This window comes from Sphaerospermopsis sp. LEGE 08334 (genome assembly GCF_015207205.1).
GTDB lineage: Bacteria > Cyanobacteriota > Cyanobacteriia > Cyanobacteriales > Nostocaceae > Sphaerospermopsis.
In genome coordinates, this window is sequence record NZ_JADEXH010000030.1 from 1 (window position 1) to 57,671 (window position 57,671).

At 37.3% G+C, this 57,671-nt stretch carries 44 protein-coding genes and 1 tRNA gene; 23 read left to right on the top strand and 22 right to left on the bottom strand.

The features are described 5' to 3' along the window. Nucleotides 1–416: 416 nt before the first annotated feature. Nucleotides 417–490 (bottom strand) — tRNA-Arg (locus IQ237_RS16910). Between the two features lie 34 nt (nt 491–524). Next, nucleotides 525–1,622, bottom strand: a complete 1,098-nt coding sequence (locus IQ237_RS16915; RefSeq protein WP_194057175.1) for a tocopherol cyclase family protein — start codon at nt 1,620–1,622, stop codon at nt 525–527. Nucleotides 1,623–1,693: 71 nt separating this feature from the next. On the opposite strand from IQ237_RS16915, the gene IQ237_RS16920 reads away from it, so the two are divergent. The 3 genes from IQ237_RS16920 (at nt 1,694) to IQ237_RS16930 (ending at nt 5,726) form a co-directional block, all read left to right on the top strand. After that, nucleotides 1,694–3,106, top strand: a complete 1,413-nt coding sequence (locus IQ237_RS16920) for a DnaJ domain-containing protein (protein WP_194057177.1) — start codon at nt 1,694–1,696, stop codon at nt 3,104–3,106. A gap of 730 nt (nt 3,107–3,836) precedes the next feature. Further along, nucleotides 3,837–4,832 carry a mechanosensitive ion channel family protein gene (locus IQ237_RS16925; RefSeq protein WP_194057179.1) on the top strand — a complete coding sequence of 332 codons (996 nt, stop codon included), beginning with the start codon at nt 3,837–3,839 and terminating at the stop codon, nt 4,830–4,832. A 243-nt stretch (nt 4,833–5,075) separates the two neighbouring features. After that, on the top strand, nt 5,076–5,726 hold the full coding sequence (locus IQ237_RS16930) for a general stress protein (protein WP_194057181.1): 651 nt from the start codon (nt 5,076–5,078) through the stop codon (nt 5,724–5,726). A 130-nt stretch (nt 5,727–5,856) separates the two neighbouring features. Here the strand turns inward: IQ237_RS16930 and IQ237_RS16935 are convergent, their stop codons facing one another. After that, nucleotides 5,857–6,882 carry an AI-2E family transporter gene (locus IQ237_RS16935; protein WP_194057183.1) on the bottom strand — a complete coding sequence of 342 codons (1,026 nt, stop codon included), beginning with the start codon at nt 6,880–6,882 and terminating at the stop codon, nt 5,857–5,859. 632 nt (nt 6,883–7,514) lie between these two features. On the opposite strand from IQ237_RS16935, the gene IQ237_RS26355 reads away from it, so the two are divergent. The 6 genes from IQ237_RS26355 (at nt 7,515) to IQ237_RS16965 (ending at nt 17,115) form a co-directional block, all read left to right on the top strand. Beyond that, complete coding sequence (locus IQ237_RS26355) at nt 7,515–7,820, top strand: hypothetical protein (RefSeq protein WP_228020404.1); 306 nt, start codon at nt 7,515–7,517, stop codon at nt 7,818–7,820. A 363-nt stretch (nt 7,821–8,183) separates the two neighbouring features. Then, complete coding sequence (locus IQ237_RS16945; protein ID WP_194057187.1) at nt 8,184–10,415, top strand: CHASE2 domain-containing serine/threonine-protein kinase; 2,232 nt, start codon at nt 8,184–8,186, stop codon at nt 10,413–10,415. 291 nt (nt 10,416–10,706) lie between these two features. After that, entirely contained in the window at nt 10,707–12,092 is a 1,386-nt protein-coding gene (locus tag IQ237_RS16950) for an ammonium transporter (protein WP_194057189.1), read from the top strand. Nucleotides 12,093–12,358: 266 nt separating this feature from the next. After that, a complete protein-coding gene (locus IQ237_RS16955; protein WP_309225774.1) occupies nt 12,359–13,189 on the top strand; it encodes an SGNH/GDSL hydrolase family protein in 831 nt (276 codons plus the stop codon). A gap of 222 nt (nt 13,190–13,411) precedes the next feature. Next, entirely contained in the window at nt 13,412–14,611 is a 1,200-nt protein-coding gene (locus IQ237_RS16960; RefSeq protein WP_194057191.1) for a 4-hydroxy-3-methylbut-2-enyl diphosphate reductase, read from the top strand. Nucleotides 14,612–15,492: 881 nt separating this feature from the next. Continuing rightward, on the top strand, nt 15,493–17,115 hold the full coding sequence (locus IQ237_RS16965; RefSeq protein WP_194057193.1) for a hypothetical protein: 1,623 nt from the start codon (nt 15,493–15,495) through the stop codon (nt 17,113–17,115). A gap of 13 nt (nt 17,116–17,128) precedes the next feature. Here the strand turns inward: IQ237_RS16965 and IQ237_RS16970 are convergent, their stop codons facing one another. Beyond that, nucleotides 17,129–17,335, bottom strand: coding sequence for a hypothetical protein (locus tag IQ237_RS16970; RefSeq protein ID WP_194057195.1), 207 nt, complete (start codon nt 17,333–17,335; stop codon nt 17,129–17,131). Between the two features lie 436 nt (nt 17,336–17,771). On the opposite strand from IQ237_RS16970, the gene IQ237_RS16975 reads away from it, so the two are divergent. After that, nucleotides 17,772–18,569, top strand: coding sequence for a Tab2/Atab2 family RNA-binding protein (locus IQ237_RS16975; RefSeq protein ID WP_194057197.1), 798 nt, complete (start codon nt 17,772–17,774; stop codon nt 18,567–18,569). A gap of 53 nt (nt 18,570–18,622) precedes the next feature. Here the strand turns inward: IQ237_RS16975 and IQ237_RS16980 are convergent, their stop codons facing one another. Beyond that, complete coding sequence (locus IQ237_RS16980; protein ID WP_194057199.1) at nt 18,623–19,426, bottom strand: SDR family oxidoreductase; 804 nt, start codon at nt 19,424–19,426, stop codon at nt 18,623–18,625. A 205-nt stretch (nt 19,427–19,631) separates the two neighbouring features. Here IQ237_RS16980 and IQ237_RS16985 point away from each other — a divergent pair, with 205 nt between their 5' ends. Then, a complete protein-coding gene (locus tag IQ237_RS16985) occupies nt 19,632–20,498 on the top strand; it encodes a bile acid:sodium symporter family protein (RefSeq protein WP_194057201.1) in 867 nt (288 codons plus the stop codon). A gap of 46 nt (nt 20,499–20,544) precedes the next feature. Here the strand turns inward: IQ237_RS16985 and IQ237_RS16990 are convergent, their stop codons facing one another. After that, a complete protein-coding gene (locus IQ237_RS16990) occupies nt 20,545–22,659 on the bottom strand; it encodes an amylo-alpha-1,6-glucosidase (protein WP_194057203.1) in 2,115 nt (704 codons plus the stop codon). Nucleotides 22,660–22,896: 237 nt separating this feature from the next. Here IQ237_RS16990 and IQ237_RS16995 point away from each other — a divergent pair, with 237 nt between their 5' ends. Further along, a complete protein-coding gene (locus tag IQ237_RS16995) occupies nt 22,897–23,499 on the top strand; it encodes a peroxiredoxin (protein ID WP_194057205.1) in 603 nt (200 codons plus the stop codon). A gap of 181 nt (nt 23,500–23,680) precedes the next feature. Beyond that, nucleotides 23,681–24,217, top strand: coding sequence for a peroxiredoxin (locus tag IQ237_RS17000; protein ID WP_194057207.1), 537 nt, complete (start codon nt 23,681–23,683; stop codon nt 24,215–24,217). A gap of 137 nt (nt 24,218–24,354) precedes the next feature. Here the strand turns inward: IQ237_RS17000 and IQ237_RS17005 are convergent, their stop codons facing one another. From IQ237_RS17005 to IQ237_RS17015, 3 genes are all read right to left on the bottom strand, one after another. Beyond that, nucleotides 24,355–25,344 (bottom strand): DnaJ C-terminal domain-containing protein, encoded by a 990-nt coding sequence (locus tag IQ237_RS17005; protein ID WP_194057209.1) that lies wholly within the window; start codon nt 25,342–25,344, stop codon nt 24,355–24,357. A 260-nt stretch (nt 25,345–25,604) separates the two neighbouring features. After that, nucleotides 25,605–26,096 (bottom strand): AAA family ATPase, encoded by a 492-nt coding sequence (locus tag IQ237_RS17010; RefSeq protein WP_194057211.1) that lies wholly within the window; start codon nt 26,094–26,096, stop codon nt 25,605–25,607. 139 nt (nt 26,097–26,235) lie between these two features. Then, entirely contained in the window at nt 26,236–27,525 is a 1,290-nt protein-coding gene (locus IQ237_RS17015) for a glucose-1-phosphate adenylyltransferase (RefSeq protein ID WP_194057212.1), read from the bottom strand. Nucleotides 27,526–28,029: 504 nt separating this feature from the next. Between IQ237_RS17015 and IQ237_RS17020 the strand changes: the two genes are divergently transcribed. After that, the gene (locus tag IQ237_RS17020) at nt 28,030–28,719 is read left to right on the top strand and encodes a hypothetical protein (protein ID WP_194057214.1); all 690 of its coding nucleotides are present in this window, start codon (nt 28,030–28,032) and stop codon (nt 28,717–28,719) included. Nucleotides 28,720–28,727: 8 nt separating this feature from the next. Here IQ237_RS17020 and IQ237_RS17025 read toward each other — a convergent pair whose 3' ends face one another. Both IQ237_RS17025 and IQ237_RS17030 read right to left on the bottom strand, forming a co-directional pair. After that, nucleotides 28,728–30,755 (bottom strand): tetratricopeptide repeat-containing serine protease family protein, encoded by a 2,028-nt coding sequence (locus IQ237_RS17025; RefSeq protein WP_194057291.1) that lies wholly within the window; start codon nt 30,753–30,755, stop codon nt 28,728–28,730. A 14-nt stretch (nt 30,756–30,769) separates the two neighbouring features. Then, nucleotides 30,770–31,093 carry a CU044_2847 family protein gene (locus IQ237_RS17030; protein ID WP_194057216.1) on the bottom strand — a complete coding sequence of 108 codons (324 nt, stop codon included), beginning with the start codon at nt 31,091–31,093 and terminating at the stop codon, nt 30,770–30,772. Nucleotides 31,094–31,242: 149 nt separating this feature from the next. Between IQ237_RS17030 and IQ237_RS17035 the strand changes: the two genes are divergently transcribed. Next, a complete protein-coding gene (locus IQ237_RS17035) occupies nt 31,243–32,688 on the top strand; it encodes a glycoside hydrolase family 13 protein (protein ID WP_194057218.1) in 1,446 nt (481 codons plus the stop codon). Nucleotides 32,689–32,976: 288 nt separating this feature from the next. Here the strand turns inward: IQ237_RS17035 and IQ237_RS17040 are convergent, their stop codons facing one another. Both IQ237_RS17040 and IQ237_RS17045 read right to left on the bottom strand, forming a co-directional pair. Then, nucleotides 32,977–33,270, bottom strand: coding sequence for a DUF3593 domain-containing protein (locus IQ237_RS17040; protein ID WP_096572145.1), 294 nt, complete (start codon nt 33,268–33,270; stop codon nt 32,977–32,979). Next, on the bottom strand, nt 33,267–33,602 hold the full coding sequence (locus tag IQ237_RS17045) for a DUF2499 domain-containing protein (RefSeq protein WP_194057221.1): 336 nt from the start codon (nt 33,600–33,602) through the stop codon (nt 33,267–33,269). Before IQ237_RS17045 ends, IQ237_RS17040 begins: the two co-directional genes overlap by 4 nt. Nucleotides 33,603–34,095: 493 nt before the next feature. Here IQ237_RS17045 and csaB point away from each other — a divergent pair, with 493 nt between their 5' ends. Then, nucleotides 34,096–35,133 carry a polysaccharide pyruvyl transferase CsaB gene (csaB, locus tag IQ237_RS17050; RefSeq protein WP_194057223.1) on the top strand — a complete coding sequence of 346 codons (1,038 nt, stop codon included), beginning with the start codon at nt 34,096–34,098 and terminating at the stop codon, nt 35,131–35,133. 82 nt (nt 35,134–35,215) lie between these two features. After that, on the top strand, nt 35,216–35,794 hold the full coding sequence (locus IQ237_RS17055; RefSeq protein WP_194057225.1) for a Uma2 family endonuclease: 579 nt from the start codon (nt 35,216–35,218) through the stop codon (nt 35,792–35,794). A 426-nt stretch (nt 35,795–36,220) separates the two neighbouring features. Here IQ237_RS17055 and pgeF read toward each other — a convergent pair whose 3' ends face one another. Beyond that, nucleotides 36,221–36,997 carry a peptidoglycan editing factor PgeF gene (gene pgeF / locus IQ237_RS17060; RefSeq protein WP_194057227.1) on the bottom strand — a complete coding sequence of 259 codons (777 nt, stop codon included), beginning with the start codon at nt 36,995–36,997 and terminating at the stop codon, nt 36,221–36,223. 77 nt (nt 36,998–37,074) lie between these two features. On the opposite strand from pgeF, the gene IQ237_RS17065 reads away from it, so the two are divergent. Both IQ237_RS17065 and IQ237_RS17070 read left to right on the top strand, forming a co-directional pair. Beyond that, nucleotides 37,075–37,887 carry a biotin--[acetyl-CoA-carboxylase] ligase gene (locus IQ237_RS17065; RefSeq protein ID WP_194057229.1) on the top strand — a complete coding sequence of 271 codons (813 nt, stop codon included), beginning with the start codon at nt 37,075–37,077 and terminating at the stop codon, nt 37,885–37,887. A 75-nt stretch (nt 37,888–37,962) separates the two neighbouring features. After that, nucleotides 37,963–39,570 (top strand): peptidoglycan DD-metalloendopeptidase family protein, encoded by a 1,608-nt coding sequence (locus tag IQ237_RS17070; protein ID WP_194057231.1) that lies wholly within the window; start codon nt 37,963–37,965, stop codon nt 39,568–39,570. Between the two features lie 170 nt (nt 39,571–39,740). Here IQ237_RS17070 and IQ237_RS17075 read toward each other — a convergent pair whose 3' ends face one another. Then, a complete protein-coding gene (locus tag IQ237_RS17075) occupies nt 39,741–40,397 on the bottom strand; it encodes a riboflavin synthase (RefSeq protein ID WP_194057232.1) in 657 nt (218 codons plus the stop codon). Between the two features lie 650 nt (nt 40,398–41,047). Between IQ237_RS17075 and IQ237_RS17080 the strand changes: the two genes are divergently transcribed. Both IQ237_RS17080 and IQ237_RS17085 read left to right on the top strand, forming a co-directional pair. Beyond that, entirely contained in the window at nt 41,048–41,545 is a 498-nt protein-coding gene (locus tag IQ237_RS17080; RefSeq protein ID WP_194057234.1) for a bifunctional nuclease family protein, read from the top strand. A gap of 145 nt (nt 41,546–41,690) precedes the next feature. Further along, on the top strand, nt 41,691–42,821 hold the full coding sequence (locus tag IQ237_RS17085) for an aldo/keto reductase (protein ID WP_194057236.1): 1,131 nt from the start codon (nt 41,691–41,693) through the stop codon (nt 42,819–42,821). 676 nt (nt 42,822–43,497) lie between these two features. On the opposite strand, the gene IQ237_RS17090 is transcribed toward IQ237_RS17085, so the two are convergent. The 3 genes from IQ237_RS17090 to IQ237_RS17100 all read right to left on the bottom strand — a co-directional run bounded on the left by IQ237_RS17090 (nt 43,498) and on the right by IQ237_RS17100 (nt 48,012). Next, entirely contained in the window at nt 43,498–46,752 is a 3,255-nt protein-coding gene (locus IQ237_RS17090) for a type ISP restriction/modification enzyme (protein WP_194057238.1), read from the bottom strand. A 200-nt stretch (nt 46,753–46,952) separates the two neighbouring features. After that, nucleotides 46,953–47,291, bottom strand: coding sequence for a carbon dioxide-concentrating mechanism protein CcmK (locus IQ237_RS17095; RefSeq protein WP_194057240.1), 339 nt, complete (start codon nt 47,289–47,291; stop codon nt 46,953–46,955). A gap of 115 nt (nt 47,292–47,406) precedes the next feature. Beyond that, entirely contained in the window at nt 47,407–48,012 is a 606-nt protein-coding gene (locus IQ237_RS17100; RefSeq protein WP_194057293.1) for a DUF3318 domain-containing protein, read from the bottom strand. A gap of 71 nt (nt 48,013–48,083) precedes the next feature. On the opposite strand from IQ237_RS17100, the gene IQ237_RS17105 reads away from it, so the two are divergent. Then, nucleotides 48,084–48,323: a hypothetical protein gene (locus tag IQ237_RS17105; protein WP_194057242.1), complete on the top strand. Its 240-nt coding sequence runs from the start codon at nt 48,084–48,086 to the stop codon at nt 48,321–48,323. Nucleotides 48,324–48,442: 119 nt separating this feature from the next. Here the strand turns inward: IQ237_RS17105 and IQ237_RS17110 are convergent, their stop codons facing one another. Then, on the bottom strand, nt 48,443–49,153 hold the full coding sequence (locus IQ237_RS17110; protein ID WP_194057244.1) for an N-acetylmannosamine-6-phosphate 2-epimerase: 711 nt from the start codon (nt 49,151–49,153) through the stop codon (nt 48,443–48,445). Between the two features lie 88 nt (nt 49,154–49,241). Further along, complete coding sequence (locus tag IQ237_RS17115) at nt 49,242–51,203, bottom strand: GAF domain-containing sensor histidine kinase (RefSeq protein WP_194057246.1); 1,962 nt, start codon at nt 51,201–51,203, stop codon at nt 49,242–49,244. 215 nt (nt 51,204–51,418) lie between these two features. Between IQ237_RS17115 and cobN the strand changes: the two genes are divergently transcribed. Further along, nucleotides 51,419–55,273, top strand: a complete 3,855-nt coding sequence (gene cobN / locus IQ237_RS17120; protein ID WP_194057248.1) for a cobaltochelatase subunit CobN — start codon at nt 51,419–51,421, stop codon at nt 55,271–55,273. Between the two features lie 271 nt (nt 55,274–55,544). On the opposite strand, the gene IQ237_RS17125 is transcribed toward cobN, so the two are convergent. Together IQ237_RS17125 and sigC are read right to left on the bottom strand one after the other, a co-directional pair. After that, on the bottom strand, nt 55,545–56,000 hold the full coding sequence (locus IQ237_RS17125) for a Fur family transcriptional regulator (RefSeq protein WP_194057250.1): 456 nt from the start codon (nt 55,998–56,000) through the stop codon (nt 55,545–55,547). Nucleotides 56,001–56,189: 189 nt separating this feature from the next. Further along, nucleotides 56,190–57,440, bottom strand: coding sequence for an RNA polymerase sigma factor SigC (gene sigC, locus IQ237_RS17130; protein ID WP_194057252.1), 1,251 nt, complete (start codon nt 57,438–57,440; stop codon nt 56,190–56,192). Nucleotides 57,441–57,671 lie beyond the last annotated feature (231 nt).

Genomic DNA, 57,671 nt, shown 5'->3' on the forward strand with positions numbered 1-57,671 from the left:
CAGACGTACTACCCAAAATGGGTTATGGGACGTAACTTGATGGAGAAGATTTTTTAGATCATTAAGGTTTCAAAAAATGCCCCCGGAGAAAGCTAAAACCTAGATTGTGTAAGGATTTCTTGTACAAATCCTTGCACAAATTGTATAAGGAGCTAAAAATCAATCCTTATACAATTTGTTGCACAAATCCTTGCACAATTCCTTATAGGATTTTGGAAAGGGTAAGAATATAAGATATATAAGCTAAATGTTAAAATTACTCATCACCCTACAAGAAAAACTTATCAATAAAAAGTTCTATCATTACTCACTTACCGCACGGTAAAATACCCTTAGTGAGTAACTATTGAGTAAACCTCTAAAATCACACTTTACCCAAAACTTAAAACCCTTATCTAGTAAGCAATGTAAATATACGGGACTGGTGCGACTTGAACGCACGGCCTGTCGCTTAGGAGGCGACCGCTCTATCCAACTGAGCTACAGCCCCAAATGAACAAACATCTACAATGATAGCAGTAGATTTAGTCAGAGTGCCAACTATTCTCCCAACTACCACCACCTATTTCTAAACCACAAAGATTACTCTGTGCTTTGAAAGTAATTTGAGTTTTACAACTACTGAATTCTCGCAATGTCAAGTCTAGCTTACCTTGCATGGTATCTCGGCAACAAATCGCTAAACCATTGCTGGTGGGTGCGCGTAGGGGTGTACCTGGTAAGTCAGTAGTTCCTGTTAATTCCACCTCATAGTGAGAATTTCTGGCTTGCATTTGCCATTTACCCCAAGGCTGAATTTGCCAGCTTACTTGTGAGTTCCAGGGAACAAATTCATAAAACTGCCCTTGATAATGGATACCAATCATGGCTACTGATTCCATCCACCATAATACACCACGTCTGCCACCACCAGCAGTTAAAGCTAAATCGGGTTCGTTGTCAAAACAATTACAATTGAGCCAAAACCATTTTTGAGGAAACGCACCACCCCAATTTTTTTCTCCGTAAGCTGGGGCGTTGGTAAATTCATAAATTTTACCATTCCAATCGATCCAACCAGTAGCTAAACCATGAGCCATTAAAATTTGCCAACCTGGTTCAAAAATCTGTGAAAAAGACAACCAGCCAGCGGTTGATTGCTGGATACTATTTTGATGTCCCCAACCATAAACAGGTTTAATTTCATACTGCCAACGGCAGTAATTACCAGTAGCAGGATCGGTGATTATGCCTTGATTTAAAGTAGCTGTAGCTTGATAACCTTCTTGAATATGGTGTGTAAAGTCACGGGGTAGGAGATAGTGAGGAGAGACTTTTAAGTTTGTTTTTCCCCAATGTCCTAAAGCTAACACATCTCGACTCGCCCAAAATTTGTTGACATTGGGAAATGTGCGACACAGATATTCATCATCTGGACCCAAGACTTGAGCAGCACCACCGCTATCAGGTTTCCCACCAATAGGATCTTCGATGGAATACATAAAAGCGAAGGTTTGCCCAATTTCCGGTAATGTAACGCGATAATACCAACCTTCAAAAAAGCGGCGACTTGTACCGTCCCAGTGGTAGCCGCTGTGAGGTGTTTGAGTTGAGTTGAGGAAGTTTTTGGGAATAATAAGCATAGATTCTCATTTTTTGGCTATTTTTTAGGATCTGCGATCGCTAACAACTATTACACCTATTACACCTCAATATGAACATTAATCAAGCTTACAAAATTCTGGGTTTAAAACTCGGTGCATCTATTGACGAAGTTAAACAAGCGTATCGTCAGATGGCTAAAACTTGGCATCCAGACAGATTTTTAGAATCCCAGCAAAAGCTGGCCGCAGAAGCAAAAATCAAGGAAATCAATCAAGCCTATGACACATTAAAATCTTATCAACCAACAGAGATAAATTCAGCGGCTTCTAGTTCCATCAAAGTTGATTCCAATCACACAACTGCGGAAACCTTCTACTATCGGGCAATGGAAAAAGCCCAAAAAGGTAAATATAGTGAAGCTATTGAAGATTTTACCCAAGCAATTCGTATGAACCCCAATTATATAGAAGCTTATAGATACCGGGGGCTTGCTTGTTCAAAATTGGGATATGAAAACAGGGCTAAATCTGATTTGAAAAATGCCAGAGAACTGGAAATTCAACTCAAAAAAGCCAAGCCTAAACCTGCATCACCACCACCGCAACCAACACCACCTCCTCAAGCAAACTCCCAACCAACTCCGTGGAAATGTCTACACACTTTCAATCATGAAAGCTATATTTTGAGCATGGCAATTAGTCCAGATGGTCAAACTCTAGCTAGTGCCAGTAGAAATCACACTATCAAGATTTGGCATTTCCACACCGGGAAATTGTTACATACTCTCGCTGGTCATACCAAAGCGGTTAGATGTCTAGCTTGGAGTCAGGATAGCCAAACTCTAACGAGTGCTGGTGATGACGGTAAAATAATGATTTGGCAGGTGTCTACAGGTAAACTACTCAACACACTAAAAATACATTCAACCGCTATTTTTTCCATTGTCATCTCTCCAGATGGTGAAACTGTCATGAGTGCTGGTGAAGATGGCACTATTAAAATTTCCCATCTGGGTATTGGACAGCTACTGCATATTCTCAAAGGTCATGCTAATTTTGTTTATTCTCTAGCTATATGTCCAAAAGGGCAAATTGCAGCTAGTGGAAGTGCTGACGATAGGGTAAAAGTTTGGAATTTGCGAAATCGAAAATCACTTCACACTCTCATAGGTCATTCGGGAGCAGTAACAAGTGTTGCAATCAGTCCCGACGGTAAAATTTTAGCTAGTGGTAGTCATGATCAGACTATCAAACTATGGCAGTTAGAAACCGGGAAACAACTACACACGCTCTCAGGACATTATGATCATGTTTGTTCCGTAGCGTTCAGCCCGGATGGCAAGATTTTAGCTAGTGGTTCTAAAGATAAGACAATTAAATTATGGCAAGTTGACACTGGGAATACCTTACGTACTTTTACAGGATTTGATGAAGCGGTGTATTCCATTGCCTTTAGTCCAAATGGTGAGACTTTAGCTGCCAGTAGTGGTGATAAAACTATTACCCTGCTTACAGATCAATGAGTCTGTAACTTTCAACAAAACTTGATCATTTTTAAGCAATATTTCACAATTGTTGCGAGATATTACAGAAAATCAACTTTAGTAAATATATCACACACAGTCAAAAATTCATGCTAGATTATTTTCATGGTACAGAAAGGTTAAAAGTTCAAACAAAAACAACTGAATTAGAGCCTGTACCTCCTGCTCTAATGTCATCGCAATCACGGTTAGGTTGTGGCTTCCAAGTGTTTTAGCCTTGATTTCATCGAGTTGTAATTGGAGGTTTTTGAACGCACAGCCAGAAATGCCTGCCTAGTTGGAATGAAGGATGCACAATCCTGATTGGCAGATTGCGAACCGGGTCCACCTTAGTTGATGTAGTCAATTCGGATTTTCCCATTTTTTTGAATTATTTAGTTACAAACAAACCACTGTAATTTGCTGATGTCTCTCTGTCGCAACTTACGGTGGTTTATGGTTTGGGTAGCTTTCAATAATGGACAATTAACAATGAACAATTGACAATTACCGCTTTGGTTAAAGAGGATTAAAAAAGCGGAATTTTTTGGTTTTTTCTCCTGGAAAGGGGCGGTTTTAAACCTGTAATGAAACAATTATCAATTATCAATTGTCAATTATCAATTGATAAAATCTCTCTGCTAGTTAACAAATTTATCACCCTCAGTTAGATTCGTACTGCATGATTTTTTAACTATCATCATCAGCGACTGATGAGTGAGGCAGCAGGATGAAAGCAGAGATATCTGTACTTTGGGACAAAGTGCAAGCAATGATGAACGGGTTCATTGCGTTGCTACCTAATATATTTTTAGCGTTTATTGTTTTTACAATTTTTGTTTATATTGGTAGAGCTATTAAACGACTGGTTAAACGCTTAACTCGTCATTACCGCTATGCACGTAATTTAGGCATGGTGTTAGGCAGGTTGGCTCAAGGTACTACTATATTAGTAGGTTTGTTTATCTCTCTTTCCATAGTAATTCCTTCATTAAAAGCCGGAGATTTAGTACAATTATTGGGAATTAGTGGAGTCGCAATTGGTTTTGCATTTCGGGATATTTTGCAAAACTTTTTAGCAGGTATTTTAATTTTATTAACTGAACCTTTTCAAATTGATGATCAAATAGTTTTTAAAGGTTTTGAAGGCACAGTAGAAAATATTGAAACCAGAGCGACAACCATTAAAACTTATGATGGTAGGCGAATTGTTATTCCTAATTCTGAGTTATTTACTAATTCCGTGACAGTGAATACTGCTTTTGAAAATCGCCGTTTAGAGTATGATATTGGTGTAGGTTACGGTGATGATATTGAGAGGACAAAGCAATTAATGATGGAAGCATTACATAGTGTAGATGTAGTGTTAAAAGACCCAGCACCGGATGTATTAGTAATGGAATTAGCTGATAGTGCAGTGAATATTCGCGCTCGATGGTGGATTAAACCGCCCCGGTGGTCCGATGCGTTAGATTCAAGGGATAAAGTGATATCTGCAATTAAACAAAAACTATATGTAGAAAATGGTATTGATTTACCTTATCCTACCACACAGGTTTTATTTCATGACCAAACAGAAGAAACAGATGGCCATCGCTCCCGACAAAGAGAAGGTTGGCCAGCAGGAAAAAATGAAGTTCCCAAACCTCGTAGTATTAGCGGTTCTTTGAGAAAATTAATAGAAATGCAAAATGGTAATAGTAAAGCAGATCCTCACAGGGAATAGGTGACTGGGGAAGAAAATTTTAGATTTTAGATTGGATTTGACAAAAATAATCCAAAATCAAAAATCAAAAATAAATAACTCCTGACTCCTGACTCCTTTGATAGATAACAAACTAAACCTATAGAGAGATGAAGATATAGGTTCAAAAACAGAAAATTAAATAAGTGACTATAGAAAAAATTACCGATTTGTTTACTTATTTATTTATTCGTAAACACAATGGTAATTATGTCAGGAGGTAAAATGACATCTCAAAAATATCAACGTGCCATTGGGACATTTGCTAACCGTCAACAAGCAGAAGAAGCACTCCATGAATTAAGAAAATCAGGTTTTCCTATGAACAGAGTTTCTGTGTTAGCAAAAGACACAGATCGTAATGAACAAATTGCCGGAGCGCAGGTTAAAGATCGTGGTGACACGGAAGCTCAAGAAGGTGCTGGTATTGGTGCAACAACAGGCACAGTTTTGGGAGGTCTTGGTGGTTTACTTGTAGGTTTAGAAGCTTTAATTATACCTGGAGCGGGTCCTTTTCTAGCAGCGGGTACTATTGCCACTACCTTAGCGGGTGCAGGTATTGGTGCTGCCGCAGGTGGTATAATTGGCGCTCTGACAGGTTTGGGTATTCCTGAAGAAGAAGCTAGAGATTACAGTGAACGAGTATCTCAAGGGGAATACTTGGTCATTTTAGAAGGTTCTGAGGACGAAATTAGACGTGCAGCTTCTATTTTGAGTCGTCAAGGTATTCGGGGTTGGAGAGTAGATGATATCTCCAATGGTTCTTATAGTTCTGAAGTACCTCCCACCAGTACAGTCAAGGGAGAAACAGAAAGATATCCTGGTGTAACTACTACGGAAAAAGAAGTGGAAATCATTGATAGAAGACTTACATAAAACAGAACGAAAGTAGGGGTAATTCATGAATCACCCCTACGCAAGAATCAGGTTTTTAGTCCAATATTGCGTAATTCCTAAAATAAAATAATTAATCAGTAATTTATGAGAGATGAACAAGCGTTTTCCCCTAATTACTATGCCAGTGATCTAGTATATCTTTAACTAAAACTTCTTTAATCCAAGTTTGTAAAATAATTACTAAAGGTACAGCTAAAAATACACCTAAAAATCCAAAAAAGCTACCAAAAATAACGACTGCTAATATAGTAACTGCTGGCAAAAGCGATACCTGACTTTTCATAAGTAAGGGTACTAAAATTAGACTTTCCACTTGTTGAATACCAAAATATAAAATGATCACTGCTACGGCTTTCCAAGGAGCTTCATTCAGGGCGAGTAAAGCCGGAGGAATTACACTTAAAGTAGGACCAACATTAGGAATAAATTCTAATAATCCTGCTAAAAGTGCATTTATTAATGGCAATGGTATTCCTAAAATTAGTAAACCAATATAGCTCATCATGGCAATAGCTAACATGGCTAAAAGTGTACCTCTAATCCAACCGACTAAAGAATTAGCACACTTTGTTAAAATATGATCAACTCGCGGACGATAAAAGGCAGGAAAAAGCATAATAAAACCCCGTCGATAAGTGCCAGGGTTGGCTAGAAACATAACAGTCAGCACCAAGAAAAGCAGTAATCCTAAAACGATAGTAAAAGAGCTATTGAGTAAAATAAAAAAGTTTCTAATTATTTGATTTACCCAAGTTTGAACACCTTGAGTTAAATATTGGAGTCCGCGAATATTTTCTAAAATATTATCTGGAATTACACGAATTAACCAATTATTCCAAGAGTTAATTCTTTCTAGTGCCATTGGTATTAAATTACTAAATTGTTGTAATTGATCAATAATACTAGGAACTATCAATAAAGCAAAAATTATTATTATTAGTAATAACAAACCAATGGATATAGAAACGGCTAAACTCCTCCGCATCCTCATTTTCTGTAAAAATCTCACTATTTGATTTAATACTGTTGCTAAGGCTACAGCTGCAAAGGCAATTAGAATTATTTGCCGAATTTGCCAAATAATATAAAGAGATATAATCAGTGCGAGTAAGCCTAGCCATTGCCCAAAACGCACAATGTCGCCTCCACAATAATTTCAAGTTTATAAAGTTTATTTTTCAGGTTTATTTTTCAGTCAGGTTTATTTAAAGGTTTATTTAAAGTTTATAGCGATGATTCTATATTTTGCCCTTTTAGTTGTTAAAACAAAACTTCTTAAAGACTGATTTTTTACATAGATGTAGAAAATATTTTTATGCCTATTTAATTAAAAATTAAACCCATGATTCATTCTAGGGTTAGAGGGCAATTAATAGATAAATAGATAAATAGATAAGTTTATATCTTGTTAATTAATGAAAATATTGAATTAGGAATATGTACTATGGCTTTGTATAAAATTGAGCCTTACTTTTACGATATCAATGATGACAGGATGAGAAATTATGAACAAAGATTTTTGAGAATGCGAAATCGAGATACTGTAGAAATGTGTTAATAATTTAGGAGTCAGGATGTGCGGGAAGTAGGGGAGATAAGACCCTAGTCCCCTGTCACTAGTCCCCTGTTACCTGACACAAGGTGATACAGGCTTTAGGAAAAGATGTGTGATTATATTTGTGATTGTGGCAAACATCGAGTATCATGCAAGCTGTTTAATCTAAAAATATAGTTAAATATAGTTGTTTCTGTGCAGGGGAAGAAAAAATGAGGGTTTGGCTTGCCTGTTTCTTTGTATTATTTGCTTTGGCAGAATTTTTTGACTGGGTGAAAGACTTATCTTTACCATTACCTATCTATATTTTAGGAGGAGCATTTTTAGCGGTTGTTTCCAATTACGATCAAATTGTAGGTTCTTATTTCAGTGAAGTACAAGCAGAAATATTACCAGAACCATCAAAGTTAGACGCATCAACTCCATCAACTCCAATTTCATCAACCATTTCATCAAATCCCATTGCTGTCACAATGCTAACTCCTGTAGAAGAAGTTAACAAACCCTCACAGGAATAAATGTTTCTGCCGATAGCTATTGGCAGGTTAAAAACTTGTTCTTCTTGCTCCTGTGTCAGTTTATTTTCGGAGATTAGTTTGATTTGCATTGTTTCAATTTTAGCTTTTAGAACTTGATATCATATTACACATCTTGTGAAAATTATGGCAAGGATAATTCATGAATTGTCTCTAGTACAGGTTTCCAGTTATGCAGATTTAATGATTACAAAATGTCTATTGATAATACAAAAGTTCTTATCTAAAATCAGCCACAGTATTTAAAGTCAGTATTTAAAGTTGAAGGGAGCAAATTCTGACGTACAATGTATAATCTCTCTAGCTTTAGCCCAGAGAGTGTCAACAAACTAGGTTATTTCCACAGTGATTAATGAAATTTTAGTAAAAATCCGTGCTTTTCTCCTGCAAGATAAAGGTTCACCTTTAACTTTTAGTGTCCCTAATTTCCTATCAATTATTCTCTTTACTAGTGCGGGAGTGACAGCTTTAGTTTGGGGAGTGAGTGAACTCAAATGGTTACAAACTAAGGAGTTAAGCATTTATGATCAGATGTTGCGTTCGCGAAGCGTTTTGCAAAAATCGCGCCCTCAAGAACCTCCTGATAACAGAATTTTATTAGTGACAATTACTCAAGAGGATCTGAAGAGGGAAAAATGGCCTTTATCAGATCAAACTATTAATAAATTACTAAAAAAATTAGAGTCTTATCAACCCCGTGTCATTGGTTTAAATATTTATCGACATGAGCAAAACAATTTAGCTGCTAATCTCAAAAAGCCAAATCAAATTATTGCCACTTGCTTATTAAGTAACATTGGTAGATCAGAAGTTGCCCCACCTCCCAATTTTCCTATAGATAATATCGGCTTTGATGATGTAGTTACTGATAACGCGGTTGATCAAGTTATTCGTCGCGGTTTATTATTTGTTGATTATACAACAGAAGATCGTCAATGTAAAACTAGATTTTCCTTTGCTGCTTTATTAGCTATTATTTATTTAGAAAAACAAGGTATTGAATATAGTTTTACTGAAAAACAAGAATTACAAATAGGTCAAACTATTTTTTCCCGCTTATATAAAGACGCAGGTAATTATCAAGATACAGATGACGATGGCTATCAAATTTTATTAAATTACCGTCACCCGAATAACCTAGCTAAACAAGTTACTCTCACAGAAATTCTCACAGATCAAGTTAACCCCAATTGGGTAAAAGATCGCTTGGTAATTATTGGAACTACTGCGGCTAGTGTACATCCTGGTTACTATACACCTTATAGCAGTTTATCAGACCAACCAGCGAGAACTCCTCGTGTTTTTATTCATGCCCAAATAGCCAGTCAAATTATTAGTACAGTGATCGATGGTAGACCTTTAATGTCTTATTGGCAAGACGGTTTTGAATGGTTGTGGATTTGGGTTTGTGCTTGTATTGGTGCTATTTTAGCATGGCAATGGCGACATCCTTTAATGTTAATAACAGTAGAGTTTTTCATTATTATTGGTATTCTGGGAATTGCGGCTGGGTTGTATTTGCAAGCAATATGGATACCATTATTTACACCTTCTTTAGCTTTAGTTATTAGTAGTGTTGCTGTCATGGGTTACACGACTTATCAAACCCAAAAACAAAACCAAGAGATTCGGCTACAAGTTGAACAACAACAAGAAGCTATTGCTCAAATCAGCTTACTATTGGATCAATCAACACAACTGCCATCGGATTTTAACAACTTTGATTTTTCAGAAATATCAAAATTCCCAACAGATGATTTATTGTTAGCTGGACGTTACAAAATTTTAAAAACTCTTGCTTCCGGTGGTTTTGGATGTACTTATTTGGCAGAAGATACACAACAAAAAGGTAATCCTATTTGTGTAGTTAAACAATTAATGCCCGCCCGTCGAGATCCAAGATTTATGGAAGTTGCCCGTAGATTATTTAATACGGAAGCGGAAATTTTAGCAGTTGTGGGTAAACATCCTCAAATTCCTGAATTGTTTGCTTCTTTTGAAGAACATCAAGAATTTTATTTAGTTCAAGAATATATTATTGGACATACTTTAAGTGAAGAATTACCCCCAGAAACAGGTGTTAAAAGTGAAGCTTATGTTGTAGATATGTTGAAAGAAATTTTAGAAATTTTATCATTTATTCATCAACGCCATGTAATTCATCGGGATATTAAACCTACAAATATTATGCGACGTACAGAAGATAATCGTTTGGTGTTAATAGATTTTGGTGCTGTCAAATTAATTCAACCACGAATAGAAGGAGAAACGGAATTAGCTACTGTTGCTATCGGCACAAGAGGTTATTCACCACCAGAACAATTTGCCGGTCATCCTCGCTTATCCAGTGATATTTATGCTTTAGGTATGATTGGTATTCAAGCTATTACTGGTATACCACCCCAAGAACTACAAGCAAATCCCGAAACTGGTAATATTATGTGGCGAAACAGAATTAATGTTAGCGATGAATTAGCAGCAATTTTAGATAAGATGGTTTGTTATCATTTTGGCGATCGCTATCAGTCCGCTAACGCAGTTATTCAAGATTTGAAGTCATTAGTCATTAGTCATTAGTCATTAGTCATTGGGAACAGGGAACAGCTAAAAGGTTATTCTCCCTATCTCCCTATTTTTTTCTTAAAAGTATGTTTATACAAGTCAATGATGCAATTTTTTACATTAAACTATGCAAATAATACATAAGTAAATTTCTATGTTTACGATTAGAAACTATGATGAATATTATTTTTTTGTTAAGGTTCTCCCAAAAGGAAATTTGAGTAACTTCCAAACATACATAGTATCAAAAATCACGTTATTCAAATAAGTAATGTGAAGTAATTCGGTGCATAGGAACAAAAACAAGTGCTGAAGAAATTTGTAATAATTGGGGTTTTAACCCTATGTTTGTTAGCATTCCCACTCATGGGTAATGCGTTAGCCCAAGGAACAGGTACACCACCTGATCCTGATAGTGGAGATACGGCATTTGTGCTGATTTCATCTGCACTGGTATTGTTAATGACACCAGGATTAGCGTTTTTTTATGGTGGGTTTGTGCGATCGCGCAATATCCTCAACACCTTAATGATGAGTTTCGTGTTGATGGCCATTGTCGGAGTCACCTGGGTTTTGTGGGGTTATAGCCTATCTTTTGCCCCTGGTTTACCCTTCATCGGTGGCTTAGAGTGGTTAGGGTTAAACGGTGTCGGTTTAGAAACCAGCGGATATTTGCAAGGTTCAGCCCCAGAAGATGTGCTTTCCTATGCGGGAACAATACCGCATCAAGCATACATGATCTATCAAGCTATGTTTGCAATTATTACCCCAGCGTTAATTTCTGGGGCGATCGCCGAACGGATGAGTTTCCGCGCCTATTGCCTATTTGTGCTATTGTGGTCAACCTTTATCTACACCCCCCTAGCGCACATGGTTTGGGCAAAGGGTGGATTTTTGGGCTTATACGGTGGTTTAGGCGCTCTTGACTTTGCTGGTGGTACAGTAGTACATATTAGTTCAGGGGTTTCTGCATTAGTGGCCGCCATAGTTCTCGGACCAAGGAAAAACCACCCAGATCGTCTGAGTCCACCCCATAACGTCCCCTTCATTTTATTGGGTGCTGGCTTACTTTGGTTTGGCTGGTTTGGCTTTAACGCTGGTAGCGCCTTATCTGCGGGTAGTATTGCCACAGTAGCTTTCGTTGCTACCAACACCTCAGCCGCCGCAGGTGCGTTAATGTGGCTAATTTTAGAAGCAACCCTGAGAGGAAAACCCACCGCCGTAGGTGCTGCTACAGGTGCAGTAGCAGGTTTAGTTGGTATTACTCCCGCCGCAGGATTTGTCACACCCTTAGCAGCGATATTAATAGGTTTTATTACTTCTCTTGTTTGCTTCTATGTGGTAAGTTTCAAGCACAAGCTGAATGTTGATGATGCCTTAGACACCTATCCTGTACATGGTGTGGGTGGAACACTAGGAGCAATTTTAACCGCTATCTTTGCTACTACCGAAGTCAACCCAGGCGGGAAAGATGGGCTATTACGTGGTAATTTTGGGGAAATATTTGTAGAATTGGCAGCGATCGCCATAGCTTATATCATCGCGGCTGCTGGTACATGGATCATCCTCAAATTTATTGATGCTACCATTGGTCTGCGTGTAAAAGAGGAAGCAGAAAACCAAGGTTTAGATATCCACGAACACGGAGAAGAAGGTTATAACTCCGAGTTTGGCGATCGCATTAACATTTAGGGTGACTGGTGACTGGTGACTGGGCTATTAATCTTTCCCATCTCCCCATCATTCCACCTCCCCTGGTTACTCAACAATTGGTTATTTTTTATTTGCAAGTCAGTGAGATCCCCAGCTTCTTAAAGAATTTGGGGAACTTATTATTTAAGATTCAAAGGCAAAATTACTAAATTTTTGTAAACTTGATGTAAATTTAACTTACTCGGCATTAACTGACCACAGAACGCATTTTGAATTTTGAATTTTGAATTTTGAATTTTTGAATCGTGTCCACTTCCGCAAAACCATTTCCAATCTGGGGATTTTTCTTACTGGTGACAAACGGTATCCTGATGTTAGCCATCATTTTGCTGATTTGGCGACAGCAGAAATTGACTACTGCCTTTGCAACTAGCACTCGCCCACAACCAGTCAACCTCAACCCTCAAAACCAAGTTTTCGTACCAGAGTTAGGACCACGTCATAAACTAAATTACCAACAATGGCTAAACATTCTTAAACAAGAAGCCAAAGTAGCAGCCGAAAAACCGCCAGAAAAATTAACCATATTGGCTGGAGACTCTTTAAGTTTATGGTTTCCACCTGATTTATTGCCAGAAGGCAAAAATTGGTTAAATCAGGGAATTTCTGGTGAAACTAGCGAAGGATTATTAAAAAGATTAGAGTTATTTGACCGTACCAAACCAGAAGTCATTTTAATCATGATTGGCATTAATGACATGATTCGCGGCGTAGGTGACGAAGAAATTTTAGCCAATCAAAAACAAATCATCCGTTATCTACGGAAAAAGCACCCCAAAGCCAAAATTGTTCTACAGTCGATTTTGCCACATGGGGGAGAAGAAGCAACTTGGGAAGGACGGGAAAAACTATTAGCTATTCCTAACAGTCGTATTCGCAAGTTAAACGAGGAACTGAAAAAAATAGCGAATCAACAAAGAATTAAATATGTCAACTTACATCCCTTGTTCACTGACAAGCAAGGTGATCTGCGTCGAGAATTTAGCACCGACGGTTTACACCTCAATCCCCAAGGTTACACCGTTTGGCGCACTGCATTACAGATTTACAATGAACAGGTGACAGGTGACAGGTGACAGGTAACAGGTGACTGGTGACTGGTGACAGTCTATAGGCAGGGGAGCAGGGGGAAAAGATTTTTAGTAATGACTAATGACTAATGACTAATGACTAATGACTAATGACTAATGACTAATGACTAATGACTAATGACTAATGACTAATGACTAATGACTAATGACTGAATTGTCTCCTATCAAGAGAAAATAAGAAATATTGATTTTAGCAGACAACACCAAATGGATACCAAAGCTTTTAAACGCAGCCTCCAACATTCAGAAAATTACAATCGGAAAGGATTTGGACATAAAGCAGAAGTGTCCACTCAGTTGCAGTCTGAGTATGAAAGTAGCTTAATTCAAGAGATACGCGATCGCAACTACATCCTTCAAAGAGGTAATGTTACTATCCGACTAGCACAAGCATTTGGATTTTGCTGGGGTGTAGAACGTGCCGTAGCAATGGCCTATGAAACTCGTCAGCACTTCCCCACAGAACGCATCTGGATCACCAACGAAATAATTCACAATCCTTCTGTGAATCAACGGATGCAAGAAATGGAAGTCCAATTTATTCCTGTTGAAGCCAACAAAAAAGACTTTTCTGTTGTGGATCAAGGTGATGTAGTCATCCTACCCGCCTTTGGTGCCAGCGTCCAAGAAATGCAAATTTTACATGATAAAGGTTGCCAAATTGTTGATACAACTTGTCCTTGGGTTTCCAAAGTTTGGAATACAGTTGAAAAACACAAAAAAGGCGAATTTACCTCAATTATTCACGGTAAGTACAAACACGAAGAAACCGTTGCTACCAGTTCCTTTGCAGGTAAATATCTGATTGTTTTGAATTTACAAGAAGCCGAATATGTGGCCAAATATATTCTCAATGGTGGCAACCGTGAGGAATTTTTAACCAAGTTTGCTAAAGCTTTTTCGGATGGATTTGATCCTGACAAAGATTTAGAAAAAGTCGGTATTGCTAACCAAACTACCATGCTCAAAGGTGAAACCGAACAAATTGGTAAACTCTTTGAGAAAACCATGATGCAGAAATATGGACCTGCCGCATTAAATCAACATTTTCAAAGTTTCAACACCATCTGTGACGCTACCCAAGAAAGACAAGATGCCATGTTGGAATTAGTCGAACACAATTTAGATTTAATAGTAGTAATTGGTGGTTTTAATTCTTCAAATACTACACAATTACAACAGATAGCTTTTGACCGAAATATTCCTTCCTATCACATTGATAGAGTTGGGCGCATTCTCTCTGCTAACGCCATCGAACATCGGCAATTAACTGGAGAATTGACAATAGCAGAAAACTGGCTACCGGAGGGAGAAATAGTTGTTGGTGTTACCTCTGGAGCTTCTACACCTGATAAAGTTGTAGAAGATATCATTGAGAAAATTTTTGCTTTAAAAGCAAACTGGTAAGTAGGTCAACATAATTAAACATAAAATGTTGAAAAGCTAGATCCCCTACTTCTGTGATAAGTGGGGGATCTGGATATTACGCTAGTTTCCAATCACCAATCACCAATCACCAGCTATTTGGCATTTTGGCAATCATGTACTAAAGTAACTTGATATATTACAGAAATTACCAAGATGTTTTTCATTATTATACTGTGGACGGGTGAAAACCCGTCTCTTTTGTCATTTTGGCAGAAACTGAAAAATTAATTGTGCTATATTGATCAAAATTGCAGAGATTAATGAATCAAACAATTTACGCAGTTTAAATTACTGTTTTGATTGTTGATGTCATTGAAAATCCTGACAACCTATTGAATGTTATTTCTACTATTTTTTTTATATTCCAAGGTGTATTGCCACTTTCAAGCTATTAGTGCGGACGGGATAACCCCCGTCCTTTTTTATTTGGGGTAATAACTGAATTTTTGGCAACCGGATCATCTATTATCAGTTTTTCGCATATTTGCATACATCCTCTGGGAAGATGCAGCCACAAAACCAGACAGGTTAAATTACTTTGGGATGTTGTTATGCACTGGATTTATAGCAAGGTTTGGTTAACCACCAAACCTTTTTTGTGTGTCAACATTAAGAATTTCAGCTTTGCCAGGATCGCTACATCTGGTAGGTAGGAAACAGGGGACTGGTGACTGGGGAGAAAAATTTTAGATTTTAGATTTTAGATTGGAATTGACAAAAACAATCCAAAATCCAAAATAAAAAAACTCCTGCCCCCTGCCTCGTGCTATAAGTTATACCTGTTTTGTGAAATTGTACTTTTTTTGTACAATGTAAAAATTTCAACTCATAACTATAAGCAACTGCGACTGAAAACCCAGATGGACAAGCACTCGCGCAAGTTGAAACCAAAAGCAGCTAGAACTCATCAGTCTCATGCTGATGCAAGGAAAAGGATAGCTAAAAAATCTGAAAAACAGTCTCGATGGCGCAGTTGGTTGTTGTCAACCTTGGCCTGGTCTATATTGTTAGGTAGTTCTGGTGTGATTATCGCTTTTGGCTGGATTAGTATTCTCTTTATTATGAATCCAGAGCAGGTTAGCTGGCTAAATGAATATTTACCAGAAGAGGCGAAAATCCCTGTTAGTAAAAAAGACATCCCCAAAACCCTGGCAGAAATCGAGCTTTCCTTAAAGAAACAAAACCGGATAGTTGGAGAAAGTCTCGCTTTAGATGCTGCTGTCAATCAGAAAAATAATCAAAAGTCACAAAAGCCAAATTTGTTTCTACTGCCAATTTTTCAAAAGCGTAATAATTGCCAGTCTGATTGTCAAGAACTGGTGGAATTGAGGGTTTATCAACGCTCCAAAGAAATGGAATTTCAACTGCAATCAGAAACACACTACCATTTGGTAACACAACTGGCTATTTCTGGACTTACAAAATCATTTGTAGAAGCTCCCGTTGGTAAAAATATTTTAGAGTCAGAAAACCAGGATAAAAATAGTAAATTACCTTTTACTCAGATCACAGCTTTTAATGATTCTCAATTATCACCAGGGTTCTGGTTTTATTTAAAGGGTGAACATAAACAAGAAGATACAGCCATAGTCTATGGACAGATTATTCATTACAATCCCCTACTTCGCAGTTTACAGCAAATGTTATCTTGGAAAAACACTAATGGGCAATTACCAAAATGGCAACAGGTAACTGGTAGTAATACAAAAGAGTTATTGATTGATCAAACACTAGATGTAGAGCCATATTTCCAGGTTTACCAAGTCAAAGAAGGCAAATTAGTTAAAAATTCTGTTTTACTAGAACCAATTACTCTCAAATCAGTATTTGAAGATTTTGGGTATCAAAAGTCCCTATTATTGGCGCGAAATGGACTTTGGACACCTGCTCATGCTTGGTTAACTTCTCTCCAGAAACAGCGTAAACAGCCTTTTTCTGATGCTGTGAAAGCACAAATTGATTTTATTCATCTCCATTCTCAATTTACCAAAATTCAAGCTGATAAAAATTGGGCTAGTCCTAGTCAACAAGTGCTGACTGATTTAATTGATGGTCGTTGGGAACAAGCTTTACAAGTTTTGACCACATCTACTAATAATGGTCAAGAAATTTCTAACTTACTTAAATCTGATAGAGGTAGGTTATGGAATCGGTCAACGGTGGCTTTACGACTTAACCCTGCTAGACGCGCTGCTTTAGCTTGGGCATATTTAATATTAACTGTACAAAGAGGAGAAGAACGGGCTAATTCTTGGTTGCAAGGACAACCTAATATTAGTGATGATACTATACTCTATCTTCAAGATTTATTGGCAAAACTCAATGGTAAAGTAACGAGTGATCATCAAAGTCAAATTATTGGTAGACTGCAAAAAATTACGGGAGCAATGCAATTTTCTGGGATGACTCCAACGGGAGAGCGATCGCTAAATTCAAAATCCCCACCTCTTGATTATCAGAGAAGGGGATATAATCATTATTAATTGAATAATTTCCTTAACGCGATGGATTACCCTGATTAGGACTACCCGCTACTTTATCTTCACCAGGTGCTTCTGGAGTAGCAGTTTCTCTAGCTTGACTTTTTTCAGCAGTACCAGTTTTGCGAATGTCCTCTTCTATGGGAGTTTGATAACCACCAGAAGCTGCTGGTGTACTTTCTTTATGTTCAGATTTTGATTGTTTTTTTGATTTGGAACTCATGAAGTAAATAAACTCCGATTAATCTGCGTTTTATATTAATAATTTAAAAATCCAAAATTTATCTATCATCAGTATTGTTTTAACATCTATCACTTAATACTCACAGGAATAGGAAAAATTAACTAACTTATCTCCAAAGTATGAAAAACAAATGACTTATGATTACTCCCCTCCTGACTTATGGTAATTTTTCTGCTTTATATCAAGTTCGGATAATCACTTACAATATAACTTGTTGGTTAATAATTATCTTTTCCCAATTACCAGCCTCAACAGATATGATAAGTATTCAACCGGATATGATATCATTCCTTTGTGTACTTTGCGTACTTTGCGGTTAATCAAGAAAAAATTTGTCAGCTACACCAAAACCTAACTAATTCACGCCATTTTATGGTAAAAATTAAATTGACAACAAAAAACATCAGTATTAATCATGAGTCTAATTTGGCAAGTTGATTTTTATCGCAGTCCCCAAAAAGATACAGCAGGAAAGATATTATGGGATTTATTGATTTGTGATCCAAGTCGTAGCTTTGAATATATCGCCACCTGTCCCCAATCTCAAGCAAATTCCAATTGGTTAACAGAACATTTTAAACTAGCAGCTAAGGAAAAATTACCTGATATTATTCAAGTTTTTCGTCCTCAAGCTTTAAGTTTAATTACAGCAGTAGCGAATAATTTAGAAATTGAAATTGAAGCTACCCGTCGCACTCAAGCGTTAAAACAATGGTTGCAAGAAAAGCAATATTCCTTAGTTATTGATAAACCACCACCAACACCATTACCAGAAAATCTCTGGGGTGAAGAATGGCGTTTTGCAAATATTCAAGCTGGTGATATTATTGATGAATTTGCAGATCGTCCGATTCCGGTTTTACAAATTCCAGAATTTCTACAACCAATTAATTTAGGTTTAGCTTCAACTGTTCCTATTCCCGGTGTGATAATTTATGGTGGTAGACAATCTTTGCGTTTAGCAAGATGGTTACAAGAAACTAACCCTGTGAGTTTAAATTATATTCCTGGTTCACCTGATGGGTTAATTTTAGAAGCAGGTTTAGCAGATAGATGGATTTTAGCAACTTTTGAAGATGCAGAAGTAAAAGCAGCAGCTAAAGTTTATGAACAACGCAAACAATTAAGTAAAGGTTTGCATTTTTTATTAGTGCAACCTGATGATTCAGGAATGACTTTTAGCGGTTGTTGGTTGTTAAAAGAGGAACAGTAAAATTATTTTTAATGCAAGTAAATATTCTGACTCCTGACTCCTAAATTCTGAAATTATTTCCTCAATTCGTGCATACTTCTGACAATTTTGGTAACGATATTTCTAGGTGCAAATCGCACGGATCTGGCTAATATTTGATTTCTAATTCCGGGAATAGCAATGGTTTTATTTGCCATTAAACTATCATAACCAATTTTCGCCACAGTTTCAGTTGTCATCATTCTATTAACATGAGAAATTTTTGATTCTTCCATTGCTGCGGATTTTTGAAATTTGGATGCGGTAGGACCAGGACAAAGGGTAGTTACTGTGACTCCTGTACCTTCTAATTCATTGGCGATCGCCTCTGAAAATGATAACACATAAGCTTTACTCGCAAAATAAACCGCCATCAAAGGACCAGGTTGAAATGCAGCAACAGAAGCAACATTTAATATCTTCCCATGTCCTTGACTAATCATATCCTTGAGAAATAATTTAGTTAAATGGGTGAGACTGACAATGTTAATTTGTAACAATTTCAATTCTTGTGTCAGGTTCGTTTCGCTAAATACTCCATAAGTACCAATTCCAGCATTATTTACTAATACATCAATTTTAATTCCTGCTATTTGTAACTCGTTAAATATTTCCTCTGGAGAATTGGATATAGATAAATCCTTAACTAAGATTTTTACAGAGATACCCAATTTATTAATAAAATCATCAGCAATTTTTCTTAAATTTTCTGCGTCTTTATCTATCAACACCAAACTGTAACTATGTCTAGCAAAAATATAAGCTAATTGATAGCCAATTCCGTGTGCTGATCCTGTAATCAGTACGTTTTTTTGTCGAGTTTCTTGTTTATTTTCCATGTGATTTAATAAGTAATTTTACTTTCGTTTATTCAAATTGCCATTAAAATAACATTATGCAAAATGAAGTTTGTAGCAATTACATTAACTTTATTAGTTGACAATTTTCAAATCTGTATTTTTTGATTCATTATTGATTGACAAATGTTTATAAATCATGAAATACTAATTATTGGTTTCATTAATTGTTTAATTAAATACAGATATGCAAGCAAGTTTTTTAAGTTCAGTTGTTCTACCTCTATCCTTAGCGATCATTATGTTAGGAATGGGATTATCTCTTGTACCAGAAGATTTCCAAAGAGTAACTAAATATCCCAAAGCAGTCGCTATTGGTTTGACAAGTCAATTAATTTTCTTACCTATTATTGGTTTTATCATTGCTAAAGTTGTACCGATGCAACCAACAATTGCAATGGGGTTAATGATAGTTGCATTGTGTCCAGGGGGAGTATCTTCAAATATTATTACCTTTCTTGCAAAGGGTGATGTTGCACTTTCTGTCACTCTCACTGCTTTTAGTAGTTTAATTACAGTGTTGACAATTCCCATTTTTGGCAACCTTGCATATCAACATTTTCTAGGTGAAACTGCTACTATTGCTTTACCTATTTTACCGACAATATTACAAATTTTTATTATGACTATTGTTCCTATTTGTCTAGGAATGATAGTCAGAAAATTGTTTCCTAAGTTTGCGATTTCTTTGGAAAAAGTAACCAACCGTCTCGCAGGAGGACTATTAGCTTTAATTATTCTTTTGTTAGTTATTCGTGAGTGGGAAAAACTTCCTGGTTTTCTTGTTCAAGTTGGTGTTGGTGTGGTTCTGTTGAATACTATTTCTATGTTTTTGGGTTTTTATCTGAGCAAACTTTTAAATCTCAATCCTGCTCAACAAATCTGTATTGCAATTGAAGTCGGGCTACAAAATGGTACACTAGCTATAGCTATTACTGCGGGAATTTTGAATAATCCTGATATGGCCATACCCGCAGCAGTTTACGCTTTATATATGAATGTTACAGGTTTTCTGGCTATTTTGTATGGGAGAAAGTTAGCTGCAAATCAATGAATTTCCTATCAATCTTAATTTCTCTTTGCGCCTTTGCGTGAGAAAATTATTGATAATGTCTAATCACCTCAGCAACAGACCAAGCTTGAGCGATCGCACCTCTGGGAGAATGGGGTGCATCACCATCAAAAATTTCCGAAATTGAACCTAAACAACCATTAGATGAAAAATGATCTAACAAAGGTTTCCAGTCAAAAGGTAAGGGTGTTTCCGGATAAAAACGTTCCCAAGATCGAATATAAGCACCGATCAACCAAGTCCAAACCGTACCTTGATGATAAGAGCGATCGCGTTGTTCGGGACTTCCTTCACATTTTCCCTGATATTCTGGATCACTAGGATCAAGACTTCGCAAACCATAGGGAGTCAATAACCTATAAGTCGCTAAGTCTAAAACTTTTTGTCCTTGTTCTTGAGAAAAAGCACAATGATATAAAGATAAAGCTAAAATAGCATTGGGGCGAATTTGGGAATTACGACTATCATCTAAATCAATTAGATCATATAAATAACCTAACTGGGGATGCCAAAATTTTTGTAAGGATATTTTTACCAGTTCTGCTTGTTGTTGATAACGTTGTTTTTGACTGATTAAACGACTAGAATGATCTATATATTCATGACTTAAATGTTCTGACCATTTACTTAACCAACATAATGCAGAATACCATAAAGCATTGATTTCCACTGCTTTACCGCAACGTGGTGTGACAGGTATTCCTTCTACCATTGCATCCATCCAAGTTAATGCTACACCTTGAGCATCCCAAGAAACCAAACCATCAATAGCGTCAACTTGAATATTATAACGAGTACCGCTAATAAAAGCTTTATGAATTTGCTGCACAATGGGAAATTGTTCTAATAAAAATTCCCAATCTTGAGTCGTTTCTAAATAAAGTCCTAAAATTTCAATCCACCATAAAGCAGCATCAATACTATTATAAAATGGTTCGTTTTCTACATCAGGAAAAGTATTCGGTATGAGTCCATGACGACAGTAACTACCAAAGGTTTTTAACAGTCCTTTAGCAATTTCAAAACGTCCTGTTGCTAATGTTAATCCTGGTAAAGCAATTAATGTATCTCTTCCCCAATCATTAAACCAATGATATCCTGCAATTACCGTAGGACCTGCTATGGAATCACGATAAACTATAAATTGATCACTAGCTTTGAGTAGTTGTTTTTGAATAGGTGACAGGTGATAAGTGACTGGTGAAAGTAAAGAGGAAAGTGTCAAAAAAGAATTTTCTCCTCTCCTTCCGATTTCCTCATCTCCCCACCCAAAAATCTGCGCTATTCTTGCTTGTTCTATTACTACTGCTTCTGTAAAACTATCAGGTGAAAACAATTCTTGGGATTCTTGGGAGTCGGGGAAACCTACTTTAGCTTCTAGGGTGACTGTATCTCCTGGTTGCAAGTTTACGGTTAAATAACCAGGACTATATAAATCTTGGCGATCGCCTAATCCCCTTTTTGTTTCTTCTGGTAAACTATAATTCCAATACCATAACTCATCTACTTGATATTTTCCCTGAGTCCATCGTAAATGCCAAGGTGTACCAAAGTTACCACAAAATTTACCCCAGTTATTCATTTGTAAACACAATATATTTTGATGGAGTAATTGGGAAAACTGGATTTTTTCGTTACCTATTTGTTGATGGTGAAAATTGCGATCGCCTATAAACAACCTTAACCTTAAAATCCCTTTCTCTTTCCCCTCATACCGATATTCAATCAAAACTCTCTGAGAATTGGATAATTGGGCAAAATCTTCTCCCCCTGCTCCCTGCTCCCTGCTCCCCTGCTTTTCCCAAGACCCATTTGGCATTACCAAACGCCTAGATAACTGCCAATTATCCCCACTCCACACCCATTTGGGAACTGGGTTATGATCAAACTGTTGTAAAAATTTATATCCTGTTGGTTCAATTTTACCCGTACCCCAAAGATTTGTTCCCAGTGCTATAACTTTTTCTGATATTTCTAAACTTGCTTCTAAATGGGAAAGTAGTAATTTTCTGCCTGAAGGTGGATTTGTAGCCGCAAATAACCAACCATGATAAGTCCGTGTATGCACATCCGCAACTGTACCACTGGCAAAACCACCTAAGCCATTAGTTAGTAACCATTCTCTTGTATCTAAATCAAACATTGGCTTTTAAATTGGTAGCGGGTAATGGGTAGTTGGTAATTGGTAATGGGTAATTGGTAAAAACTCTTAACTATCAACTATCAACTATCAACTATCACCTGTTCTCAAAATCGTAATGACTATGATATAGTCGTAACAGATTGTAACTAAACTGTGATGAGCGTGGAGGGAAAGGTTGATATCACCCAGATACCCACGCCAAAAAATGGATATAAAACTCAAGGAGAACTAGGTTAAATGTCACTCAATAATGGATGTCTTCGTGTTGGTCAACAGGCTCCCGATTTTACAGCAACAGCTGTAGCAGATCAAGAATTTAAGACCATCAAACTTTCTGACTATCGCGGCAAGTATGTAGTCCTGTTTTTCTACCCCTTAGACTTTACCTTTGTTTGCCCCACCGAGATCACAGCATTCAGCGATCGCTACGAAGAATTTAAAACACTAAACACAGAAATTTTAGGTGTTTCCGTAGATAGCGAATTTTCTCACCTCGCTTGGATTCAAACAGATCGTAAATCTGGGGGTGTTGGTGACTTAAATTATCCCCTAGTTTCCGACATCAAGAAAGAAATTAGCGCAGACTATAACGTTCTCGATCCAGCAGCTGGTATTGCTTTGCGTGGTTTGTTTATCATTGATAAAGATGGTGTAATTCAACATTCTACTATTAATAACTTAGCATTTGGTCGCAGTGTAGATGAAACATTGCGTACTTTACAAGCTATTCAGCACGTTCAATCTCACCCAGACGAAGTTTGTCCTGCTGGTTGGCAACCCGGAGAAAAAACAATGGTTCCCGATCCTGTGAAGTCTAAAGTTTACTTCGCAGCAGTGTAGGTGACTGGGGACTGGTGATTGGTGATTGGTGATTGGTGAAGAAAATTTTAGATTTTAGATTTTAGATTTTAGATTGGAGTTCATCAAATACAATCCAAAATCCAAAATCCAAAATCCAAAATTGAATTACCCATTACCCATTACCCATTCTTAATTTTTAAATTTTAACTTTTAATTATTTATGTTGACATCAACAGATTTTACAGGTTTATTGAACGAGCGATTTTTCCGTAATTTGTTACCCAAACCAGCACTCGATGAGTTAAGATTGACAATATTAACACCTGACTTTAAATTAACAGATGTTACCAATAATCGCACAATCAAATTATCAGACTATCGTGGTCAACAGCCTGTTATTTTAGCATTTACGAGAATTTTTACAGAAAAACAATATTGTCCTTTTTGCTATCCTCATATTAAAGCATTAAATGAAAATTATGAGGAATTTACAAAACGGGGTATAGAAATTTTAATGATCACCAGCACAGATAAACACCAAAGTCAAGCAGTAGTAAGAGACTTAGGATTAAAAATGCCTTTATTAATAAATCCTAGTTGTCATATTTTTAGAACATATCACACAGGGCAAGCATTAGGAGCGCCCTTACCAGCGCAGTTTGTACTAGATAAAGATGGGAAATTAATTTACAGACATTTATTTTCTTTCTTGGATCACAATGCTAGTGTAGAGACATTACTGGCACAATTTCAATGATCGAGTGACAGAAGTGTTCGCAGCATTTAGACAAATGTTAATGGCAAGAATGGCATCAAGTAAGTAGGTAACAGGTGACAGGTGACAGACAAACACAAAAGTTTATTCTTCACCTACACCCTTAAACCCTTACACCCCTATAATTTCACCTGTGATAAATGACTGCGGGGGTTGTAGGTACGAATAGCGCGGAGTTTTTCATAATATTCCCTTTCTTGTGGGGTAAGGTCTTTGGGGGGTGCGATCGCCACTTTCACAAATTGATCACCGCGTCCACCCTTAGCCAGAGGCCAACCTTTACCACGTAACCGCAGAGACTGACCAGAACGCACCCCTGCTGGTAACTTAACATTCACACTACCATCAGGAGTAGGAACATCAATAGAAGCACCTAAAGCAGCTTCATCAGGAGTTATCGGTACTTCACAAAGAAGATGATCACCTTCAAATTGGAAAAAAGAATGGGGTTGCAGTTCCACCTTTAAATATAAATCTCCCCGTTGTTGAGTCATGGGGTTAACTTGACCTTTACCCCGTACCCGCAACCGAGTACCGGTTTTTGCACCTGCGGGAATACGAACATCTATAGTTTCATTACCTAGACTAAACCGTTTTTGAACTCCTGCGAATCCTTCCGCAAAACTGAGACTAATGGTATATTCACTATCTTGGGCAGCACCACCGCCCATATCTTGAAAACCAAAATCATTAAAACCGCCAAAACCTGTACCTGGTTTACCTGTAGAGGTACGATAGGAATAACTTTGTCTGTTGGTGCGTGGTCCTGCACCACCAAATAAATCATTAATGAAATCATTAAAACTGCCGTATTGACCAAAGTCAAAACCGCTCATATCTACCCCTGCTCCACCAGGGAAACCACCTTCTCCTACCTGCCGCCAATATTGTCCATACTGATCATATTTTTTGCGTTTATCTGGATCAGAGAGAACTTCGTAAGCTTCGTTAACTTCTTTAAATTTTGCTTCTGCTTGTTTATTACCAGGGTTAACATCGGGGTGGTATTTACGGGCGAGTTTACGAAAAGCTTGTTTAATTTCTTCTGGAGTGGCAGTTTTAGTAATTCCTAAAATTGAGTAATAGTCTTTAAAATCGGTTGCAGCCATCTACCAGCCTCCTGTAAAAATTTAGGTAAAGTTAGGTTATGTTTTTTTTCTAAGATATTGAGATTTACTGTTTGCCTGGTCTAATGCCCGGAAACAGGATGATAATCCTAAATTAGCAAAGAATAGCAAAAATCCAGTGTGGTTGTCGCTCAAAGTTCCAGCGAAATTACCGTACTCTTGAGGAGGCAGGAGGAGAAAATTTTAGATTTTAGATTTTAGATTGGAGATGACAAAAATAATCCAAAATCCAAAATCAAAAATCAAAAATCAAAAATTGTATCACCAATCACCCCACCTGACTTATAAAGTATTTTATCTAGTCCTTCATCTAAGCTGGGGGGAGCGTCCCGAAGTTGGCGGTGCATTCGCAAAATAACGTCTTCTGGAACTTGGCGATCGCGTTTTTTATTGCGTGTTAAACATAACCAAACGGGAGTTCTTACCCATATACCAGTAATGTGAGTAAAACCAGTGTGACGGGCTAATTCTATAACTTCCCGGCGATTTCTTCTTTGGGCGTTAGTAGCATCAAAAATGGTGGGTATATTGGCAATAGTGGCTTGTTGAAACTGTCTTTCAACTTCTTGCCAAATCAAAAACCAAGGACCTTGAGTGGCTTGAGAACCAAAAAGCCGCCCTCGGATAGCATCTGTAGAAATGAGTTGCATCTGAGGGCATTCTGTTAGTAATTGTGCAGCCAATGTTGATTTACCGCTACCAGGAAGACCAATTAGTAAAAGTAGTTTAGTCATTGGGAATAGGTGACAGGTGACAGGTGACAGATGACAGTAAAGAGAATAGAGAATAGATTATTTTCCTTTTGCCTCTTGCCTTCTGTTCCCTGTTCCCTGTTCCCTGTTCCCTGTTCCCTTCTTGCCCAATTACCATTGACTAAATAACTGTTCCATCAGGAATCACGGCATTTTTGAGAACAACTACAATCCCACTACGGATATAAAATCCTTGTTTTTCCCGTTCAGCTTCTTGGACGTTATCCTTGTTGATAATTTTCACATCATGACCAATGCGGGCATTTTTATCAATGATGGCTCGGCGAATGATGGTATCTGTACCAATACCAACGGGAATATCACCTTGTTCTATACTACATTGACGTTCTACCGATGGTTGGTAATAGTCTGAACCCATAATCAGGGTTTCTTCAATTATAGAACCTGATTCAATCCGCGATCGCACTCCCAAAACTGAATGTTGAATTCGGCAGTTTTTCAAAATACAACCTTCACCAATCATTGATTCTGTAATATTGCAATTCAATAATTTAGAAGGTGGTAAGTAACGAGCGCGGGTGTAAATTGGTGCTGCTTCATCGTAGAAGCTAAAGGGTGGAAGAGGCTGCTTAGTCAATGCCAAATTCGCATTATAAAAAGCTTCTATTGTTCCGATGTCTTCCCAGTAATCATCAAATAAGTATGCCTGAACATTATGATCTTTAGCGGCATCAGGAATAATTTCTTTACCAAAATCAGTCCGTGCTAAAGATTCTTTCAACAGTTTGATTAAAACGTCTTTTTTGAAGACATATATGCCCATTGAGGCGATATATGGTTGTAATTCGGCTTGTTCTTTGGTTAACCCCAGGATGGTAGTATCAACGCGCATTTTGGCTAAAGCATCACCCTTGGGTTTTTCGCTAAAGTCAATCACCCTACCGGAGTTGTCGATTTTCATTAAACCAAAATCGGAAGCACGGCGATCATCAATAGGGATAACAGAAAGGGTAATATCAGCATTTGTGTCTCTATGACGCTGGATAAACTGACGGTAATCCATACGGTAGAGGTGATCACCAGAAAGGATCAGAAATTCGTCTACATCCCATTCCTGCAACATCCAGAGATACTGACGTACAGCATCGGCTGTACCTTGGAACCAGTTGGGGTTTTCTGGAGTTTGTTGTGCTGCTAACACTTCTACAAACCCATCACTGAAGCCACCGAAGTTGTAAGCGCGGGTAATATGGCGATTTAAAGAGGCTGAGTTAAATTGTGTGAGAACGTAGATTTTATAGATTTCTGAATTTATGCAGTTGCTAACTGGGATATCTATTAAACGATATTTGCCAGCTACGGGTACTGCGGGTTTTGCGCGGAGTTTGGTTAAGGGATACAGTCGTGTACCCGCACCTCCACCAAGAATGATTGCTAAAACTTTTTTCACAAAATTTCTCCAGACTGCCTTTCAACTCTCATCTACAGTTTAGGACTATCGGTGGCAACTGATAAGGGGGGATCAAAGAATCTTGAGGAAGAATTTTTGAGATTGGGGTCTACCGGGTGATTATAGAACTAATGTATTAATAAGAAGAGTGACTGGGGAGGGAAGACAGGTGGCGATCGCAATAGTTTACGTAAACTTGAGAAGCAAAGAATAAGAAAAACCCAGCAATAGCGCAATAGCTTAGAATGGAATCCAAGTTATTTAGATAAGCTGTCAAACCTTTAATTTCCATATTCAGACAGACAGGGAAGCAGGGCAGGGAAAAAAGATCAATACTTTTCTTACCAATCAAAAATATGTAAATTCAATGTCCCAAAGCTTAGGAAGATTACTTAATATAAATTAATAACTGTAAATATTTTTTATACCTTTTTCTGATGCATGTATGATATAAATGAAATATCAAAATATAAAATATATCCTAATAACAAAAAACTTTTCTATATGTTGCAAAAACAAATTACTTCCTTTGATATAAATCAACCTTTGTTAAGTCAGTCTGAAATTAAACAATTACTCAAGAAAGATCCAAGCACATTAGTACCAGAAATCTTACTATATCGGCTTTTAAATATTGCCGAATTATACATCCAAGAATATTTAAGAATTAAGCAACTGAATTATAATTTAATTGGTTTAGAAATAGGATGTGTTTTAGTTGACAACAAAGTTAAAAAAATAGATGATAAGTCAACATATCAAGACAAGTATTCCGTCGGGTGGGGAGCAGTGACACAAGAAGAAGTAATATTAGAAATTACACCTGAAAATACAAGTAATTCAAGGGTTGTGAATATGAACACATTCACAGCAAATGAACCTGAAACCGAATCAGATATTAATAATATAAATCCTCAAGATATTATTCACAGTGAGCAACCAATAATTGATGAAGAATTTTTGGAATTTAATCATAGCTTAATTAAGAAATTAGATGAAGTAATTAGACCTGAAGCAAATCTTACAGGTAGAGACAATTTAGCACTTGATGTTTTTCTCAGATGGAATGCTGGTGAATTAAGATTTAGTTCATCCGAGGGATGTTATGAAAAGGAAGATGGTAAACTATATAAGAAAATTTGTCGGCAGTTTGGTGCAAAGAAGTTTTGTCAAGAAGTACCATGTAATAGTTAATAATTCAGTTATTCACAAGGAATATTTTCTGAAGTAGATTGTGATTGCAAATCATTCAGAACTGTGTTTATTCTATCAGTCATATTAGGTTCTCTCTCGGACAGTTTTTGTAAATCTTCCATGATATATTGAATGGTACTTACATTTGCTAGATCCTGTGTAAAACATTTAATTTTTCTATAGGTATGCCGAACTTCCGGTTTATTCGCTCGTAGTTGAACAAGACCCAAAAAGTGATAATATAGTATATTATTATCTTGAGAAATTACATATTTTAAATCTTCAATAGCTACATCATATTGATGTAAATGTTGAGTATAAACCTCAGCACGCCATAAATGTCCTTCAATACTATCTCGCTCAATTAATTTTTGAAAATCTGCTTTTGCTGCTTGATAATTAGATTCTTTAATAAATATTAAAACTCTATTTTTAAGAGAGTCTATGATTAAATCATTAGCTGCTAAAGGAGCATCAATTATTTTTGTATATGCTAATTTTGCAGCAGTAAATTTATTTAATCTCTCATAGGTTTTACCTAAATTTAAAAGAGCTACATATAACTTTTCTCCTGATAAATTAAAGGCTTCTGTATATGATTTTACAGCCTTATTGCAATCATCAAGAGTTTGACAACCTTCTTGTAAAAAGTTATTAAACAAAAATCCTTTAAAGAAGTAAGCATTAGCTATACTCTCCCTATTTTTAGGATTTTTTGCTAATTCTCTAGCTATGTTATTATCCATAACTAAAACTTCTTTAGCTTGTTGAATATTTCCTTGAAAATAATAACTTTTGCTGATGGCAAGTTTAGTTAAAATTGTAACTAAAGATGGTAAATCTTCCGTTTCAAAATCAGAAGTCCAATCTGCAATTTTTCCAGATGGTAAGTCTACACTTCCAGCATCTTTTTCTTTTGCTGATACTTCTACCCCACCAATAAATGATGTAGCTCCTTTATTTATCCAAACTATCACTACAGTTGAAAATTGTTTCTCTAAAATCTTGGCTATTTTCTTAGCCTCCTGATTATCAGGAATTGCTGTTTCGATGCGGCATAATACGAGATTATTGATATTGCTTCTATCTAATTCTTGGATGAGACTGGCTTCAGCAATACCATCACTAATTGTTTTATTACTGTAAACTGTAGCAACACCAATTGCTTGAGCATCTTTTGGATTACCTGAGTATGATTCATTGCATTTTTGCTTGATTGTTGGCACACCCAATACTTGACTTATAATCTTTTCTAGATGGGGAATATATCCAATAGTAAACAATACAATTGATAAAGAGGTTAATAGTAAAATAGTGGTTCTGTATGTTCTAGGGACAACACCCCAAATATTCGATTTATGTAAAATTAGTAGATGATTAAGACAATTATTTTCTTCTTGAAAAACCCTAACAATTTCCTCAACAGGAATCATAAAACCTATTTTAGCTTCTTTACGACTGTCATCAGCAGCAACAGCCATCCCGACAATACCCTTGAGTTTTTCATCCCAAATAGGCGCACCACTAAAACCTCTTTCTAGTCTTGTTCCTACCTCTCCCCCTTCTATTTGTACCCAACCTGCGGCTTGTTTTCCTCCTAATTTTCCACCCGCTTCTAAACCATCATCGTGGTTTACAGGAAAACCAAAAGTGAGAAATTCGTCACCCCGTAAATTTGTTTCTACAAATAGTTTTACAGGTTTAAGATTTGCAGGTGGAGAATTATTTAACTTCAGTATAGCAATGTCTTCTTTACCTGCAACTGAAGCTTCCCCTGCGGAGGGAACAGGTCGCCATAAAACAACATTAGCTGTTAGTTGAATTTCTGGATTAATGAAAGGAAAATCTAAAAGTATATCTTCATTGGGTCGAGTTTTAACATCTTGTTTAATTCCCAATGCTTGAGCAATAACATGAGCGCAAGTGACTATATAATTTTCACAGACTAAAAAACCAGTACCTACTACCGTACCCTTACAGGTAAATATCCTGACTATAGCTTGCTTCGCTGTATCAAACGAAGTATTAATAAATATTTAATCTTTAATATCTAATCTTTCTTCCATTTCAGGGTAATCTCATAGTTACCTTCAACACTAGCACTAGCGATAATTGCCCCTGCTTCAGCACTCATTTTGATACCAAACTTAACTTCTACTTCGTCAGCAGGCTGATTTAATTGATGTAGCTTATTAATGATGGTATTAGCGATGGGTTTAATTCTTTCTAATGCAGTTTCAAAGGTCTGTTCTGTCTTTAGGAGTATATCCTCTCCACGTCCAATACGTCTCAACCCTTCTTCTGATTCAGGTTCATCTATTTCTACAAGGATGTAGCTACCATCTTCTAAAGGAAATTGAACTAAGCGTTTCACTGATTTAACCTTTGTTAAAGTTTTAATTAATGTGATTTTTATTTAATCATACTCTATCTTTAGGTAGTTGACTATAATTTTAAGTGAAACAATAACTTCTCCAAAGGTTAAAATTTGTGACAATTATGTAAATTTATGTTCGGGTAATTATGCAGATTCACACACCAGACTGGGTAAAACACGCCGTTTTTTATCAAATCTTCCCCGATAGATTCGCTAAAAGTACACAACCCCGGAAACGTTTATTAAATGATCCAAAATGGGAAGATTGGGATAGTTTTCCAACTTTACAAGGTTATAAAGGTGGGGATTTATGGGGGATTTTAGAACAATTAGATTATATTCAAAGTTTAGGCGTTAACGCTATTTACTTTACTCCAATTTTTCAATCTGCAAGTAATCACCGTTATCACACCCATGATTATTATCAAGTTGATCCTTTATTGGGAGGAAATGCAGCATTTAAAGAATTGCTAGATGCAGCACATCAACGTAATATTAAAATTGTGTTGGATGGGGTTTTTAATCATGCGAGTCGGGGGATTTTCTTTTTTCACGACATATTAGAAAATGGACCTCATTCACCTTGGGTAGATTGGTTTAAAATTCAAGGTTGGCCACTTGCACCTTATACGGGTGATGCACCTGCAAATTATGAAAGTTGGGCGGGTATTCGTTCTTTACCGGTGTTTAATCATGATAACCCAGAAGTGCGGGAATATATTATGGAAATTGCCGAATATTGGATTAAATTCGGTATTGATGGTTGGCGTTTAGATGTACCTTTTGAAATAAAAACTCCCGGTTTTTGGCAAGAATTTAGAGATAGGGTAAAAGCAATAAATCCTGATGCTTATATTGTGGGGGAAGTGTGGACAGATTCCCGTCAGTGGTTGGATGGAACACAATTTGATGGGGTAATGAATTATTTATTTACGGGTCCAACTATTGCTTTTACTGCTGGAAATCGTGTAAATTTAGAAATGGTAAAAGGGCGAGATTATGAAACATCTCCACCTTTATTTGCTGCTGAATATGCGGAGAAAATAGAGGACTTATTAAAGCTTTACCCTTGGGAAATTCAACTTACACAACTTAACTTATTAGCAAGTCACGATACAGCGAGATTAATAACTATTGCAGGTGGTGATGTTGCATCTTTAGAATTAGCAACTTTACTATTATTCACATTTCCCGGTGCGCCAAGTGTGTATTATGGTGATGAAGTAGGTTTACCTGGTGGCTTAGATCCTGATTGTCGTCGTGGGTTTCCTTTAGAAGCTAATTGGAATTTGCAAATACTGGAAACTCACAAACAATTAATTTATTTACGTCATCAATATCCAGCTTTGAGGGTGGGAAGTTATCAAGTTATTTATGCGGAAAGTACGCTGTATGTGTTTATAAGAAGTTGGGAAAATGAGGAGTTAATGATTGCGGTAAATGTGGGAGAGGAGTCGGTTACAGTTAGTTTTGATAGTGGTAATTTACAAAGTAAACCACAAAATTTATTGTTTGGAAATGGGGATATAAAATGGAATAATCAGAGTGTTGATTTGAATGTTCCTGCGCGTAGTGGGTGTATTTTTGATTAGGAATTGAGATCCCCCCTAACCCCCTTGATCAGCTATCCATTATAAACATCTTTCTTAACATGAAATTTGACAAAAAGAAGAAGTTATGCAGGGGGGGTAGAGAGACAAAAAATCATCTGCACATAGGTATTCACAGGGAGCAATGCGATTTTGTGAGGTGCTTAAATTTCGGGTGATCACCTATTTAGGGGTGCGATCGCGGCAGAAAATATGTATTTATTGAGAATTAGGCAATTTAATTGAGAATTAAAACCCGATCTAACACGATCGCATCGCTCCCCCTGTCACCTATTCCTTATTCCCTAAATTTTGCACAGCTTGACGAAAACCCAAGACGACTAAAATATTAGCGAGGGTTAAAAATACTTCAGCGCCGCCATGTAACCAGTCTATATTGGCTAAAGCTTCTCCATAAGCAACTTTGGCATAGATGCCGGCGGGAATGGTAATACCGACAAATACTAAAGTACCGTAAAATCCATATAGGGCTAAACGTGGCATTTGCGGACTACGGCTAATAAACCACAAGAAACCCAAATAGGGAAACAGAGACAGGGCAAAGAGGGTTTCTTTTGATATCATGGTTCTGATTTGATGGTTTTTGCTTCAATTTTGGTTGCAGACTTGGTAGAACGCCAAATCCACACTGCTGCCGCCCAAAGGGTAAAATTACCCACTAATGTCATGGTAGCTTGGAGGGTGACTAACCATTCTAGGGATTCGGGGTTGTCGAAATAATGCCAAGTGCAAGCACACATAGCACTAATTAAAGCTGGTAACATGGCAAAGGACAATCCCCACCAACTACGGTTTTTTGTCAGTTCACCATATTTCCAGATTAACCAAATAGCGGCTATCCATTCAATGACACTAGAAACGTGAATAATCCAGGTGGGAATCGAAAGAGCGTGCATAATAGTCAGTAGTCAGTTGTCGGTTGTCAGTTATCAGTTGTCAGTGGTAGGGGTCTAGCAATGCTTATTGGTGTCAACTTAACCGAAAAATCCCTTATCTGTTAGCTTCCACACCGGCCATGAAATGATAGCGTAGCTCGGCGTAAGCCATATTTCATGGCTAATAGCTAAAGTTTACTTTAGTAAACTATCAATTTCTTGGTATTTTTAGTCATCTTTAGATGACTTTTGCTATGAGACTGGGAATTCATTCCCAGTCGGGTTATCGGTTTTACGCTAAGTTGATACCATTGAAGCTCTTGCTTTACCCCTACTGTCAGCTAAAAAAATTGGTAATCCAAAATCTAAAATATCAGGACTTACGTACCATACCTCTGAAAACCTCTTTCCTTTGTGTCCTTTGCGTCCTTTGCGGTTTATTTTTCCATGATCACAGCGTAAGTCCAACATCCAACATCCAACATCCAAAATCTAAAATCCAAAATTATTGAAGATGCGTGTTTTATTATCTGGGTATTACGGTAAAGGTAATGGTGGTGATGAAGCTTTGTTAGCTACACTTTTACAAATGTTACCACCTCATGTCACCCCTGTGGTGCTTTCTGGAAATCCTGAAGAAACGAGTCGGCGTTATGGTGTGGAAAGTTACAACCGCATGGCGTTTTTACAGGTAATTCAAGCTTTACGTTCCTGTGATGTTTTCATCTGGGGTGGTGGTAGTTTAATGCAGGATGTTACCAGTACCATTAGCCCTTTTTATTATGGCGGATTAATGGCGATCGCTCAAGTCCTAAAATTAAAAACTATAGCTTGGGGACAGGGAATAGGACCTTTATTGCGTCCGCAAACTCGCTGGTTAGCAAAGGGGAATTTTGCAGGTTGTATTCAAGTCAGTGTACGCGATCGCTCTAGTTCGACTTTATTATCAAGTTGGAATATACCACATATTCTTGCACCTGATCCAGTTTGGGCGTTAAAGTCGCAATCAGTAGCAGAATTAGCAGATTTACCAAAACCAAGAATTGCAGTTACTTTAAGAAATCATCCCCAACTTACAGAAACTAGATTAGCAAATTTAACTCGTGCTTTGGTGGAGTTACAAACAGCTACCCAAGCCTTTATTTTAATCTTACCATTTCAAAAAAGCGAAGATTTAGGAATTGCCGAAAAAATTCAACTGCAATTAACAGATAATAGTAAGATTCTTTGTTTAGAAGAACCGGAAATTTTAAAAGGGGCATTTCAGGGTGTAGATATGGTTATTGGAATGCGTCTACATAGTTTAATTATGGCAGCTAGTGAAGGTTGTCGTTGTTTTGCATTGAGTTATGATCCCAAGATAAACCGTTTGATGGAAGATTTACAAATACCAGGATGGGATTTAGAAAATATACCCGATGATGTAGATTTAATTAGTAAAACTTGGTTTGATTTTTATCAAAATGGTAATGCTTTGTCATCTGATAAAATACAATCTTTGGTAAATGGGGCATTTTTGCATCGGGATTTATTAAAGGATGCTTTAAAGTAAATTTTCTTAAATAGCATAACCAAATCATACCAAGTTCATTTATTATTGAGATACGAGTTGATATATATAACCAGAGATGATTATGACAGCGATCACCGTCAACTTAAATCCTATTATCCAACTCACAGACCATCAATTTTATCAATTGTGTCGAGAAAATCCTGAAGTTAAATTTGAAAGAAATGCAAAAGGAGAAATCCAGATTATGTCACCCACAGGAGGAGGAACAGGAAAACGTAATGTTGAAATTTCGGCAGATTTTGTTTTTTGGAATCGTCAAAATAAATTAGGAGTTTGTTTTGATTCTTCCACCTGTTTTAAACTTCCCAATGGTGCAAACCGTTCTCCTGATGTTGCTTGGATAAAAAAAGAAAGATGGGATGCACTCACACCCGAAGAACAGGAAAAGTTTCCACCAATCGCACCCGATTTTGTATTAGAGTTAATGTCACCCAGTGATAGTTTAGAAGAAACTCAGGAAAAAATGCAGGAATATATAAATAATGGAGTAAGATTAGGTTGGTTGATTAATCGTAAAATGCGTCAAGTGGAAATTTATCGTCTTGGTAAACCAGTGGAAGTATTAGAATTTCCTCAAGAATTATCAGGTGAAGATGTTTTACCGGGTTTTGTTTTGAATTTGCAAATAGTTTGGGGATAAACTAGGTAACAGATGCTAGAGAAGAAAGCAGGGTAACACAAAACCCCAACCCCCATGACAATTATTAATGATATAATGACTTCTATTGTTAACTTAAATTTAATAGAAATTTTCGGATGGGATTTAACAAGAGGTGTAAATACCTGAGTCGGCATTTATTCAACTTTTTTGTACCGCATTTTTTCGACACAAATGAATATAGCTATCCACAATTTTTCAGGTGAGCAATGCCCACCTTACTAAAAACACTAAAAATTTTGCCAATTAAATAGAAATGCTCATGCCATGCTCAATACAAAGGTAACACATCAAACATTACAGCAGATTGCAGATCCATTAGGTACAGAATCTAAATTGAAACCTATACACTAAGCTAGTTTTACTCCTGACTCCTGACTCCTGCTGTATGTTACTACTGACAGGAAATTAAGATAAACTAACAATTCCTGACCATTGAACCTTTTTCTCCTTTTCTCGACGATAAGAAAAGAAGTGTTCAGAAGATTGATAGGTACAGTAAGGAGCGATCGCAATTTGTTCTCCACTAAATCCCAACTGCTCTAACTGCAAAGCATTAACACGACGCACATCTAAACGCACCTTTCCCGGTTCTGCATCCGGTAATAAAGGTGAATCAGGTAAATCGTGTAAAGCAGCAACTATTTTTTCTGGTTCACTATGTGGTATAATAGCTTTTCCAATTTCCGCCGCCACTGCCACGGAAACTTGGTAAACTTCACCGGCGATCGCAGGACCCATAGCAATGCGTAAATCTTCTAATTTGCTACCTTGAGATTGCATCTTTTTAATGGCTTGGGGAACAATCTGCGCTGCTGTACCCCGCCAACCCGCGTGTAAAGCCGCTACCTGTCCGATTTTGACATCCCCAATCAGCACCGGTGTACAATCAGCAGAAGCCACCCAAACAGCCTGTAAAGGTTTTTCACTGATTAAACCATCTGCTAACGCCAACTCATCATCATTATTGTTTAAATGTTCATCTACCTCTTGGGGAGTCAAAACAGTATTACCGTGAACTTGTTTTAAACGATAAGCAGCAGCTTCTGGTTGCAGTACCTTTGTTAACTCCTGCGGTAGACGTGGCCAAAACTGCTGGGTAAAAAAACCATGAGGCCAAGGTGTCAAAAGATTACAAGTCAGGTAAGGTAGACCTTCCCAATTGTGCCAGTGCCAAGTGTGCATTTTCAACCAAACCCAAACAAAAAATACAAAACCGCCAATCAATGCTAACTTGATCAACGGGATTTAGGGGAATAACTGTGGAATTTGAGCAGCAAATTTTAGAAAATTTCTTGCACTTAGGGCGTAAGCAACCTTATGTACCATTTTCTCTACACATTTTTGACAGTCTCCCGTCAACTAATCAAATGGTATGGGAATTAATCGCCCAAGGAGCAAAACCAGGAAGCGTAGTTATTGCTACCCAACAAACAGCAGGTAGGGGACAATGGGGAAGACAATGGTTATCTCCTACAGGTGGTTTATACCTTTCAGTGGCGATCGCTCCTCAACTAGAAGTCACCAATAGTTATCAACTCACCCTAGCTACTGCTTGGGGCATTGCTTCACACTTACGAAAGTGTGGCATAACAGTAGGAATAAAATGGCCGAATGATTTAGTATTAGATAGTCGTAAACTAGGCGGCATTTTAACAGAAACCAGGGTTTATCAAGGGCATATTACCCAAGCAGTGATTGGTGTAGGTATAAACTGGGCTAACCCAGTACCAGAAACTGGCATCAACTTAAAATCCTGGCAAACTACCCAAAATTATCAAGCTATTTCTGGACTAGAAATGCTCACGGCTACCATTCTACTAGGAATAGAATCCGGTCTAGAGTGTCTAAACAACGAAGGAATAAGCATACTACTGTCTCGTTATCTGCATTTACTGACAAATATGGGTGATCAGGTGTATGTGAATAATCTTTTAGGCACTGTTGTTGGAGTGACACCCGAAGGAAATCTTCGCTTACAAATGGCTGAATATAATAGGACAGAACTGATAAAAGCAGAAATTTCTGTAGAACCCGGTACAATCAGTTTGGGTTACGCTAAATCTTCGGTTTAATTTCTGTTTAATTTCTGTTTAACTTTTTAAGCACATCATCTTCTTTAAACTTATTACACACAACTGAGAGAAAAAATGACGCAGCCCCATAAATCTGCCCATGACCGCTGGAATAATAAGCGAACTCAAAGTTTAACAACAAAACGCTTTGCTTCTACATTACCAGCCCAAGCCCTGACTTGGTTGAGTAGTGTTAGCCTGTTAAGTGGTGGCTTCGTAATTGCTCAAACTGAATCATCAGTAGATCACATTGTTCCCACTATTGAAAGTTCCCAAGCAACCGTAACAGAGACAGCAAAAAAAGAAACTGCTACCCCAGAAGCAGTAAAATCCCAACCTGATTTTGCTGAACGCAGAGCTAGACTGAAAAAGAAACTCAATAATAAAGAAGTTTCCCAAACAGCAGAACCGGTGAGACAGTCTCAACCAAAAGCAGAAAATTCTCAACCTGTTGTCATCATTCAAACTTCTCAACCGAAAGCGGAAACGTCACAGGTAAAAAAACCAGAGACTTCTGTTAACTCAGCACCTGAAAAACCCGCAGAAGTAGCTAAACCAGCAAACAATAATGCTAAGGATACTGGCAGCGCCACAGCGAGGAAAACCAAAGATTACAATAACACCCAGATTGACCCCACCGAATACAATGGGACTGCAACTAGCAACTATGAACCACCCAGTTCTGTAGTTGTTACAGAAAGGTCTAGCGGTTGTGAAGCGGTTTTTTCTAAAAGAGAAATTGCTGCTGGTGCTTGTGGTAAAAAAGCCACTGATACCCCTACTGTAGCTGATGCACCCAAAAAATCAGCACCTACTTGGATCAAAAAAAGTGAAACCGCTAGTTTAGAAAAAACGCCAAAAACACCGCAAGTAGCCACTAAATCTAACTCAGAACCAGTAGCTGCTCAGTCTAACTCAGAACCCCAGAGTGTAGTGAAAACGGTTGCTGGTGCTGTTAATAATAATCAGAGTTGGCGTAATGCCCAAACAAATACTAGCAGTTCTACAAAAACCGCTTCTCGTCCAAATCGGTTTATTCCTCAACCCAGCGAGTTTTCCCCGACTACAACCGTTAGTGCTACACCCATCGCCCCCAGCTTTGGCAGTTTACCCGCGCCAATGGCTGAGGATAATATAGCACCACGTCCGAGTAATGTATCTTATGATTTTGCCCTGGCAGCGGTTTTACCACAAGTTCCTTACAGTAGCGCCTTTGCTTACCGTGGTGGTAGTTCAGGAGTAACTTTTCCCTTATCTTTTGCTGCGCCAGTAACTTCTTTATTTGGTTGGCGGATACATCCTATCACTGGCGATCGCCGTTTCCACGCAGGTACAGATATAGGAGCGCCCACAGGTACACCAATTTTAGCAGCAGCCAGAGGTCAAGTAGAAACCGCTGACTGGATTGGTGGTTACGGTTTAACCGTGATTATTAATCACAGTTCTGCCCAACAAACTCTCTACGCTCATATGTCAGACATCTTAGTTCGTCCTGGTCAGTGGGTAGAACCAGGAATGGTGATCGGTCGTGTGGGTAGCACTGGTAACTCTACTGGTCCTCACCTACACTTTGAAGTCCGCCACCTCACACCCAACGGTTGGGTTGCTGTTGACCCCGGTGTGAAGTTACAAGCAGGACTGAATAACTTGGTGTACAACAACAGAACAGCACAGGCAAGGTAGGTGACAGGTGCTACGCCACGGTGACAGGTGACAGTGAAGAGAGCAGGGGAGCAGGGAGCTTTCTAGCAGGGGGAGAATATTAACTTTTGCCTCTTGCCTTTTGCCTGTTGCCTTCTGTTCCCTGTTCCCTGTTCCCTGTTCCCTATTCCCTATTCCCTATTCCCTATTCCCTATAAATACCCGTGTTCTATTAAGAATGCGGGTGTAATGTCCTCTTGATGTGGTGTTTTGCCTGGGGAAATGAATTTTTCCACGTATTTACCCAGGATATCGGCTTCTAAGTTTACCCAACTACCAGAACTTAAACAACTCAGGTTTGTTTCCGAGTAGGTAAGGGGAATGACTGCGACGGTAAACTGGGAGTTTTCGGGTTGATAGGTGGCTACGGTGAGACTGATACCGTTGATGGCGATGCTACCTTTGGGGACGATATAGCGAGCGATCGCCTCCGGTGCTACAAAGGTCATTTCCCAGGAGGTTGCTGTCTGTTCTGCTGAAATTAATTCTCCCATCCCGTCTACATGACCCATGACAAAATGACCTCCTACCTTACCCCCCACTCGCAGCGACGTTTCTAGGTTGACATATCCGGCTTGGGTTTCTTCTCTCCCTAAAGTGGTACGGCGCAGGGTTTCTGGTGAAGCAGTGGCAATAAAACCGTCTTTTAAAATTTCTTCCACTGTGAGACATACGCCATCTACTGCTACACTATCGCCATAAGTTAAATCGTGCATAATGGCATCCGAGTGGCTGACAAAAGTAATCTGCCACAAATTGTTAGATAAGGGTTTAATGTTACCTAATCCTTGAATTAATCCTGTAAACATGATTTTTCTACCAAATTAACTCTATTTACAAGTTTGCTAAGAATTGGTAATTGGTAATTGGTAATTGGTAATTGGTAATGGGTAATTGGGAAAAATATGATTAATTACCCAATCACCAGTCCCCAATCACCAGTCCCCAATCACCTATTGCTTAATTTTGGCTGAAATTAACTGATAATTCCGCACAAAAAGGTAAAACATTTAAAGACAATTTCTGAAGTTTTTTTTTGATTGCTGAACAGTCACACATTAACATCAATCTCAAGGCATACTTGGGTAAGACGATTATGATTTGAGGAGAGCATTTTGACGTACTCTGGTGTTTACTACAAGTTCGGAGTCATCGGGTGGAGATTTATATTCCGATAAAGCCTTATATACTGCCACATATCGGACAATAATTGCTCGTATTTGGCTATAAATCGCTTCCCAAAGGATAAGCGTTTAAGCCGAAAGAGAGATAACTGCTCTCATATTGCCAATAAAATCAGGAGTAAAGTCCAGATTATCTGGGTTTTATGTAGCAGTTTAATAGAAGCGATTATAAAGAAGAAAAGCCCTATGTTTACTTCTGTCTTAGAAAAACCCAATCAAGGGTATTTTTTGCCACATAGCACTCAAGCAATACAAGGATTTTAGAGGGTTGGCCAATGATTGAAATGAGAGTCGCTGGTATAGCTTTAGATGCCATAACCCGTAGTCCGATTGTACTCCTGAAAGATAGTTCAGATCGTCGGGCTTTACCAATTTATATCGGTCAGGATCAAGCTAGGGCGATTATGGGTGCTATGGAGCATCAAAAACCCCCTAGACCTTTAACTCATGACTTGATGGTGAATGTTTTGGAAGCATGGAATATGACCTTAGAAAAGGTGATAATTCATTCTTTGCAAAAGGATACATTCTACGCTGCTTTAATTGTGCAGCAAGGAGAGGTAAAAAAAGAAATAGATTCTCGTCCTAGTGATGCGATCGCCATTGCTTTAAGGACAAATGCACCGATTTGGGTAATGGAAGAAGTGGTAGCAGATGCTTCTATTCCCGTTGATCGTGATGCTGATGAAGCTGAACAACAAGCTTTCCGGGAGTTCGTTTCTAATCTTCGTCCTGAAGATTTAATCAAGCGATTCGGTAATAGTGATGGTTAAATAGGGTACTGGGGACTGGTGACTGGGGAGAAAAATTTTAGATTTTAGATTTTAGATTTTAGATTGGAATTGACAAAAACAATCCAAAATCCAAAATCCAAAATTGAATCACCAATCACCAATCACCAATCACCAATCACCCATTATGCAATATCGCCGTTTTGGTAAAACAAATTTAAAATTATCGGTGTTTTCTTTGGGGACAATGCGTTATTTAAATAGCGTAGAAACTGCCCATAAAACCATTGAAAAAGCTTTATCTTTAGGTATTAATCACATAGAAACCGCTAGGGGTTATGGTAAAAGCGAAGAATATTTAGGAACAGCAATAAAAAGCGGATTATCAGTACCACGAAATCAATTATATATCACTACGAAAATTCCTCCCTATGCTGATACTGACACCATGAGGCGCTGTATTGATGAATCTTTACAACGTTTAAATATAGATTATTTAGATTGTTTGGGTATTCATGGTTTAAATACTAGGCAACATTTAGAATGGGTAGAAGCTAAAAACGGCTGTATGCAAGCTGTTCATGAAGCTGTAAATGATGGCAGAGTTAAACATATTGGTTTTTCTACTCATGGTGCTTTAGAAATTATTTTGGCAGCAATTAATACAGATTTATTTGAATTTGTGAATTTGCATTATTATTATTTTTTCCAACGTAATAATTTAGCGATTGAAGCAGCAACAGAAAAAGATATGGGTGTATTTATTATTTCTCCTGCTGATAAAGGAGGAAGACTTTACACACCACCAGATAAATTAAAAGAACTGTGTCAACCATTTACACCTTTAGAATTAAATTATCGGTTTTTATTGAGTGATTCAAGAATTACAACTTTAAGCGTCGGTGCTGCAACTCCAGAAGAATTAATTGCACCTTTGGCAGTTTCTCATAATATTAATGAGTTAACAACGGAAGAGATAAAAGTTTTTAAAAACCTAGAAAATCATAAAAATCAAACTTTAGCAACTGATAAATGTAGTCAATGTTATGCTTGTTTACCTTGTCCTGAAAATATCAATATTCCTGAAGTTTTAAGATTAAGAAATTTAGCATTTGCTTATGATATGATTGATTATGGAAAATATCGTTATGCAATGTTTGAAAATGCGGGTCATTGGTTTCCCGGAATGAAAGGAAATCGGTGTACAGAATGCGGTAATTGTTTACCGAAATGTCCTGAAAATTTAGATATTCCTGCTTTATTAAAGGATACCCATGAAAGATTAAATGGGAAAGCGGGAAGGAGGTTGTGGGGTTAGATATTTTGTCTGAATCAGGATGTCCAGAATTTGAGGATTTACAGGATTAAAACATTAAATATTTTTTGTCTGAATCAGGATATCCAGGATTTGAGGATTTACAGGATTAAAACATTTAAGATATTTAATATATTTGTCTGAATCAGGATGTCCAGGATTAAAACATTTAAGATATTTAATATATTTGTCTGAATCAGGATGTCCAGGATTTGAGGATTTACAGGATTAAAACATTAAATATTTTTTGTCTGAATCAGGATGTCCAGGATTTGAGGATTTACAGGATTAAAACATTAAATAAATATTTTTTGTCAGAATCAGGATGTCCAGGATTTAAGGATGTACAAGATGGAGATATTTAATATTTTCAGAATATGATTATATTACTTTCGATATAAAGCTTTTGAATGTTTTTTTATAAATACTATATTATTACAATATCCAAATCATCATCAAAACATCCAAATAAAAATCCTGAAAATCCTTTAATCCTGGATATCCTGATTCAGACAAATAAAATCTCCAAATCATCATCAAAACATCCAAATAAAAATCCTGAAAATCCTTTAATCCTGGATATCCTGATTCAGACAAGAAAAATCTCCAAATCATCATCAAAAACATCCAAATGAAAATCCTGAAATCCTGGATATCCTGATTCAGACAAAAACCTCATTTAATCAATAGGAAACCCAGGAATAATTTGATCAACTTCTCCCATAATACGTAAAGTTTCAGTTAACGCAACCACGATTTTTTGATAATGGTTAATTTCCTCATCTGATAATTTGCGTTTAGCATTTTTTCTGTCCTTTAACCATTTATCTAAAACTTGATATCCACCAATCTTAAATTCCCAAATATGTTGAGGAATATCTGTAAAATAATTCTGTTTATTAATATATACCCTTTGTAATTCTGAATTATATGTAACTTCAGTAATTTGATTATCTCCTATTTCCTGATATGTTGTAATTAAGTTTTCAAGTCTCTCAGATTTCATTAAATGTAAATTAACTAATGCTTCTCCTTTAGTTACTAAATCATTAAATAAATTTTGATTACTTGTTAAAGGAAGACGAGGAAAATCTATTTTGAGAAACTCTGCGTATCTACTGCGATAAGTAGGACTATGAAAAATAGCGTAAGCATAGTAAAATATTTGTTCTGGTGTGGGTATTTTACCGAGTTTATTTTTAATTGCTGCTAAAAATTGAGGAGATAAGTTAAGAGTTCTTTCTATAAAAAGATTTGTTTGAGCATTATCTGTATTTGGGTATGTATACAGGAGAAATAAATAATTAGTTTCTCTAGTTTTATTAGAAATAGCGCAACATTCTATAATTTGATCAGAAACACTCACTAAACTCCATTCTCCCGATTGAGACTGTTGACGACAGAAAATTAAACCAATATTATTTAATTTATCTACATTCTGCATAATTTCATTTCTAGTTAACTCTACCACATCCTGATGATGATAGTAAAACCTTGTATCAAAGGGACGATAGAAACAAGTAGTAAAATAATTCATCCAATCTGGATTACTAGATAATAATTTTCTTTTGATACTAATTTTCCAATCACGAGTATCTCGCAAATCATAAATATTAACTAATTTATCATCTGTTATATCTAAATTTCTAAAATCTTCTATTCTTTTGCGTAATTCTTGTAAATCAAAATCTATAACAAAATGATCTCGATGAGTTTTCACACCTGTTGAATTTACGGGAAAAATATCTGTAACACTCCACCCTTGATTATATTCTGTAGCTAAATCAAAATTTTTCGGTGCAAAAAAGTAATTAGGTGCTGTAGGTTTCACCTCTATCCAATTAACATTATCTAAACTTGTAGATTCTAAAAAATTATATTTATCCTCCCGATATCCCCACAAATCATAATAAAAAACCTGCGCTAACTCCTTCACCCCATCTCTAGATTTATAAGCAGTATAAAAATAATCAAGTGCGCTTTTTTCACTGACAGCAATTAAAATCGCTACCCCTTGCTGAATATCAAAAACATTTTCATCAATACCACCATCTGGTGCAGTTTCTTTTAATAAAGAATTACCATGTAAATCCATAATATATAAAGTATCAAAATATTTTAATAACTCCTCTCTCATTCCTCGATGAATCAAACCATTAATATAAGAATGATTAGTAATAAAACCGATAATTCCATAACCTTGAGGAGTTTTTTGAATTTGATATTGTGCAAACCGAATAAATTTAATATAATCATCATCTAAAGGTTGAATATTTTTCTCACCTTCTAATCTCACCCTACCTTTATATAATTCTAAAAGTTCCCCAATATGGGTTAATTCTGTAACTGTTTTCCCAGCTTTACCATTTTTCAAAACTCTATTCCACACCAAACCCGTATATTCCACATCTGCTAAATATTTCTCATCTTGATTTAAAATTCTCTTGCGTTTACTCGCATTTTGTGAACTCACAGAATAAGGAGGATTACCCAATACTACCATAATGGGAATTTCTGTTTTCACATTTGCAGCTTGACTAGATTCTTCTGCGATAATTTGAGTAATACCAGGAATTAAATCACCTTGTTTGATCCCTTCTTCCAAAGCATTAGTTAAATAGATTTTTAACCTTTCATCCGGTGCAAACTCATATTTAAAATCTGCTAATAATAAACCTAATTTTAAATGTGCTATTGTATAAGCAGTCATTAATAATTCAAATCCAAATAAACGATTTAAAACTTCTGCATCTTTTAACCAAAGATTCCATCTATCAACACCATATTTAGCAACATTATCACGCATTTGTTTAATGACTGCATATAAAAATGTCCCTGTTCCCGTTGCAGGATCAAGAATTGTTACTCGTCTATTACCTAACCCGTATTCTAAATCAAAAATATTTCTATCAATTAAAATATCATTAACTGCACGCACAATAAAATTAACTACAGGTTCAGGAGTATAATAAACACCGCGACTTTTTCTTAATGATGCTTGATAAGCTGCTAAAAATGTTTCATAAAAATGCAAAACTGGATCTTCTGTTCGCGTTTCTCGACCAAAATTTTCTAAAATATTGGTCATATCTATTGTGTTAAATAATTCTATTAAATTTTCAATTGATTTGTGAATTTTACTAACACTATTAGCACCATTAGCATTAATTACTATATCGAAAAATCCTTTTAAAAAAGGTATTTTTTCAGTAATATAAATACTAGCATTGGTGCGGTTAAAAACAAAATTTCCTGGGTTTTGTGCATGATTTATCTTTGCAGTAAATAAACCATAAGCAATAGTTTGGGCGTACATATCCGCAAAACTAGCGTTATCTATATCTAAAAGTAGTAATTTTTTAAAAGTTTCTTTTAATTCCTTTAATTCATCAGTTGTTGTTTCAATAATCAAAGATGATTCAATAGCATTTCTGATAGTTTTAGTATAAGTTGCCATTGCTTTAGCTAAATCATAATAGTTATTAATATCTTTAGCTTTTTGATTAATAAATGCTTGTAATAATTCCGTAATCGGTTGTAAATCATCAACCAAAGAAATTTCATTGTCTTTGATATTAGCTAATTTAGCTATTTTTTCACATTCACCATCTACATACCAACGAAAATCCAGATAATTTGTTAATATAAAATTATAACCAATATTAGATTCCAAATAACGTTTAATTTGTTCAGATTTATCTAACTTACTAATATCAACATTAACATCCTTAGCCTCAATATATCCCACAACCCGATCATTTTTTCTAATAGTCAGATCAGGAATACCAGCTTGATTACCTTTTTCTTCAACTATGACATTAACATCAATAATTAAACCCTCAATCAAACGTTCTAAACTAGAGTAATGACTACGTTCACCACCATGTTTAATCTTTTCTTGTAAATCTTGAATATAATTATTAAAATCTGACATAATCTGATTAACTAAATAAGTGGATATAGATCCCAGACTTCGTAAAGAAGTCGAGGATCTGGACATAAAGATATTTTTATAACATTTTTTTCAATCTTGATAAAATCTTATTAAAAAATAACAATTCCTCTCTCTGCGTTCTCTGCGTCTCTGCGTGAGAAAAAAAACTGTCCCCAAGTCAAGGATTTATGTAACAAAACCTAATTACTTAATGGGGGAGGAAAACGGATATCTGAATTAAATTGGTTAATCATAGAACTTTGATAAATTGGTAAAACACATTCTAAATTTTCATGGGGACGAGGAATAATGTGATGGGAAAGTATCTCACCACCATTGACTTTTACAACAGATTCTAATCCTTGAGTGACTGCCATTTTCACTTCAGCCACATCACCACGAATTAAAATTGTAATTCTGCCTAAATCTGTATTTTCATAACCTACAAATGTGATTCTAGCAGCTTTACACATTGCGTCTGCTGCTTCCACTGCTGTGGGAACACCATATACTTCTATCATGCCTAATGCTAATGTCAATGTTGTTTTCCTCCTATTGTTAGCTCAAATTTTGTTAGCTCAAATTGGCGTAAACCATTAATAAAACCTCAATTCCCAAAGAATTTTCACACTGTCACCTGTCACCTGTTCCCTGTCACATACTATAGTTTTCTGGAATACCTACAGGTGATAAACCAGCGATCGCTCTTAAATTTTGACAACGAATTAATTCATTAAAATCTAAACCAGAACGCCCTTCAATTTTTGCTACTGTTTCAATAGCAGTTAACAAATGTTGGGCAGCTTCTGCTTCTGAATAACCCCGTCTTTGGGCGATCAAAACGGCTGTTTTATCGGCTTTTAATTGTGATGCTTGGGATTGATTCATGCGCCAGATTCGCACCCCAGCTAAAGCACTTAATCCCCCAGATATAATTACACCTACCACATCAGACTGAGCAACTTCCACTACTCCACCTAATAACCCTGCTAAAAATACTCCTTGATAAATGTCTGGTTGTATCCACTTCACCCCTGTTAACCAACTTACCTGATGTAACAGTAGTAAATCTCGCTGTGGTTTTGTCAAGCGTCGCCAAAGATCAAAATTAATATATATTGGTCTATCCTGACTCCAGGGTAAGGGAAAAGCGGCATCTATGACCTTGTTTTGCTCTGGTTTACTGACGATTTTCGTCATCATCCGCCCAGAAGCTGGCATGACATCTAACAAACGGCGAATTTCAATATTTGGCTCTATCATTTTCATTATTAGAGATAATATTATTATGTATATTAATTTACTACTAAAACTTTACTGAAAATATTTATATGGACGCTTTTGCTCCCACACCACCAGAATGGACAGATCAAGCAGTTCACGCTTATGAATTTTGCTGTCCCAAATGTCACTCTAGCAGTAGAGAAGCGGTACAAGTTTGGTTAAATCGGCGATCGCCTGTGACAACAACAGAAAATCGTCGCAAATGGCAAGAATTTTACCTTTGTCATTGTGGTTGTGCTTGGTGGGCTTGGAGTAGCGATCGCAAACCTCCCAGCAAACTCATCTAGATTTTGAATCCCGCATCAGCGGGATATGCTCCCTATTCTCAAGTTTCGCGCCATCTCCGTTAGGAGATCCCGCAGGGGTAGACACAAAGGAGCAAAGACGCAAAGTCTTTATTTTTCACCTAACTTCTGACTCCTGACTCAAGAGGGCAACCACAGGGGGTTGCCCCTACTTCTTCTACATAAGCTTTAACTTGCAAATCAATACCAGTAATTGCAGTACCAACTACAACTGCATCAGCACCTACTAAATTCAATGCTTTTTTTGCCTCATTTGGGGAAGAAATACCACCTTCACAAATAACAAAGGTATCTAATTTTTCTACTATCTGTGTCAGAAGTTCCCAACCAGGAGGGGTAAAATTTTTAGTTTCCGCAGTGTAACCAAATAAAGTAGTACCAACAATATCAGCACCTGCGTCAACAGCTAATTTTGCAGAAGCAAATGTATCCACATCTGCCATGACTGGTTTACCTAATTCTTGATGAATACGGGTAATAATATCAATTAATTTTTCATCACCAGGACGTTTTCTGATAGTGGCATCTATAGCAATAATATCAGCACCAGCTTCAGCCACTGCTACAGCATGATGAAACTGGGGGGTAATATATACATCAGAACCTGCTATTACTTGTTTCCATAGCCCAATAATTGGTACATTGACTTTTTCCCGCACAGCTTTAATATGATTGGGTGTGTCAATTCTCACAGCTACAGCACCATTATTAACTGCTGCTTGTGCCATTGCAGCAATAACATAAGGATCATGTAATGGTGAGTCTACAGGTGCTTGACAGGAAACAATTAAACCTTTTTCTAAATTAATCATGTTTGATGTTGAGGTAATTGGTAATTGGTAATTGGTAATTGGTAATTGGAGTTTTTTGAATTACAAATTATCAATTATCAATTATCAATTATTTTAGTTGTTTTGGTATCCAAACAGTAAAAATTGAACCCATACCTACAGTTGATTCTACTTCAATTCGACCCCGATGAAGTTCTACCAGTTGTTTAGTTAAAGCTAAACCAACTCCTGTACCTTCATAGCGACGACGATAGGGAGTATCAAGTTGTTGAAATTTCTCAAAGAGTAATGGTAATTTTTCTTCTGGTATACCAATTCCAGTATCTTCTACTTGAAATACAGCGGTGTTGTCTTCCACCCATAGACGCAAAGTAACACTACCACCTTCTGGGGTGAACTTAATAGCATTAGTTAATAAATTCCAAAGAATTTGTTCTATTCTTCCAGAATCAGCTTGAAAAATATCGCTGGTAGAATTAATTTGTAAATCAAGTTTCAAAGTAACTTTTTTACTGGCTGCTTTTTCTAATAAAGAGTCTAATATCTTTTCTGCTGACTTCACTAAAGAAAATTCAGCAATATTTAATACTGTTTTCCCCGCCTCAATCTGAGATAAATCGAGGATATCATTAATCATTTCTAATAAATGTTCTCCACTGTCATGGATAGTTTGTAAATAATCCCGTTGTCTTTGACTCAACTCACCCAAAGGCCAGCGCAATAATGTAGAAGACATCCCAATAACATAAGTTAAAGGTGTGAGTAATTCATGACTAACAGTAGCGAGAAATTCACTTCTTAAACGGCTGGCTGCTTCTGCTGCTAAAAGTGCTTCTCGCAGTGCCATTGTTCGTTCAATTACTCGTTGTTCTAAAGTTTGTTTTTCTTGAGTCAAAGTGCGTGTAGCTTCTCGCAAAGAACCCATTAATTCAGATTGATGAATAGCTATAGCTAACTGTTCTGCAACTGATGACAACAAGCTTTTTTCACTTTCACTCCAATGACGAGGAGTATGACATTGATGAGCAATTAATAAACCCCAAAGTTTATCTTCAAAAATAATCGGTGCTGCCAACTTTGCCCTAATTTTATTCTTCCTTAAAAAATTCAATAAACAATCTTCTAGGGAATAGGTTTTTTCTACATCATCTACTGCTAAAGTAAAACCTTGGTGATATTTTTCCCAAGATCCAGAATTTCGATTTAGACAGTTTTCTTCTTGCAAATTCAAAACAGAGGTAATAGAATCTTGTCCTAGAGATTCATATACTACACAACCCCCATACTGTTGACGGTCTTGTTCTGTAAGTTTAGAGTTGATTACAGTAGGTGCTAAATATTGACAGTTAAGAGATGTGTTTTGCGTATTAGCTGGAGATGACAAAAATTTATAGATGACTAATCTATCTAATTCCAAAAACTCACGTACTTGAGTAATTGCCGTGTCCATAATTACAGGCAAATCTAGACTTTTACGGATTTGCGTTGTTACCTGATTTAACAGCCGTTCTTGGGCAATTTGTTTTGTGAGAGCATCTTCTACAGGTTTACAACTAAAACCTTCCGTGAGAAGTGAAATAGTAGATGTTTGTGCGTCCTTGTTAACCAGTGGGAGAAGATATTCCAATAATAATAAAGTAAATTTACTTTGCAGCGTTGCATCATTAGGAGCAAGAACTTGTTGATATTGTGTGATGTTTTTGTAAGTGTAAGAATGAGACTCAAATAAATTTCTTAAATTAGAGACAAAAGCAGCGATCGCTTGGGAATTAAATGTCAAACTAGCATTTAAGGAATCTAAGGTAACATCTTCCTTCTGTGCTACCCTACTTCCCTCCTCCCCTGCTTCTATGTTGCCTAACAACAGCGCACTAAATCGCTCAGAAACTATAAGCGTAAACCGTTGTTGTTGCCACTCAACAGGAATGAGAATCCGCGCCAGCACAGCTTCTGTAAGTACCAAAGCAGCACTGCCTATTGCTTGAGCCATCTGGTGCAACAACTCACCAAGCCGATTAAATATACTTAAAGGCAAGGTTCGAGAAAAGCTCAAATCGGGAGAACTAAGCATTTTCAAAATTCTAATGAGATGGGCTGAATACCTAAGTAGGGTAATGGGGAATGGGTAACGGGTAATGGGTAATGGGGTTATTTACCACCCCATCTCACCATCTTCCCATCTCCCTATCTTCCCATCGTCGTAGCCTGTTCGTAGGACTTGCAGGATTTTTCCTGGTTTTTTGTGATTGTGTACTAATCAACAGTTTAAGGTACTAATAGAAAATTATGCATCGTATAAGTGCCACACCAGGCGGATGGAATCAGTCAGACGGTTTAGTTTTTCTAGAACAAACCCCAGCCCCTTTCGTTTTGATTACTGCTGCTGACACCGACATTCAAACTTTAGCAGCAACAGTACCAAAATTACCTGCTGAATTTCCTCAAATGAGAGTTGCCAACCTGCTGCAACTACAGCAACAAATCAGCATTGATACTTATGGTGAACAAGTTTTAGAACTTGCTCAAGTAATTGTTTTGCGCCTTTTAGGAGGAAGTTCCTATTGGGCGTATGGTTTGGAAGTGGTGCAGGAAATTGCCGCAAGTAATGGCATAACTTTAATTGTAATGCCTGGAGACGACGCTCTTGATCCAGATTTAATATCAAAATCAACTATTTCAACTGAACTTGTTAACCAAGTATGGCAGTATTTCCGGGAAGGTGGTATAGAAAATTTCCTCAATGCTCTACTTTTTATCGCTGATATTTCCCTATTAACCACATTCAACCCCCCACCACCACAACCTGTTCCCCGTGTGGGAATGTATAAAGGCAAGTTTTCTTCTACTTCTTTTACACTGTCACCTGTTACCTGTCACCTGTCACCTTCTAAAATAGGTATTTTATTCTACCGCGCCCATTATTTAGCGGGAAATACTAAGGTGATTGAGGCTTTATGTACTGCTTTGAGAGAAAAAAATTTACAACCAGTACCGATTTTTGTTTCTTCTTTACGTGAACCGGGTGTAACTGATGAGTTGATCAAATTTTTTCAACCTGAAGATTCTGAACCTATAAGTTTGTTATTAAACACTACCAGTTTTTCTCTAGCACGTTTAGAGACGGAAACACCGCAAATTGAACTGTGGGAAAAATTAGATGTGCCGGTGTTACAGGTGATTCTTTGCGCTAGTTCGGTGGAACAGTGGGAAGCACAGTTACAGGGTTTAACACCTCGTGATATGGCCATGAATGTGGCTTTACCAGAGGTAGACGGGCGGATTATTACTAGGGCAGTTTCTTTTAAAAGTTGGCAAACTCGCAATAATGACCTAGAAACTGATGTAGTGGTTTATGAACCAGTGAGCGATCGCATTGATTTTGTTGCCCAACTGGCTGCAAATTGGGTCCGATTACGCCATAAAATGCCCTCAGAACGTCATCTAGCTCTAATTTTAGCAAATTACCCCAACACTAATGGTAGGCTGGCTAATGGCGTAGGTTTGGATACTCCTGCTAGTTGTGTAGAAATCCTCAAGGCTTTAAAATCGGCTGGTTATGATGTGGGCGATATCCCCGCAGATGGTGATGAGTTAATTAAAATTTTAACTGCTGGTGTTACCAATGACCCAGAAGGAAAAGATTGGAAACCAGTCAACCAAAGTCTTTCTGTAGAAGAATACCAAAGGTATTTTTCCACATTACCCGCACCTGTACAAAAGGGAATAATTGAAAGATGGGGAGATGGGGAAATAAATAACCCAATCACCAATCACCAATTACCAATTACCAATCACCAATTTCCGATTTCTGGGATTCAATTTGGTAATGTTTTTGTAGGTATTCAACCATCAAGAGGTTATGAAAATGATCCGAGTTTAAATTATCATGCACCAGATTTAGAACCAACTCACAATTATTTAGCTTTTTATTATTGGGTGAGAGAAATTTTTGGCAGTGATGCGATCGTTCATGTTGGAAAACATGGCAATTTAGAATGGCTACCAGGTAAAAGTGTGGCTTTATCTAATACTTGTTATCCTGAAATAGCCTTTGGTCCCATGCCTCATTTATATCCTTTTATTGTTAATGATCCAGGTGAAGGTTCACAAGCTAAACGTCGTTCCCAAGCAGTAATCATTGACCATCTTACACCACCCATGACACGGGCGGAATTATATGGAGCATTACAACAGGTAGAAAATTTAATTGATGAATATTACGAAGCAGAAACATTAGATCCTTCTCGTTTACCCACATTACGCGATCGCATTCAAGAATTAGTCATCAAAGAAAATCTCTACAAAGATTTAGGTATCACCGACGAAAAAGACATTGTAAACTTTGAAAGTTTAATTTTAAACTCCTTAGATGGTTATTTGTGCGAACTCAAAGAAGCGCAAATTAGAGACGGTTTACACATTTTCGGACAAGTTCCCCAAGGTAGACAACTAAGAGATTTAATCATTGCGATCGCCCGTATTCCCAACCGTAATTCTATCGGAATCACCCGTGCGATCGCAGAAGATTGGGGTTTAGATTTCGATCCTTTAACAACAGAATACACCACCCCCTTCACCCCTCCTCAAAATCTCTCTGCGCCTCTGCGTCTCTGCGTGCCAATTAACTCCTGTCGTACCCACGGCGATGTTATTGAACTATTAGAAGAAGAAGCCGCTTTTTTAGTTGAAAAACTATTACAGGGAACAGGGAACAGGGAACAGGGAACAGTAAAGAAAGTCCTTAACTGGATAGAATCAAAACTTCTCCCAGCATTAAAAAACACAACCCAAGAAATTACCAACTTACTCAAAGGACTTGATGGTAAATACGTCCCCAGTGCTGCATCTGGCGCACCGACAAGAGGAAGGCCAGAAGTTCTCCCCACGGGTAAAAATTTCTATGCTGTAGATATTCGCGCTATTCCGACAGAAACCGCTTGGGATGTGGGCAGAAAAGCCGCAGAAAATCTCATTGAAACCTACACTCAAGAACATGGAGAATATCCCAAAACTCTGGGTTTATCAGTTTGGGGAACTTCTACCATGAGAACCGGAGGAGATGATATTGCGGAAGCTTTAGCTTTACTTGGTGTACAACCGGTTTGGGATGGTGCAGCTAGAAGAGTAGTAGATTTTGAAATTCTACCTTTATCAATTTTAGGTCGTCCCCGTGTTGATGTCACTTTGAGAATTTCGGGATTTTTCCGTGATGCTTTTCCTAATTTAATTGATCTATTTTCTCAAGCGGTGGAAGCAGTTGCCAGTTTAGATGAACCAGAAGAGGAAAACCCGTTAGTAGGTGCGGTGAAGCAAGATATTGATTTATGGACACAACAAGGTTTAAGTTTAGAAGATGCCAAAGAGCGATCGCTTTATCGGGTTTTTGGTTCTAAACCCGGTGCTTATGGTGCTGGACTTCAAGGTTTAATTTCTTCCCAAAACTGGCAAACTGATCAAGATTTAGCCCAAGCTTATATTAATTGGAGTTCCTACGCTTACAAGGGAACAGGGAACAGGGAACAGGGAACAGAAAATAATAATACTGTCACCTGTCACCTGTCACCTGTCACCTCTCAAGAAGTATTTGAACAACGTTTAAAACAAATGCAAGTTGTCCTACATAATCAAGATAATCGAGAACATGATTTACTTGATTCTGACGACTATTATCAATTTCAAGGTGGTTTAACTGCTGCGGTTCGTTCTCTCCAAGGAAAAAACCCCGAAACCTATTTTGGCGACAATGCCAATACATCTCAACCCAAAGTCCGTAAACTTAAAGAAGAAATTACCAGGGTTTATCGTTCCCGTGTGGTTAACCCCAAATGGATAGAAGGTGTAATGCGTCACGGTTACAAGGGCGCGTTTGAAATGGCAGCAACGGTAGATTTTTTATTTGCCTACGATGCCACCGCCCAATGTGTGGAAGATTTTATGTATCAAGGAATTGTAGATAATTATTTACAAGATCCCGTAGTTTGTGAATTTATTCACCACAAAAACCCTTGGGCTTTACGTGATATAGCTGAAAGGTTGTTAGAAGCCAACCAACGGGGTTTATGGCAAGATGTGAATTTAGAAACTTTGGAAAATTTAAGAAATCTAGTACATGAAGCAGAAGCAGCAATAGAGGAAAAATAAGGGTTTAGGGGTGTAGGGGTGAAATATTTACCTCCTGTCTCCTGCCTCCTGCCTTCTAATATGCCAAAAGCGGAAGCTTTTATACTTCCGCTTCGACAATGCAGAAAGATTCCCCCACTAATTTACCTGCCTCCGATCACCACAGATTATCAGATCATCTATCATCAAATTAGCGTAAGTATTCAGCAATCAGCTTTTTCAGATTTACATCAAAAATCACTTATTGATTCATCTGCTGATTAATCAAATATTCTGACTCCTGACACATTAGCTAAAGTGGCATTAATGCCCGTTGGCATTTGGGACAAACAGCATGAATAGTTAATTGACAATCTAATAAGTGATAACCTTCTTTTTGGGCTGTTTTTGCACCGATTTTCAAAATTGAATCGTTTTTGAACTCAATTGTAGTATTACAACGAACACAAATCAGATGGTGGTGGTGATGGGGGTAGGGTTGGTTAATTTCATAGTGTTTATGTCCTTCACCCAACTCTAGTTCCCGTAAAATTCCCATCCTGGACATTAACTTGAGGGTGCGATAGATGGTTGATAAACTGATACCCTCACCATCAGTTTCTAGACGATGATAAAGATCCTCGGCGCTTAAATGTTCACCTTGGGGAAGTTCTTGAAAAATATGTAAAATTGTTTCCCTTTGGGGAGTTAAACGCCAGCCTCGGTCGTTTAGTTCTGCCTTAAGTGAACCAGTTGTGTAGACAGTCATACTAAATTTTCTCAACAAAGCCTGTTAATTGAGAATATAACAAATGTTGGGAGCAATTTGCAACAATCCTAACTTATTGAGAATATTTGTTAGTTGTTATTGGGTAATTGGTAATGGGTAATTGGTAAGAAGAAACTCTTGCCTCTTGCCTTCTTACTGTTCCCTGTTCCCTGTTCCCTGTTCCCTCATCTAACTTAAAGATTCTAAATAGTCGCGGACGAGGTTACGGCGCTTGGGTTGGCGAAGTTTTTGTAAGGCTTTGGATTCTATTTGTCGTACTCTTTCTCGTGAGAGGTCTAAAGCGCGGCCTATTTCGGCTAATGAATAGGGATGCCCATCGGATAAACCAAACCGCATGAGAATCACTTCACGTTCACGGGTGGTTAAATCTGCTAATAAATGCTGCAAATCTTTATGTAAAGATTCTCGCATTAACATTTCTTCTGGGGTAATGCTATCAGTTTCTAATAAATCTCCTAACTCGGTGTCTTTGTCTTTTCCGACTTTGGTTTCTAGTGAAACAGAACGAGGAACTCGCAACAAAACTTCCCGCACTTGGGTAGGTGTCATGTCTAGTTCAAGTGCTAAATCTTCTAAAGTAGGTGTACGACCTTTTTCTTGAGCAATTTTCCGTTGTGCTTTTTTGATTTTGTTGAGTTTTTCAGTAATATGAACAGGAAGGCGAATTGTCCGGCTAGAAGTGGCGATCGCTCTGGTTATTCCTTGACGTATCCACCAATAAGCATAGGTACTAAAACGATAACCCTTTGTAGGATCAAATTTCTCTACTGCTCGTTCTAATCCTAAAGTACCTTCTTGTACTAAATCTAATAATTCCAAGCCACGATTTTGATACTTTTTGGCAACAGATACTACAAGGCGCAAGTTAGCCTTGATCATGTGTTCTTTGGCTTGAAGTCCTTGAGATTGAATTTCATCAAGTTCTTCTACTGTCAACTTGGCAATTTCCGCCCAGCGTTTTTTACCTTCTGATAAAGTGGGTTTAAGCTCGGATAATTCTATGCCAGCAGTTTTAGCCCATCTTTCTAATGAGGGGCGGTGTCCTAATTCAGATACTAAACGCTCCTGAACTTCTATTAACTTCAGATAAGGGGCAATTACAGCGTCACCTTGTTTTGCTGCGTTAGCAAGTACGATCCGCATCCGCAAATATCGCTGTACTTTTTGAGCTTCAGAAACTTCTTCATCCCTTCCTAATAAGCGTACCCGACCAATTTCTTGAAGGTATAAACGTACTAGGTCTGTACTACGACGATTGGTATTTGCAGCTAAGTTCTGAGGATCAACAGCAGCTATTTCTATATCTTGCAGATCATCTAACGACAAATCACCCTCATCAATATTGAGATCAGAGTCTAATGTTAGGTTAGACTTTTGGGAATCGTAGGCTGCATCTGTGTGAAAAGATGTTGCGGGCATAATGTCTTAATTGTGAAGGTACTAATAGATTACGGTCAGCTAAAATCGCTAAAATTACGGTTAGCTAATCAACTGTTGCTATTGTTCCCGTAATTCACGATGAAATAACACAATTGAATTTTGCAGTACAATTCTTTGCAGAAGGAAGATTGTACTAATTCTGTGGGGCTGTCTGAAAAGTAGGTGGCGAATATAATTCGCTAGTACACAACTCAACTTACTCTGCCCAAG

Bases quoted from the DNA above. Each gene is read 5' to 3' on its own strand.
- IQ237_RS17070 (WP_194057231.1), top strand. From the start codon at position 37,963: ATGACGCAGCCCCATAAATCTGCCCATGACCGCTGGAATAATAAGCGA.
- IQ237_RS17020 (WP_194057214.1), top strand. From the start codon at position 28,030: ATGTTGCAAAAACAAATTACTTCCTTTGATATAAATCAACCTTTGTTA.
- IQ237_RS16970 (WP_194057195.1), bottom strand. From the start codon at position 17,335: ATGAGTTCCAAATCAAAAAAACAATCAAAATCTGAACATAAAGAAAGT.
- IQ237_RS17075 (WP_194057232.1), bottom strand. From the start codon at position 40,397: ATGTTTACAGGATTAATTCAAGGATTAGGTAACATTAAACCCTTATCT.
- sigC (WP_194057252.1), bottom strand. From the start codon at position 57,440: ATGCCCGCAACATCTTTTCACACAGATGCAGCCTACGATTCCCAAAAG.
- IQ237_RS16965 (WP_194057193.1), top strand. From the start codon at position 15,493: ATGGACAAGCACTCGCGCAAGTTGAAACCAAAAGCAGCTAGAACTCAT.
- IQ237_RS17000 (WP_194057207.1), top strand. From the start codon at position 23,681: ATGTTGACATCAACAGATTTTACAGGTTTATTGAACGAGCGATTTTTC.
- pgeF (WP_194057227.1), bottom strand. From the start codon at position 36,997: ATGCACACTTGGCACTGGCACAATTGGGAAGGTCTACCTTACCTGACT.
- IQ237_RS17085 (WP_194057236.1), top strand. From the start codon at position 41,691: ATGCAATATCGCCGTTTTGGTAAAACAAATTTAAAATTATCGGTGTTT.
- IQ237_RS17110 (WP_194057244.1), bottom strand. From the start codon at position 49,153: ATGATTAATTTAGAAAAAGGTTTAATTGTTTCCTGTCAAGCACCTGTA.
- IQ237_RS16960 (WP_194057191.1), top strand. From the start codon at position 13,412: ATGGATACCAAAGCTTTTAAACGCAGCCTCCAACATTCAGAAAATTAC.
- IQ237_RS17010 (WP_194057211.1), bottom strand. From the start codon at position 26,096: ATGACTAAACTACTTTTACTAATTGGTCTTCCTGGTAGCGGTAAATCA.
- IQ237_RS17105 (WP_194057242.1), top strand. From the start codon at position 48,084: ATGGACGCTTTTGCTCCCACACCACCAGAATGGACAGATCAAGCAGTT.
- IQ237_RS17080 (WP_194057234.1), top strand. From the start codon at position 41,048: ATGATTGAAATGAGAGTCGCTGGTATAGCTTTAGATGCCATAACCCGT.
- IQ237_RS16990 (WP_194057203.1), bottom strand. From the start codon at position 22,659: ATGTTTGATTTAGATACAAGAGAATGGTTACTAACTAATGGCTTAGGT.
- IQ237_RS16920 (WP_194057177.1), top strand. From the start codon at position 1,694: ATGAACATTAATCAAGCTTACAAAATTCTGGGTTTAAAACTCGGTGCA.
- csaB (WP_194057223.1), top strand. From the start codon at position 34,096: ATGCGTGTTTTATTATCTGGGTATTACGGTAAAGGTAATGGTGGTGAT.
- IQ237_RS16985 (WP_194057201.1), top strand. From the start codon at position 19,632: ATGCAAGCAAGTTTTTTAAGTTCAGTTGTTCTACCTCTATCCTTAGCG.
- IQ237_RS17115 (WP_194057246.1), bottom strand. From the start codon at position 51,203: ATGCTTAGTTCTCCCGATTTGAGCTTTTCTCGAACCTTGCCTTTAAGT.
- IQ237_RS16915 (WP_194057175.1), bottom strand. From the start codon at position 1,622: ATGCTTATTATTCCCAAAAACTTCCTCAACTCAACTCAAACACCTCAC.
- cobN (WP_194057248.1), top strand. From the start codon at position 51,419: ATGCATCGTATAAGTGCCACACCAGGCGGATGGAATCAGTCAGACGGT.
- IQ237_RS17090 (WP_194057238.1), bottom strand. From the start codon at position 46,752: ATGTCAGATTTTAATAATTATATTCAAGATTTACAAGAAAAGATTAAA.
- IQ237_RS26355 (WP_228020404.1), top strand. From the start codon at position 7,515: ATGAGGGTTTGGCTTGCCTGTTTCTTTGTATTATTTGCTTTGGCAGAA.
- IQ237_RS17045 (WP_194057221.1), bottom strand. From the start codon at position 33,602: ATGCACGCTCTTTCGATTCCCACCTGGATTATTCACGTTTCTAGTGTC.
- IQ237_RS16980 (WP_194057199.1), bottom strand. From the start codon at position 19,426: ATGGAAAATAAACAAGAAACTCGACAAAAAAACGTACTGATTACAGGA.
- IQ237_RS17040 (WP_096572145.1), bottom strand. From the start codon at position 33,270: ATGATATCAAAAGAAACCCTCTTTGCCCTGTCTCTGTTTCCCTATTTG.
- IQ237_RS16995 (WP_194057205.1), top strand. From the start codon at position 22,897: ATGTCACTCAATAATGGATGTCTTCGTGTTGGTCAACAGGCTCCCGAT.
- IQ237_RS17125 (WP_194057250.1), bottom strand. From the start codon at position 56,000: ATGACTGTCTACACAACTGGTTCACTTAAGGCAGAACTAAACGACCGA.
- IQ237_RS17055 (WP_194057225.1), top strand. From the start codon at position 35,216: ATGACAGCGATCACCGTCAACTTAAATCCTATTATCCAACTCACAGAC.
- IQ237_RS16930 (WP_194057181.1), top strand. From the start codon at position 5,076: ATGACATCTCAAAAATATCAACGTGCCATTGGGACATTTGCTAACCGT.
- IQ237_RS17005 (WP_194057209.1), bottom strand. From the start codon at position 25,344: ATGGCTGCAACCGATTTTAAAGACTATTACTCAATTTTAGGAATTACT.
- IQ237_RS17035 (WP_194057218.1), top strand. From the start codon at position 31,243: ATGCAGATTCACACACCAGACTGGGTAAAACACGCCGTTTTTTATCAA.
- IQ237_RS16925 (WP_194057179.1), top strand. From the start codon at position 3,837: ATGAAAGCAGAGATATCTGTACTTTGGGACAAAGTGCAAGCAATGATG.
- IQ237_RS16975 (WP_194057197.1), top strand. From the start codon at position 17,772: ATGAGTCTAATTTGGCAAGTTGATTTTTATCGCAGTCCCCAAAAAGAT.